Source organism: Variovorax sp. efr-133-TYG-130, assembly GCF_030208835.1.
GTDB lineage: Bacteria > Pseudomonadota > Gammaproteobacteria > Burkholderiales > Burkholderiaceae_C > Variovorax.
This window is the reverse complement of the sequence record NZ_JARVTD010000035.1, coordinates 1-57,671: the sequence shown is the minus strand read 5'-3', so window position 1 is coordinate 57,671 and position 57,671 is coordinate 1. Positions and strand designations below refer to the sequence as shown.

Genomic DNA, 57,671 nt, shown 5'->3' with positions numbered 1-57,671 from the left:
TGCTCGACCAGCAAGGTTTCGGCATCGCTCTCGGGCGCGGGCAGCATGACGTCGATCACGCGGCAATGGATGCGCGGGCATTCCTGCCCGATCACCTTGGCCATCCCCGGCAGCGTGGCCTTCTCGGGACACAGCGGCTCGGTGCCGGTGACATCTTCGATCTGGTTGGCGACGACGGTGATCGGCAGCTTGCCGGCCAAGGCCGCCGAGGTGCGCGTGTCGAGCGCCTGCACGAGCGCCAGCAGGCTGAAGAAGCTGCGCTCCAGCAGCTCGGGCTGCGGCTGCGAGGCCGGCACTTCGTCGAGGCACCACAGATGGTGGATGGCCGTGACGGCGCCGAAGTCGGCTTCGACCTCGCGCAGCAGCTGCGCATGGTCGTCGCGCTCGCCGGCGCGCAGGGCCCAGTCATCGCGGCCGGTACGCGCGAAGGCCGGGCCGCGCTGGGCGACGACCACCGCATGGCCCAGTGAACGCAGATGCCGGGCGAGATGGCCGGTGAGGCTGCGGCCATCGCCGAACACGAGCACGCAGCCTGCATCGGCCGTGTTCCCGGGCGCGGCGGACAGCAGCGGCTCGATCCGCTTCCACGAAGGGACGTAGAACGCATCCGAAGGTGCCTTGCGTGCGGACTTCGCCGACGTGGCATCGGGCGCGTCGACCCAGTAGCGGCGGCGCTGGAATGGATAGGCCGGCAGCGGCACGCGGCGCCGCGCCTGTCCCGCATGGCAGGCGGCCCAGTCGATGTCCACGCCCGCAAGCCACAAGCTGGCGAGCGCATGGGCGATCTGCTGCGCGTTGCGCGTGCGTTGCTGCGGATGTGCCTGGCTGGCCTGCACGGAGGCGGCCGAGGCGGCCATCGGGTGCTGGCGCGCCAGGCCGGCGAGCGTTTCGCCGGGGCCGACTTCGAGCACCACCCGCCCCGGCACCTCGAAGAGCGTGCGCAGTCCGGCGGTGAACTGCACCGTGCCGCGCAGGTGTCGCGCCCAGTAGGCCGGGCTGACCGCCTGCTCGGCCGTGATGAGCCGGCCGGTGACGTTGGAGATGAACGGAATCTTCGGCGCCTGCCGCGGCACCGAAGCGATGAGCTGCTCCAGCTGCGCGAGCAGCGGCTGCGTCATCGAGGAATGCGAGGCGATGGACACGTGCAGCCGCCGCGGCAGGTGGCCCTGTGCGCGCAGCTTCTCTTCGGTGGCCTCGATGGCGTCGAGCGGACCGGAGATCACGCACAGCTGCTCGCCGTTGTCGGCTCCCAGGTCGCAGCCGTGGGTCAGGAAAGGCGCGAGTTCTGCCTGCGACAGCGGCACAGCCGTCATTGCGCCGGGAGGCATGGATTGCAGCAGGCGACCGCGCACGGCGGCGAGGCGCAGCGCGTCTTCCAGCCGGAACACGCCCGCCAGGCAGGCCGCCACGTATTCGCCGAGGCTGTGGCCGAGCATCACGGTGGGGCGCACGCCGCGCCGCATCCACCAATGCGCCATTGCATATTCGACGACGAATAAAGCAGGCTGCGCGAAGCCGATGTCGAACAGGCGCGCGTCGACCCCGGCCTCCGCTTCCGGCGCGGTAAACAGCAGTTCGCGCAGGTCGAGACCGAGCTCGGGGCGCAGCAGTTCGCAGCAGCGGTCGATGTCCTCGCGGAACGGCGCATCGTCGCGATAGAGCGCGAGGCCCATGTTGGCGTGCTGCGTGCCGCCGCCGGGGAACAGGAAGGCCACTTCAGGCGGCTGCTCGGGTACCGGGGCGGAAGCCGTGATGACACCTTCTCCCGAAGCGAGCATGCGCGCGGCGGCCTGCGACTCGTCGGCGACCACGGCGCAGCGATGGGCGAAGGGCCTGCGGCCAGTCTGCAGCGTGTATGCGGCGTCGGCCAACGCGGCATGGGGCTGTTCCGCGAGGTGCGCGCCGAGCCGCTGCGCGGCCTGCCGCACGGCGGTGGCGCTCATGGCCGACAGCGGCAGCACCTGCCAGCCGCCCTGCCCTTGCGGCAACGCTGAGACGGCCGGCGCCTCTGGCGCCTCTTCGAGCACGACGTGCACGTTGGTGCCGCCGATGCCGAAGGCGCTGACGCCCGCGCGGCGCGGCGCATCGCCCTTGGGCCACGGCCGGGCCTCGGTGTTCACATAGAACGGGCTGTTCTCAAAGTCGATCTGCGGATTGGGTTGCTCGAAATGCAGGCTGGGCGGCAGCGTCCTGTGCCGCAGCGCCATCGTCGCCTTGATGAGCCCGGCCACGCCGGCGGCCGCATCGAGGTGGCCGATGTTGGTCTTGACCGAGCCGATGGCGCACCGGCCTCCAGCCGCCGCCCCGCCGCTCGCAAAGGCCTGCGTCAGCGCGGCCATCTCGATCGGGTCGCCGAGCGTGGTGCCGGTGCCGTGCGCTTCCACATAGCCGATGGTGTGCGCGGGCACGTCGGCCATCATCTGCGCCGCGCGGATCACGCCGGCTTGCCCCTGCACGCTGGGCGCGGTGAAGCCGATCTTGTCCGCACCGTCGTTGTTGGCGGCGCTGCCCTTGATGACGGCGTGGATGGTGTCGCCGTCGCGCAGCGCCTCCTGCAGCCGCTTGAGCACGACGATGCCCGCGCCGCTGCCGATGACGGTGCCCGCCGCCTTGGCGTCGAAGGCGCGGCAGTGGCCGTCGGGCGAGAGGATGGCGCCGCTCTGGTAGCGGTAGCCGCCCTCTTGCAGCAAATTGAGCCACACGCCGCCGGCCAGCGCCATGTCGCAGTCGTGGCTCAGCAGGGCCTGGCAGGCCATGTGCACCGCCACCAGCGACGTCGAGCATTCGGTCTGCACGCTGACGGCAGGGCCGCGCAGGTCGAGCTTGTAGGCCACGCGCGTGCACAGCGAGCCGGCGGAGTTGCCGCTCATCAGGCCCAGCATGTCGGCGATGCCCGTGCCGGCGTCGACGCCGAAGGCGGGCAGCAGGTGCCGCATCAGGTAGAGGTTGGGTCCGTCGCCCGCGTAGACGCCGACCGACGCGGGGTTCTTCCTGGCCTGCCAGCCCGCATGTTCCAGCGCCTCCCAGGCGCATTCGAGGAAGATGCGCTGCTGCGGATCGAGGTGCTCGGCCTCGCGCGGGGAATAGCCGAAGAAGCCGGCGTCGAACTGATCGAACCCTTCGAACAGCACGCCGGCCTTCACATAGTCGGGGTCGGCCAGCGTGCGCTCGGGCACGCCGCGCGCGCGCAGTTGCTCGTCGCTGAAAACGGTGACCGATTCGACGCCGTCGCGGATGTTGCGCCAGAAGGTGTCGACATCGGGCGCGCCCGGAAATCGCCCGGCCATGCCGACGATGGCGATCTCGATGCCCGTGAGTCCGGACGGCGCTGTGTCTTGGTCTTGCATCAGAAGCTTCTTTCGGTGGGACGGCGGCGCTGCAGCAGGGCGGCGCGCTGGCGCTGGGCGCGCGCCTGCTCGCTGTCGCCGTCGCCGTCGTCATTGCGGGCGGCCTGCGCCGCGCCGCGTCCCTGCTCGATGCGGCGCGCCAGCGCGCCGACGGTGGGAAACTTGAAGAGATCGACCACGGTCAGGCCCGGACTGAGCCGGTCTTCCATCAGCCGGTGCATGCGGATCAGCAGCAGCGAGTTGCCGCCGAGATCGAAGAAGTTGTCGTGCATGCCCACCTTCTCGACCTTGAGCAGTTCGGTCCAGATCGAGGCCAGCGCCTGGGCGACGTCGCCTTGCGGTGCCTCGTAGTCCTGGCGGTCGGGCAAGGCGGGTGCCGGCAGCGCGCGGCGGTCGACCTTGCCGCCCGCGGTGAGCGGAAAGCTGTCGAGCGCCACGAAGGCCGAGGGCACCATGTAGTCGGGCAGGACGCGGCCCAGTTGCTCCCGCAACGCCGCTGTGTCGATCTGCGCGGCGGGTGCGGGCGATACATAGGCCACCAGCGAGGCGCCGGCTGCGCCGTCGTGCACGAGCACCAATGCTTCGCGAACCGCCGCGTGCTCGCGCAGGCGCGCTTCGATTTCGGCAAGCTCGATGCGAAAGCCCCGTACCTTCACCTGGTGGTCGAGACGGCCCAGGTATTCGAGCTGGCCGTCGCCGCGCCAGCGCACGAGGTCGCCGGTGCGGTAGAGCCTGCCACCTGCTGCATCGAAGGGATCGGCGACGAAGCGTTCGGCCGTGAGGGCCGCGCGGCCGAGGTAGCCGCGCGCCAGCCCTTTGCCGCCGAGGTACAGCTCGCCGGGAACGCCCTGGGGAAGCGGCTGCAGGTTCGCGTCGAGCACATGCGCGGTGCGACGGCCCACGGGACGGCCGATGGGCACGTAGCCCTGCGGCGCCTGCTCCGCGTCATCCGCCGTGCCGTGCCAGGCGGTGGGCGTGATGACGGCTTCGGTCGGGCCGTAGGCGTTGACGATCTGCCCCGGGCGCAGCACGCGCCGGATCAGCGCGATGTCTTCGCCGGTCCAGGCCTCGCCGCCGAAGAGCGCAACGCGCACGGCATGCGCGAACGGTGCCTGGCCCTGCATCAGTTGGCGTGCATAGGCCGGCGGGAGGTCGACCACGCTCACGCGGTGGCGCTGCAGCAGGGCGTCGAGTTGACCGGCAATAGAACACCACTGCGGCTGCACCACGAGCGCCGCACCCGCAACCAGTGGCAGCAGGCATTGCTCGATGGATGCGTCGACATGCGGCAGCGCGAACTGAAGCGACCGGTCTTCCGCGCGCATGCCGCAGGCCCGCGCCATTGCCTGGACGTGCATCGACAGCGCGCCGTGTGCCACGGCCACGCCCTTGGGTCGCCCCGTGGTGCCGGAGGTGTAGACGACGTAGGCGAGGTGGGCGTCGTGCAGCGCAATGTCTGGATCGGCGGCCGGCTCGGCGCCTTGGGCCAGCGCCTCACTGAGCACCACCCTGGCGATGCCGCCCGCATCGAGCACATCGGCGTTGGCGCTGTCGGTGAGCAGCACGCGCGCGCCGCTGTCTTCCAGCAACTGCGCAAGCCTTTGCGGAGGATGCGAAGGGTCCAGCGGCAGGTAGGTGCCTCCGGCCTTCAGCACGCCGAGGAGGCCAGCCACGCGATCGGCCGGTGCTTGGATGGCCACCGCGACAGTGCGGTCGGGCACCACCCCCTGGCGGACCAGCCGGTGCGCGAGTCGGTTGGCTCGCGCGTTCAGAACCGCGTAGCTGAGTTGGGTGTCGCCGTCGATCAGGGCAACGGCCCCGGGCGTGGCTCGCGCCTGCGCCTCGAACAGGCGGTGCACGGGCTGCGCGTGCGGCGCCTGCGGCTCGCCGGCCGACCATTCGCGCAGCCGATGCCGCTCGGTGGCATCGAGCCACTGCACGTCGCCCAGCGCCTGCGCGGGATCGGCCGCCAGCGCTTCCAGCAGCGCGCGGTAGTGCGTGGCCATGCGCGCGATGGTGGTTGGCTCGAACAGTTCGGCCGCATAGGTGAGCACCGCACCGGTGCTTCCGTCGGCATGTTCGCGGATGTCGAGCATGAGTTCGAACTGCGCGGCGCTGTCGGCGATGCGGTGCTCGCGCGCCTCCAGGCCGGGCAGCAAGCGCAGAATGCCCGTGTCTTCGCGCAGGTGGTTGAACATCACCTGGAACAGAGGGCTGTGGCTCAGGCTGCGCTGCGGCTGCAGGGCCTCGACGATCTGTTCGAACGGCAGGTCCTGGTGCGCCTGCGCGCCGAGCGCGGCTTCCCGTGTCTGCGCCAGCAGTTGCGCAAGGCTCATGCGGCCCTGCAACGTGCTGCGAAGCACCTGCGTATTGACGAAGAAGCCGATCAGCCCGGCGGTTTCCGGCCGCTGGCGGTTGGCGACAGGCACGCCGACACGCACATCCTGCTGGCCCGTGTAGCGGTGCAGCAGCGCCTGGAAGCCGGCAAGCAGCGCCATGAAGAATGTCGCGCCGTGCGCCTGCGCGGTGGCGCGCAGGCGCCGGGTGAGCGCGGCGTCGAACTCGAAGGCATGGCCGGCCGCGCGGTAGGCTGCGACCGCATGCCGGGGATGGTCCGTGGGCAGAGCCAGCACGGGATGGTCGGCGCCCAGCTGTTCGCGCCAATACGCGAGCTGGCGCTCAGCCTCGCCGGCGGCGAGCCAGTCGCGCTGCCAGAGGGCGTAGTCGGCATACTGGACGGGCAGCGGCTTGAACAGCGGTGCCGCGCCTTTCGCACGGGCGGCATAGGCGGCGCCGAGTTCCTCGACCAGCACCTGCATCGAAGCGCCATCGGACACGATGTGATGCATGACGACGACCAGCAGGTGCCGGGCTTCGTCGATGCGGATCAGCGCCGCGCGCAGCAGCGGGCCTTCGCCGAGGTCGAAGGGCTCGGCGTGGCACTGGCTGGCATGCTCGGCGGCAGCGGCCTCCCGCGCTTCGGCGGGCCATGCGCCGAGGTCGATACGCCGCAGCGCGAGCCGCAGCGCCGGCGCAATGACCTGGGCAACCGTGCCGTCCGCCGCCGCGCGAAACACGGTGCGCAGGCTCTCGTGGCGATCGACCAGGTCGCCGAGCGCTGCGTCCAGCGCATCGGCGTCCAGGACGCCGGACAGATCCAGCGCCACGCTCACGTGGTAGGCGGTGCTTTTCGGGTCGAGCTGCCACAGGAACCACTGGCGCTCCTGCGCGTGCGACAGCGCGAGCGGCTTCGCACGATGCTCGGCCGGCATCACGGGGATCACGCTGCGCGGCTTGCGCGGTCCGGTGGCGAGCACGCGTCGCACTTGCGCGGCCAACGCGCCGAGGCGCGGCTGCTCGAACAGCGCGCGCACCGGAAACTCGATCTCCCATCGATCGGCGATGCGGGCCGCCACCTGCGTCGCGGCGAGCGAGTTGCCGCCGTGGATGAAGAAGTGCGTGTCGCGCGGCAGCGCGGTCTGTGCGTCGCGGCGCAGCACTTCGCTCCAGATCGCGGCGACGGCCTGCTCCACGTCGTCGAGCGGCCGCTCGATGGCGGGTGCGGGCGCCGCGGCGGAACCGCCGAGAACGAACGCACCGTGCGCATACATCGCATAGGCATCGGCCGTGCGGTCGATCCAGCCCTGGCGGCAGGCACCGCGCTGCAGCTTGCCGCTCGTGGTCTTGGGCATGCCGCTAGGGTTCAGCAGCATGACGACGGACAGCGGCTCGCCGAACTGCTCGCTCACCGCGGCGCTGAGCGTCTCGACCAGCGCTTCGGGCTTCACCAGCTTCTGCGTGCTGCGCGATACCTCGGCGGCCAGCCCGATGCCTTCCCCATCGGGGCCGTCGACGGAGAAGGCCGCCACACGGCCCTTGCGCACGATGTCGACCTCGAGTTCGATCATGCGCTCGATGTCCTGCGGGTACAGGTTGTGCCCGCGCACGATGATCATGTCCTTGATGCGCCCCGCGACGTATAGCTGGGCGTCGTGCAGGAAGCCGAGGTCGCCGGTGCGCAGCCAGATCGCGCCGTCGTGCGCGACGAAGGTCTCCCGCGACACCTGCGGCTTGTTCCAGTAGCCGCTGCCGATGCTGGGGCCGCTGGCCCAGATTTCGCCGACATGGCCCGCATCGCGCACCGCCAGCGTGACAGGATCGACGATGCGCACGGCATGGCCCGTGACGGTGCGGCCGCAGCCGACGAGGGTGGCACTTTCTTCGGTGCCGGTTTCGACGATGCCGCGGGCCAAGCCGCTGCTGGAGAAGTCGCGCGCCACCATGCCGGCGCCGCGCTCGCCGCCCGTCACGAACAGCGTGGACTCGGCCAGGCCATAGCAGGGGTACACCGCGCCGGCGGCAAAACCCGCGGGTGCGAACTGCTTCCTGAACTCGCGCAGCGTGTCGGCGCGCACGGGCTCGGCACCGGAAAACGCCAGGCCCCAGCTCGACAGGTCGAGCTTCTGCAACTGCGCTTCGGACACGCGGTCGAGGCACAGGCGATAGGCGAAGTCGGGGCCGCCGCTGATGGTCGCGCGATGGCGCGAGATGGCTTCGAGCCAGCGCACGGGCCGCTCCAGGAAATAGCGTGGCGACATCAGCGCGACGGGAATGCCGCGATGCAGCGGCTGCAGCAGGCCGCCGATCAGCCCCATGTCGTGGTTCAGCGGCAGCCAGGTCGCGAAGATGTCGTCGGGTCCGACCGAGAGCCCCTCTTCGATCGCACGCATGTTTGCCATGAGGTTGGCATGCGTGACCATGACGCCCTTGGGCGCCGAGGTGGAGCCGGAGGTGTATTGCAGGAAGGCGATGTCGGTGGCAGAGGGGGTGTGCGGCGTCCAGCGCTCGGCGTCTTCGGCACCGATTCCGTCCACGGGGATCAGCGGCACGTCGACGAAGGCTCCGCCCACGCCGGCGATCGCCGCTTGGATGGTGGCGTGGGTCAGCACGCAGCAGGCGCCGGCGTCGGCCGCAATGCCTTCGAGCTTGCCGAGATGCCGCTTGCGCGTGGATTCCGGCGGAAACACGGGCACGGCGATGAGACCGGCATAGAGGCAGGCGAAGAAGCTCACGACGTAGTCGTCGCCGTTGTCCAGCATGATCAGCGCGCGTTCGCCGCGGCCGAAGTTCTGTTGCAGATACGCCGCGAGGCCGCGCACGCGCGTGTCGAGCCGGCGATAGGAGATGGGCGTGTCCAGGGCGGCGCCGTCGCGGTCGGTCACGGCGATGAGCGCGGTGTCGTCGGGCCGCCGTGCAGCCAGGTCGCGCAGGTGGCTCACGAAATCCACGGGGTGCATCGGATTCACATCGGTTCCTTGATTTGCCGGGCCGGCAAAACGGCGGGACCCGGCGACGGCGGCTCAGGCCAAGGCACGCGGCGCATGGACGCCTCCCGCCGCGGACTGGGCCAGGCGCTGCGCCAGTACGGCCAGCACCGGTGTCTCGTGCTGCCGGATGAAGAAATGGCCGCCCTCGAACCAGTCCAGCGTGAAACCGGGACGGGCGGTCTCGCCGCGCCAGGCTTCCATGCGCCAGGGCTCGACGTCGTCCTGCCGGCCGGCGAAGGCATGCAGCGCAACGGGCAGCGGCGCGTTGCCGGGGTGTTCGAAGCTCTGGCACACGCGATAGTCGGCGGCGAGCGTGTCGAGCGTCATGCGCAGGAGTTCGGGGCTGGCGAAGAGCTCCTCCGGCGTTCCGCCCTGCTTGCGCAGATCACCGATGAGGGCGTCGTCATCGTCCATGTCGACGAAACGGTCCGGATCGCGCTGCGAAGGCGCGGCGCTGCCCGACACGAGCAGCGCCCGCGGCAGCGCCCGGCCGCTGGCGCGAAGGCGCTGTGCAATGCCCCAGGCCAGCAAGGCGCCCATGCTGTGGCCGAAGAGCGCGAAATTGCCGCGCAGCGCGGCGTCCTGCTCGGCGCACAGCCGCGCGACCAAAGAATCGAAATCTTCGACCAAATCCTCGCCCAGGCGCTGGCCACGACCGGGCAGCTCGACCGGCACGACCTCGATCCAGCGCGGCAGCAGGCGGCGCCAGCGCAGGTACATGGTGGCGCTGGCGCCCGCACAGGGCAGGCACAGCAGGGAAAGGGGCGCCTGCATTCGCTCAGGCGGCGGCCGATGCGCTCTTGCTGCTGTCCTGCTGCGCCATCCAGTCGCGCAGAGACTTCGGACGCATGTCGGTCCAGGTTTTCTCGACGTACTCGAGCACGGTCTTCTTGTCGCCCTGCACGCCGTCGACAGCCTTCCATCCGCCGGGCACGGCCTTCCATTGCGGCCAGATCGAATATTGCTCTTCGTGGTTGACCAGGACGATGAAGGTTTCGTCTTCGCGGTCGAAGCAGCTGGTAGACATGTGCGGTCCTCTTGGGGTTGTTGAGACGACAGGCAAGAGGCTTCGCACACCTCTTCCCTTTGCGATACATGACGGGGCGGGAGGCCGGGTGTTTAGGGGGTGTGAACCCATTTCCCGCAGCGGCATGCGCGGGCACGGCTGCGCCGCGGCATGGCCGCTGGAAATCGGGCGAAACCGGGAATGCGGAGGTCAGCGGCCGCGGCTAGCGGCCGGCGATGCCGTCGGGTGGATCGTCCGGCGGGGGGACGTCGTTGGCGGGCGGCACCAGGCCCACGAGCAGCCAGAGGCGGGCCGCTTCGTCATGGGTCTTGCGGTGGAGGGGATCTGCGGCGAGCCACTGCATGAACTCGTCGCGCGTCGCGCCGTCGAGGCTGCCGCGCTGCTCGTGCTGGCGACGCACCCAGGTCCATGCGGCCTGCCAGACCGGGTCGTGATCCTTGTCCTTTGTCATCGGCGCATCGTATCGCCGATGGGCGATGCGGGGTCAGCCGCCCTGCACCAGGTACCGGCAGCTTTCGAGGGCCGCGTCGGCGTCCTTGATCATGAAGTTCACGAGCGTGGCGGAGCAGCCGAGCCGCACGCCGATCTCCCGTTGAGTCATGCCGCTCAAGCGGTTGAGCTCGAAGGCCAGGCGGGTGCGCGCGGGCAGCGCGTCGAGCACGCGGTCGATCGCTGCCAGCGCCTGGCGCCCGTCCAGCAGGCGCTCGGGCGCGTCGTTGCTCGGGGGGCTGACAAGCTCCACGTCCTCGCAGTACGTGCGGTAGCTGGCTTCGACGGAATGATGGCGGTGGTAGTCGAAGGCCACGTTGCGCACCACCTGGCAGCAGTAGCCGAGCGGCTTGCGCACCTCGCGCAGGGAGGCGCCGTCGGCCAGCTTGAGATAGGCGTCCTGCAGCACTTCGTCGGCCAGGTCCGCCGTGCGGACGATTTTTTGCGCGACGCGCTGGAGCTGGGCGCGGTTGGCGACGAAGACTTCCGCCAACGTGAGTTCGGCTGGCTGCAGCGACATGTCCATGGGTACTCCTGAAGTATTCACTGTAGACAATACAAATGAGAACTATTACCATCTTGTGACGGAAGAGGGCCCGGATTTCCGGGCTGCTCCCTGTCTCTTAACCTAAAGACGTTTGAACCGCTCAAAGCGAGACAGGCGGACGATCGCGCAGGCGCCGCCTCAGGGACGCACGGTCACGCGCCGCAGTTGTGGATCGCGCGCGATGTCTTCCTCGCGGAACGGAAAGCGCAGCCAGTCCTTGCGCGCATAGCGCGCCACCGGTGCCAGTCCGCTGCCGCCGGTCACTGCGGTTTCGCGTTCACCGTGTGCAAGCAGCGTGCGCGCCTGCACACCGCGCCGGTCGAAGTACACGACCTGGAGGTAGGTGTTGCCATGCGAGCGATCGTCCATGGCGTAGTCGCCGTCGTTGGCGCAAGCCACCGTGAAGTAGCCTTCCGCGTCGCAGCCGCCGAAGAGGGGTAGCTTCCTGCCCTCGCTGCGGGCGAAGCGCTGCTGGCCCAGCGGCGCATCCAGCGCCCAGCCCTTGCGCGCCATGTCCTGCACCGCGCCGGCCAGCGCGGAGGCCACGCGCGGGTCCGCAGCTTGAATCGCCGACGGTGTCTGCAACGGCGCCGATGCCGAGAACGGCTGCGCATAGAGCTCATTGGCCGGGATTTCCTGGACCCGGGTCCAGAAGGCATCCCAGAGCAGCGCGCCCCGGTCGTTCGCATCGGCGCGATTGGACCAGCGCCGCAGCACGTCGCATGCCCGCTGGATATCCGCCTGGTCTTTCGCACAGGCGCCCCCGAGCAGCGCTGCCTTGAACCGGTCCGCGGTCGATGCACGTGCCTCCAATGCCTTGCGAATGACGCGGTCCGCCAATGCCTTGGCCGAGCTCGCGCCGGCACTGGCGAGTTCACTCGCGATGCGATGCCCTTCCCACCCCCGCATCGACAGCGGCTGGCCTTCGCCTCCGAGGATCGATGCGAACCCCGACAACGGCCACGCCGGGTTCGTGAGCCAGTAGCTGTCGTTCATGTTGGCGACGTAGTCCTCGCGCAGCAGGCTGGGCATGCGGTCGGCGGCCATGGCGCCGGGCTGCACCCCGTTCTTCGCGGACCGCCATTCGCAGGCCGACCGGCTGCCATCGAGCACCGGCATGGCGGGGTCGAGCGCGGCAAGCGCCTTCGACAGCGGCGTCGCGCAGGCCGCGCGAAGGTCGTCGGGCACGCCGGGTACCGCCCCGATGTCGGCATACCAGGCCCGACCGTCGCCGCGCCCGATGGCCGCCGTGTTGACCCATGGCATGGCCGTCTCTTCCCGCTGGATGGCCATGAACTCTTCGAGCGAGCGCGCCTGGTTCCAGCGGAAGAAGTTGCGGAAGATGCGCAGGTTGTCGGCATTGATGTCGCGCATCGCGAGCGCCTTGCGCGCGCCCCATGCCAGCGCCGGGTTGCGCGCCCCCAGGTCGACCACCGGGCCGAAGCGCGTGCGATAGAGCGTGCGGCGCACCAGGTCCACCGAGCCGTCGGACCGGCGCACCGCCACGGCAAGCGTCTGGGCCTGCATGGGTTCGGAGCGGCCGTCGACCATGTAGCGCGTGGGGTCGGCCGGATCCAGCGTCAGGTCGAACAGTCCGAAGCGTCGCGCGGCGGAGACCGTGTGGCTCCAGGCCACATCGTTGTTGAAGCCGATCATGATGACCGGAATGCCGAGGAAGGACACGCCCGCCACGTCGAGCTTGCCCGGCAGCGTGAGGTGCGCCTGATAGAAGCGGTCGGGCCCGCCCCAGTACCAGTGCGGATTGCCGAACAGCACGCCGCCGCGCTCACCGGTCGCCGCCTGGCCGAATGCGAGCACGTTGCTGCCGATGCCGCGCGCGTCGCCCACCGGGATGTCGAGCCGCGAAGACAGCGATAGCTTGTCCGCCGGCACGGGCGGCGCGGCGGCCGCGGGCTTGGCATTCACGATCTCCGAAACGAAGCGGGTATATCCACCGGCCAGTCCGGCGGCGATCATGCGGCGGTAGACATCCTCGGGCCCGATGGCTCGCACCCACGGCGCGCCGGCACACGCATGCGACGGCGCGCCGCGTCCGGGCTTGCGTGCCTGCAGCGTGCGCAGATGGCGGTTGTAGCCCTGCGCGTAGCCGGCAATGAGTTCGTTGAGGTCGGCCGGCTGTTCACGCTTGAGCGCCTCGACCGCCTCGGGACCTGCGAATGCCCTGAAGAAGAAATCCAGGTCGAGATTGGCGGCCTCGCCGAACGTCGAGCGCGTCCGGGGCTTTCCCTCGGCGCCAAAGTACAGCGATCGCTGCCCGCCGTAAGTGACGAAAGCCTCGGCGAGCGTGCACAACGCGTCTTCGGCCTGCGCCTGTCCGTAGCCGAGGCCCAGCCCGCGCCAGCTGCCGGCGCGCACATGCGGAATGCCGTCGGTGGTGCGCCGGATCTCTATGGAGTCGGTTGATGCCCCGCCGCGAGCCGACGCCGGGGCGGCACCGAAGACGGCAAAGGAGATTCCCAGGGCGGCCACGCACAGGCCCCGCGCGGGCACGCGAAAAAAAGAGAGTAGGTCCACGTCGTCGTTCGCTGGTGGCATGAATGGATGCCGCGACGCCAGCACAACGCCGCTTCCTGCACAGACGGATCGGCGCGCCCGTTGTTTACACCGAGCGGTGAAACACGAGCGGCCGCGTCCTCAGCCCGGGATGTCCGGCTCCACCAGTTGCGCCAGGGCGACGAGCGATTCTTGCCAGCCCAGGTAGCACATCTCCACGGGAATCATGTCGGGGATGCCTTCCTGCACGACCGATAGTTCCGTGCCGCAGGACACCGCGGTCAGCGTCACCGTCGTCTTCATGGTGCCTGGAAGATTGGCATCGTCGAAGGTCGCGTCGTAGGCAATGCGCTTGTGCGGGACGAGTTCCAGGTACTTCCCGCCGAACGAGTGGCTGTGCCCGGTGCCGAAGTTGGTGAAGGACATGCGCCAGGCGCCCCCGACCACGGGCTCCATGGCGTGGATCCTGCCGGTGAATCCGAACGGCGGCAGCCAGCGTTCGAACGCGCCAGGCTCCACGAAGGCACGGTAAAGGCGCTCCGGCGAGGTGCGCAGCACGCGATGAAGACGGACGGTATTGGTGGCCATGGTTGTTGCTCCTGAAAAATGAGGAAGACCCTCAATGGATACGTCGGCCGAGCCTCCTCAAGATCGACATGCCGAAGACTGGGGCGCGCGGCTTCGGGACGGCCCCGCAACTTCATAATCCACGCCTCTCCAACAAAGCCGAACGAATCGAAACACCCGTGAGTGCTGCAGATTTTCTACTGTCCCCCGCCGTGCAAAAGATCATGCAGGTTCTGTATGCGGCCCCCGACCAACCGTTCTCGGTGGACGAGCTGGCCCGGCAAACCAGGCAGGAGCCGGGCGAGGCCGGCCAGACGATAGAGCACCTCGTCAAGAGCGGCATCCTCGCCAGGCAGAAGGCGGCGGCAGAGCAACCCGACACCGTCAAGCTGGACTGCTCGTTCGTCTTCTATGGCGAACTGCGCAGCATCGCCCTGAAATCGTTCGCCGCGGCCGAGCCGGTCCGCGCCATGCTGCGCTCGAAGTTCAAGGACTCGGTCGTGCGTGCCTTCGTGCTGGGAGAGGATGCCGACAACGTCATCGAACTGCTGATCGTGCATGGCGCCGTGACGCCTGACGAGACCGCCATGACGGCGGCCTGCAAGAAGCTGTCCAAAGCCCTTCATCGGCATCTGCAGGTGCACGTGATCTCCGTCGCCAGATTCAATGGCCTTGCCGATCACGACACGCTCGCGGCCAAACTGGCGAGCGCTTCGGCGTTCGAGATCATCGCGCCCGGCGACACCAAGGCGCAGTTGCCGGCCGAGCGGCTCGGGCTGCTGCAAAGTGCGAAAAAGAAGCTGGCCGCGTTGTCGCTGGCCCAGCACCGGCGCGAGTCGCGCTAAGGCGCACTACCGCTTCGCGCCCTGTCTCGTCGTGCCCGGCCTCACGCCGTCGACGCTCTGTGCCGCGGAATCCAGTACGCCAGCGTCCCGGCCGCGGCAAAGGCGATCAGCCCGGTCACGGCGATGCCCGCAGCCAACGACAGCCCGCCGGCCAGGAGGGACAGCAGCGCCGGACCGCACGAGGAGCCGATGTCGGACATCAGGCGCCAGATGCCGAGGAAGTGCGCGCGCCCGTGGCGCGGGGACTGGTCGGCGCCGAGGGTCATGATCATCCCGGACCCGATGCCGTTTCCGAAACCGATGGCCAACGAGGCGAGCAACAGCGTCAGGGCGCCGGACGTCAAGGGCATCAGCAGCATGGCCAGGCCCATGATCAGCATCGACGGCACGGCGACCCAGCGCCTGCCTTTCCTGTCCATCACCTTGCCGGCCGGATAGAACACCAGCATGTCGATACCGCCCGCAAGACCGTAGATCAGCGAAGCCACCGAGGGGGCCAGCAGCAGGTGGTCGGCCCACAGGGGAATCACGGCCTGGCGCGAAGCCCGCACCGCGCTGACGAGGACCACGCCGATGCCGAGCGTGAGGAACACATGGCGGTGATCCCGCAGCGTCGAGACGACGGAGGTCGAAGCGGGTGCCGCCTGCCCGGGCGGGACCGGTGGCACCGCGAGGTCGGGGATGCGGGCGCCTATCGCGGCGGCCCCCATCACCGCCACGATGCCGACCACATAGGCGGCCTGCAGGCCGAATGCATGCACCGCCGCCGCCGCCAGGAAAGGCCCGGCAAACATGCCGATGCGCATGACGCCGCCCAGGGTCGACAGTGCCCGGGCCCGGTATTCGACAGGCACGGCTTCGGTCATGTAGCTCTGGCGCGCCAGGTTGTAGACCGCCTGCGACATCCCCACCATGAAGCATCCCGTGGCGAACAGGCCCAGATGGGTCGTCAGCACGCACAGGAGCATGCCGAGACCGCTCCACACACCCGCCGCGACGATGGCCCAGCGTTCGCCCCAGCGCATCGTGATCATCGAGGCGGGAATGTTGTTGAGCAGCGAGCCGATGCCGATCATCGCAATCACCAGCGCCGCCATGGGCACGGAAGCCCCCAGGCCACGCGCCGTCAGCGGCACGATCGGAAGGATGGCGCCCTCGCCCAATCCGAACAACAGCGAGGGCGCAAAGGCCGGCACGGCTATGCGCCACAGGGAGAACGAAGTCGCGGAGGAAGAGGTCGAATCGGCGGGCGGGGATGACATGCGCAGAGGGGTTCGGGTAGTGGCCGTCGCCCGCCTGGCGGACAAGACAGCGTGATTGTCTCGCCGCCGACGAATTCCTGCAGCGCACTGGCACCCGGTCGATCACGCGCACGCGCCCTGCGTTGCAGGGCGAGTGGCGTGCGACAGGACACTTGGTATCGTTTCACGCAACCCGCGCACAAACTTCACCCTGACTTCACCTGCCCCGAGCACACTGCCCTTCGACAGTGGTTCGGCGCTGGTAGAGGCCAGGGAGAAAAAAACCGCTCAGGGAAACCGCCTCGATGCCGGCCACTGTCACTCTCTCGTCTTCTGATCTTGCCGCACCACGATCGCGGCAGTGACCGCTCAGAAGGTGACCCACTCCCTGTCGTTCTCGCGCTGGCCGCCCTTCGGATTGCCAAGCACCGGCACGGCTGATGCACCGTTGGAAATGCGCTGCGCCCGAGCAGGGGCCGTGGCGCTTTTTTCTTTGGCACGCCGTTCGCCGCCGTGCGCCGCGCGGGAGGACAGCTCCGTCTCGGCGCGCTCCGCGCGCCAGCCCGTCCCCAACTGGAAGAACTCGACGAGCGAAGATAGCCGCACCGCCTGGCTCTTGAGGCTTTCCGCGGCGGCAGCCGATTCTTCGACCAGCGCAGAGTTCTCCTGAGTCATCTGGTCCAGCTGCGTCACCACCGAGTTGATCTGGTCGATCCCGGCCGCCTGCTCGACCGCTCCCGCACTGATTTCGCTGACGGTGTGGGAGACGCGCTGAATGCTCTCGACGATCTTGCCCATCGTCGCGCCCGCATCGTTGACCAGTTGGGTGCCCGACCCCACCTTGTCGACCGATGCTTCGATCAGCGTCTTGATTTCCTTGGCCGCGACCGCGCTGCGTTGCGCGAGATTGCGGACCTCGCTCGCCACCACGGCGAAGCCCCGTCCCTGTTCGCCCGCCCTGGCGGCTTCCACGGCCGCGTTCAGTGCCAGGATGTTGGTCTGGAAAGCGATGCCGTCGATCGTGCCGATGATGGCGGCGATCTTCTGCGAACTCCCGTGGATGTCACGCATCGTCTCCACCACTTCCGAGATGACTTCCCCGCCGTGCACCGCGACCTGCGATGCGGCCTGTGCCAGCTGGTTCGCCTGCTGCGCGGCTTCGGACGCCGTCTTGACGGTGGTCGTGAGTTCTTCCATCGATGCCGCGGTCTGCTGAAGGCTGCCGGCCGTCTGCTCCGTGCGGCTGGAAAGGTCGACGTTGCCTGAGGCGATCTGGGCGCTTGCCGTGGCCACGGAATCGCTGCTCTCGCGCATGCCGGTCAGGGTCTTGATCAGGTTGTCGCGCATCGCCGCGAGCGCCCTGAGCAAGTCGCCCACTTCGTCCTTGCTGCTGGCGCTCAGGCTGCGGGTGAGATCACCGCGCGCGACGGCCTCCGCCAGGCCCACGGCTTCCTTCAGCGGAATCACGATGCCCCGTGCCACGCTCCACGACAACAGCACGGCCAGCAAGATGGCAACGCCGGTGCCCGAAGCGATGAGGAAGAACCCGGTGGTGAACGTCTGGTTGCTTTCTTCGGCCTCGACCTTGGCGCGATCCTCGTTGTGCTTGACCAGCTGAGTCAGCGGCTCCTTCAAGGCCAGGAAGGTCTCCCGCGCCTCGCCATTGAGCAGCTCGACGGCTTCGGCCCGCCGCTCTTCCTGGACCAGCCGTTCCACCTTGGCGTGCGACGCGGTCCATGCCGGATACCGGGCCTTCACCCGGTCGTAGATGGCCTGCTCGGTCGCATCGCCGATCGACGCCGGATAGGCCTTGTCGATGTCTTCGTAGGCCTTGGAGGTCTCGGCGATGGACTGCCGGACGGCCGCGGCTTCGGCCGCCGGCATCGTTGCCAGGCGGAATTCGAGCAGGCGCACCCGGTTCGCGATCTCGCTCATCTGGCCCGCATCGCGAACGCTCGCCATGCGCGCCGTCACCATGAAGTTGGTCTGATCGTTGAGGCGATCGAGGCGGTGGATCGAAATCACGGCCATCACGATCATCAGCAACACGATGCTGAGAAAGGCAAGTGCCAGCTTGGCGGAGATTCTGAGATTTCTGAAAAGCGTCATGGCGGTTGGGTCCAGGTTGCGGGGCGGGGCCGGTACCGTGCGTGGCGCCGCGCCCATGTCTATTGCTGCCTCCTGTCTATCGGCAGCGGTGACCCACAACGCATCTGACATATGTCATGCCCGGCGTCCTGACGGGATTTCATCGATCCCTCGGGCTGCCCCTGCTAGAGTGCATAGGGCTCGCGTCGTTCATCGCGAGACGCGTGTCCAGCGTGACCAGGCTGGCGGTGAGTTCGGTGACCCGGGGGCGGCGGCGATGGCGTCGAGGATGATGGAAAACGGAAACTTCGACGCAGGAACAACGGCCGACGTGCTGATCGTCGAGGATCAGGCGCTCGTGAGCGCCGGCATGCGCTCCCTTCTGCAGAAGGCCGCACCGCATTACCGGGTGCACGAGGAATCCTCGTACCAGGGGGCGATTGCTCGCCTGGCGGCCGGCTCGTTCCAGTTCGTCTTCATCGACATCCACCTCGGCTCGGAGGCCTCCGGCCTGGACGTCCTGCGTTTCGTGCGCGAACGCGAAATGCCCTGCCACGCCATCATGCTGTCGGGCGACGACGACCGTGCGCTGGTTCTCTCCTGCATCGCGCAGGGCGCGTCTGGCTACATCACGAAGGCCACCGGAGACGGTGGCGTCTTCTCGGCCGCCATCCAGACGGTTCTCGACAACGGGATCTATCTTCCCGAATCGATCCTCGAGCGCGCTCCCAGGAGCGAGACCGCCGCGGGCGCCTATGGCTGCACCGCCGCATCTCTGGGGCTGGCGCCCAGGCAGCGCGAGGTTCTGTATTACCTGTGCCAGGGCCTGCCCAACAAGGCCATCGCCAACCGCATGGGCATCAGCGAAGGGACGGTCCGAAAAAGCTATGTCTCGGAACTGCTGCGATTCTTCGGCGTGGCCCGGCGCACGGAACTGCTGATCGAGGTGTCTCGCCGGCGCATACGGATTGCCGTGCCGGGCTCGGAGGGTTCATGAAGGCCGCGAAGGCCGCGAACGCCGCTCACGCCGCGATCGCGGGCCTTCTTCGAATCGTCTTCTGCTGCGCGTTGGTGCTTGCCTGCCATGCCGCCTCGGCCGATGCCGGTCACAGGGTGCTGCAGGTGGATTACCTGGTCGAAGGCGGCACGCCGCTTTCCTTGTCCGAGGTCACCGCGCTTCCCGAAAAAGCCTGGAAACGCAGGCCCTGGTCATCAGCCAGCTATGGCTTCGCAACAGCGCCCCACTGGTTCAGGAGCGATCCGCTCACCGCGAGCCCCGGCGACGCGGGCACCCTGATGGTGGAGGTGGGGTACCCCCTGCTCGATCATCTCGACCTGTACGTCAAAGCCGGCGCAGCCACGTCCTGGACGCGGTGGAGCCTGGGCGACCGGCTGGCTTTCGCGCAGCGTCCCTACAACGCGCGAAGCTTCGTCGTGCCGGTGTCGGTGCAGCCCGGTGACAAGGTCGAGATTCTTGCGAGGGTGCAGACCGAAGGCGCGATGCGCTTTCCTCTGGGCATCTGGCAACCGCGGCAATTCGAGAAGGTCGAACACACGGCGCTGCTGGCCAACGGCATCTATGTCGGGCTGATGGGCGGGCTGTTCTTCTGCCACCTCATCATCTTCCTGGTCGTGCGCGAGCGCATCTATCTCTACTACGTCGGATGGATCCTGATGACCGCGGGATTTGTCCTCAGCTACAACGGCATCGCGTTCCAGTACCTCTGGCCCGAGGCCACGGCATGGAACGACTGGTCGCGGATCGTCTTTCTCCTGCTCGCGGCCGGGCTCTTCACGTCTTTCACGATTCAATTCGTCAGCAATGCCGCAGCTTTGGCGCGGCGGTGGCACTGGGCGCCGGTGCTGCTGGCGGTTGCCCTGGCCATGGGCGCGAGCGGGCTGCCCTTTCCCCAGGCCGTTCGCGTGGCGTTCCTGGTGCAGTTCGTGGCCATGGTGGTGTGCTTCGGTCTCGCGCTCGGCAAGGTTCGGGCCGGCCATGCCCACGTCCGTGTCTTCCTGGTGACGTTCTCGGGCGTCCTGATCGGCGCCGTCCTCAACACGCTGGATATGTTGGGAATCACCGCCCGTTTCGGAGGCTCCATCGAGTTCGAGGTGGCGCCGCAGGTGGGCTCGGCACTCGCGGTTCTTCTGTTCTCGGCGGCGTTGGCCCACAGGCTGCTCGAAGAGCGCCGCCAGCGCGCCATCGCGGCGGAGCTTGCGCGGACCAACGCGACACTGGCCGACTCCATGCGCGTGCAACAGCAGCGCTCCGAGCTCCTGCTGAAAATCAAGGACCGTCTGCGCACCGATGCCGAGCGCAGGGACCAGCGAAAATCCCGCTTCCTGGCCGATGCCATCCACGATTTGCGCCAGCCGCTGCAGGTGATCGGGAACGCACTCGAACCCATCGGTGAAGCGATTCAGGCGGGTCGCACGGCCGACGCTCTTGGCCTCGCCGGGATGGCGAGCCGCGCAGCGGGCAACATGCGCGCCCAGCTGGCCGCCATCATGGATCTCTCGCGGCTGGAGTCGGGCTTCGTGAAGGCGGAGCTGTCCGACTTCGACCTGGTGGCGCTGCTCAGGGACACGGTCGAGCAGACCAGGGCCATCGCCCACGAAAGCGGCACCTGCGTCGAATTCGATCCGCCCCCGGGGAAGCCGGTGTTCGTGAGGAGCGACCGCCACTTCCTCCAGCGCATTCTCTTGAATCTCGTCAGCAACGGCGTCAAGTACCGGTCCGCGGAAGGGGGACGCCGCAGCCACGTGCGCCTGCTCCTGACGGCGCACGGCGAGCTCACGCGCCTGGCCATTCAGGACAACGGCCTCGGAATAGCCGAGGAAGCCCTGCGCAGCGACATCATCTTCCGCCCCTTCGTCCAGCTGAACAATCGACATGCGCAGGCGGCCGACAAGGGCGTGGGCCTGGGGCTGTCGATCGTCTCGGCCATGCTGAAACTGCTCGACGGCCATCAGCTTTCCATCCAGTCCGAGGTGGGCGTGGGAAGCACCTTCACGCTGGAGATTCCGGCATCGGTGATCGCTCCGGCCTTCGACGGCATGGCGCTCGACGACTTCATGGCCGGCGGCGTTGAAGCGAGCCGCGGCAAGTACGTCGTGCTGATCGAGGACGACGAGCTGGTCAGGCAGTCGCTCGCCGCGGTATTCAATGCGCACGGCGTGTTGCACGAGGCGTGGGGGTCGATCGAGGAGATGAGGCGAGAACTGCCGCTGACCGAGCGGGCGCCCGATGTCCTGCTCAGCGACTATCGTTTGCCGGACGGGAAAACCGCCCTCGATGCGATCGAACTGATGCGCGCGCACTGGGGCGATGTGCCCACCCTCATCGTGACCGGCGAGTCGCTGAACTCCTATGCGCTCACGTCCTTGCGCGGGATCCCGATCTGCTACAAGCCCGTGGCGCCTCTGGACCTGCTGCGCCGGATTGCCGCCAGCGCGAGGCGCGCGGCCGAGCCGCCGGGTGCTGCCGGCGACGACGATCAATCGCCGTAGCTTTTCCCGACCCGCATCAGTTCCGGCGTACCGATCACCTCGTTGAGTGCGTCGAAATCCAGCATCTGTGAGCGCCAGGGCTGCGTGGTGCGGTGCCGGTGCAGGCTCGCGTAGTAGCCCTGCAGGGTGTGCACCACCGCACGGGCGGTGCCGCCGGGGAAGATGGCGATGCGAAAACCGTGCCTTTGCAGCGCGTCCGCATCCTGGATCGGCGTCTTGCCGCCTTCGACCATGTTGGCCAGCAGCGGCACGCGGTGCGCGAAGCGGCTGCAGGCCGCATCCATCTGCTCGGGCGAACGCAATGCCTCGATGAAGAGCGCGTCCACACCGCATGCGAGGTACGCTTCGGCCCGCTCCAGTGCGGCGTCCAGGCCCTCCACCGCCACCGCGTCGGTACGGGCCAGGATCAGCGTGTCGCTCGACGCACGCGCGTCGAGCGCGGCCTTGAGCTTTCCGACCATCTCGCGCTCGGGCACCACGGCCTTGCCGTCGAGGTGCCCGCAGCGCTTGGGGAAGGTCTGGTCCTCGATCTGGATCATGGCCGCGCCCGCGCGTTCGAAACCGCGCACGGTGCGCTGCGTGTTCAGCGCATTGCCGAAGCCGGTGTCGGCATCGACGATCACCGGCAGGCGCACGCGCTCGGTGATGTGCGCAAGCGTGTCGGCCACCTCGGTGAAGGTCGTCAGGCCGATGTCGGACCGGCCGAGTCGCGTATAGGCGATGGATGCGCCCGAAAGGTACAGCGCCTCGAAGCCCGCCTGCTCGGCCACCAGCGCGCTCAGCGCGTCGTACACGCCGGGGGCCAGCACCACGTCGGGCTTCGACAGGCGGCTCTTGAGGGTGTGATTCGTCATGCCGACGTCTCCTTGGATCGAATGAGCGCGGCGGCCGTGCGCGCCGCGATGAAGCCACCGGCCACGGCGCTCAGCAGTCCGTTGCCGGAGAGGTAGCCCCACACCGCGTCGCCGGAAACGCCACCGGCCGCGCCGCCTGCGGCCAGCAGGTTGGGCAGGGGGGTGCCGTCCTCGCGCAGCACGCGGGTGTCGGCGGCAATGTCGAGGCCACCCTGGGTGTGGAAGAGCGCGCCTGTCACCTTGACCGCGAAATACGGGGCGTCGAGACCGCGTGCGAACACGCGTCCATCGGGTGCCGGCGCGCTGCCTCGCAGCGTGTCGAGCGTTTGCTGCAGCACGGCGTCGTCGCAGCCGATGCAGGCGGCCAGTTCGTGCACCGACTCGCATCGGCGCAACGCGCCGGCCGCTTCGGCATCGCAGAAATCCGGAAAGCCCCGTGCCAGCGCGAGCAGCGGTGTGTCGAACACGTTCCATGCCACGCCGCCGGGCTGCGCCAGCACATGCACCGCAGCCTCCGAGTAGCCCTGCGTCTCGTCGTGAAAGCGCCGACCCTCGCGGTTGATCTGCACCCCGCCTTCCATCATCACGGCCCACGACATCAGCGCGCCCTGCGGGGTGACCCAGGAGCCGTGTCCCTGGTAGCCGCCCAGGTCGCGCAGCCGCGCGCCCAGCGCCTGGCCCCAGAGGATGGCGCTGCCGTCGTTGCCCACATGGCCGCCGAATGCGGCTTCGGCCATCTCGGGCAGCAGCGCGCGCACCATCTGTGCATTGCCCCCGAAGCCGTTGCAGGCCAGCAGCAGCGCGTCGCAGCCGAGCGTCTCGCGCCGGCCGTCAGGGCGCAGGTAGTCGATGCCGATCACGCGGTCGTCGGCGTCGAGCACCAGCGTCTCGGCCACGGCCTGCGTCAGCACCGGAATGCCCGCGGCTTCGGCCGCCGCCTGGAGCCTTGCCATCAGCGCGGCGCCGGTCTTCTGGGGCAGCGTGTGCATGCGGTGCACGCTGTGGCCGGGGTAGAGAAAGCCGTCGAGCAGCGTCCAGTCGAAGCCGTGGCGCGCCTGCAGCGCATCGAGCGCCGGGCCGATGGCGGCGGCATACGCATCGACCAGCACCGGCGCGGCGCGGCCGTGCGCCTTGGCCTGGATGTCGGCGGCGAATCGCGCGGCGCTGTCGTCGACACCGTGCGCGCGTTGCACGCGCGTGCCCGGCGCGGGAATGAAGCCCGAGGACAGCGCCGTCGAGCCGCCCGGCTGCGCATCGCGTTCGAGCACCACGCAATCGACGCCTGCGTCCGCCAGCATCAACGCGGCCGTGAGCCCGCAGGCACCGCCCCCGACAACGGCCACCGACACATGCGCGTCGGCCGGAAGCGACGCCGCACGGCGGACGGTTCGCACGGGCGCCGTCGTCATGCCAGCGAATCCGCGAAGGGTTGGCACGCCGTGACCTCGGCCACATTGCGCATGTCGGCCAGCGCTGTCTGGTGGCGCTCCTCGCCGAAGGCCGCGCAGCCGTCCGCCAGCACCAGCGTGCGGTAGTCGCGCATGTGGGCGTCGCGCACGGTGCTCGCCACACCGCCGTTGGTCACGATGCCGCATACGGCCACCGTGTCGATGCCCGCGCGGCGCAGCACCCAGTCGAGCTGCGTGTTGAAGAATGCCGAGTACGCGACCTTGCTGACCGTCACGTCGATCAGACCGGTTAACGCATCCACGTTCGCCTGCCCCCAGCTGCCGGGGGCAAAGTCGCCCTTCTTCAGGTATGGGCGCAGGGCCTTGAGATGCGGCGACACCATCGGCTCTCCGCTCGCATCGGGCCACAGCGTGAACTGGCTCGCGACGACCAGTCCACCGGCCGCCTTCAGCGCGCGTGCCACGGCTGCCACGCGATCGGGCAGCAGCAAGGCGGGTGGATTGGTGTCGCCGCCGCGTGCGTAAGCGCCCTTCGCGTCCAGGAAGTCGTTCTGCAGATCGATGATGACCAGCGCCGTATTGGCCGCGACGATGCGTTGCCCTTCGCTCATGACGGCCTCACCAGCAGGTTGCCGTACGCATCGACCTCGGCATGGAAGCCCGGCTCCAGCCAGACGGTGGTGTCGGCCTGCTCCAGGATGGCGGGGCCGTCGATGCGCGCGCCCACCGGCAGTTCGAGGCGGGCGTAGCGCGCGGCGTCGTGCCACTGGCCCTGATGGAACACGCGCTGCGTGCCCAGCGGCGCAATGCTGCCCTCGCCTTCGGGCGCCAGCACGGCCAGGTCGAACTTGGGGCGCACGCCGATGCGCGCATAGCGCAGGTTCATCACGCGGATCGCGATGCCGTCGAGCACGCGGCCGAAGGCGGCGCTGTAAGCGGCTTCGAAGGCGGCGCGGACCGATGCGGCGGTCAGCGGCGTCTTGCCGGTGTCGGCCAGCGTCACCGGCAGCGTGTGCGTCTGGCCCGCGTAGAGCATGTCCAGCGCCACCACCTCGCGCACTTCGTCGAAGCGCACGCCCGACGAGTCCAGCCGCTGCTGGCAGCTGGCGGCCAGTTCGTCGATGCGGCGCCGCAGGTCGGCCACGTCGAGATCGGCCAGCGGCGTATTGAGGGTCTGCACCGCGTCATGCCGCATGTCGGCGATCACGCAGCCCAGCGCCGAGGTGACGCCGGGATAGCGCGGCACGATGCCGGTGGCCACGCCCACTTCACGCATCATCGCGCACACGTGCAGCGCTCCGCCGCCACCAAAAGGCATGTAGGCGAAGCGGCGCGGGTCGTGCCCGCGCTCGATGGAGACCAGACGGATCGCGCCGGCCATGCGTGCATTGGCCACGGTCAGGATCGCCTCGGCCGCCGCATGCACGTAGAGCCCCAGCGGGCGCGCGACGTGCACTTCGATGGCCTCGCGCGACTTCTGCGCATTCAGCGCCGCGAGCAAACCGCCACCCAGCGGCCGGTCGGCGGCGATGCGCCCGAGCAGCACGTTGGCATCGGTCACCGTAGGGCGCATGTTGCCGCGTCCGTAGCATGCCGGCCCGGGCACGCTGCCCGCCGACTCCGGTCCGACCTGGAGCATGCCGCTGGCGTCGACGGACGCGATGGAGCCGCCGCCGGCGCCGATGGTCTCGATCTGGATCATCGGTGAGCGGATCACCATGCCGAACTCGATGGCGGTCTGCGCCGCCAGCGCGGCCTCGCCGTTGGCCACCAGCGACACGTCGAACGACGTGCCGCCCATGTCGCCCGTGATGGCGTTCGGAAAGCCCGCCGCACGCGCGATTGCCGCGCAGGCGATGACGCCCGCCGCCGGGCCCGAGAGCGCGGTGCGCACCGGCAGGTCGCTCGCGGTCTGGCGCGACATCACGCCGCCGTTGCTTTGCACCACCAGCAGTTCGCCCGCGAAGCCCTGCGCACGCAGGTCGCTCTCCAGGCGTCCGAGGTAGCTGCCCACCACCGGCTGCAGCGCCGCGTTGAGCGTGGCGGTCGAGCAGCGCTCGAACTCGCGGATCTCGGGCAACACCTCGCTGGCCGAGGTGACGTGCGGGTTCGGCCAGATCTCGCGCACCGCCGCCACCGCGAGGCGCTCGTTCTCGGGGTTGGCGTAGGTGTTGATGAAGAACACGCAAACCGCCTCGCAGCCGGCTTCGAGCAGCGAACGCGCTTCGGCGCGCACCTGCGCCAGGTCGACTGCCGTGTGCAGCGTGCCGTCGGCCAGCACGCGCTCGTCGACCTCGCGGCGCAGGTCCCGCGGCACCACCGGCAGGAAGCTGCCGCGCAGGCCCCAGGTCTGCGGGCGGTCGCGGCGGCGCATCTCGAGCACGTCGCGAAAGCCGCGCGTGGTGATGATGCCGGTGCGGGCCACCTTGCGCTCGAGCAGCGCATTGGTGCCGACCGTGGTGCCGTGCACGATGGTGGCGATGGCCGCGGCCGAATTGGCCACGCGCGCCACGCCGTTCATGAAGCCGCGCGCTTCCTCGCCACGCGTGGAAGGCACCTTGACGATGCGCGCGGTGCCGAGGGCTTCGTCGAGCACGAAGAGGTCGGTGAAGGTGCCGCCGACATCGACGCCGACGACCAGGGATTTGCCAGGGGAACTCATTGGGACGCTTTCTTGTCGTTGCTGCCGTTGGTCACATAGCCCATGGCGGCATCGGCTGCTCGCTGTTCGAGGGGCCGCCCGGCGGCGTGGCCCCAGCCGCCGCCGCCGGGGGTTTCGAGGCGCACGCGCTCGCCGCGCGCCAGCGTGATGCCACGCATCTTCGACACCATGGGCGGCGTATGCCATTCGCCGGCGTTCTCGTAGCGGAACACGTTGACGGCACCGCTGCCGCCGCCCGCGATGCCCTTGGGCGGCGAAGTGCCGCGCTCGCCGAAGACGAACACTTCCGCATCCTTCTCGAGCAGCTCGATTTCGTAGACGGCCCCCAGGCCGCCCCGATGCTGGCCATCGCCGCCGGAGTCGGCGCGCAGCGACCATTCGGTGAATCGCACGGGATACGCCGCCTCCAGAATCTCCAGCGGCGGAATCGTTGCCGTGGAGATCGGCGCGTTGCCGTGCGCCAGGCCGTCGCCGCCCGAATGGCCGCCATGGCCGCCGCCGAAGAAGCTGAACATCACCCAGCGCTGGCCCTCGCGGCCCTTGTCGCTGCGATGCCCGGCAATCGACAGCGCATTGATGGTGCCGTAGGCCTGCGCCACGGCGCGCGTGGGATCGGCCTGCGCGGCGGCGCTGAAGATCACGTCGATCATGCGCAGGATGGTCTCGGTGTAGCCGCCGACCGGGCGCGGGCGCTCGCAGCTGATCACCAGCTTGTCGGGAATGACGAAGTCCACCGCGTCGAGCACCCCCGCGTTCGCGGGCACGTCGGGAAACAGGTGCTTGAGCGCGACGTAGCAGGCAGCCACCGCGGTCGCGCGCGAGATGTTCACCGGCCCCGCGCATTGCGGCGACGTGCGCGAGAAATCGAGTGTGAGCCGGTCGCCCGCCACGGTCATGTCCAGTGCGATGGTCAGCGGCTCGTTGACGATGCCGTCGTTGTCCAGCACATCCTCGAAGCTGTAGCGCCCGTCGGGCAGCGAGGCGATGTGCGAGCGCATCAGGCGCAGCGCGCGGCCGCGCAGTTCGCCCAGCGCGTTCATCACCAGGTCGTCGCCGTACTCGTCGAGCAGGCCGTTCAGCCGCCTGGCGCCGAGTTCCAGCGCGGCGAGCTGGCCGTTCAGGTCGCCCCAGAGGCTGTCGGGCAGGCGCGTGTTGGCCTGCAGGATGGCGAGCACGTCGGCGTCGAGTTCGCCATTGCGCACGATGCGCACGGGCGGGATCTGCACCGCCTCCTGCCAGCATTCGGTGGCGGCGGGGTTGTAGTTGCCGGGTACCGCGCCGCCGACGTCGTGCCAATGGGCCGCCGAGGCCATGTGGCAATACAGCTTGCCGTTGCGGAAGAAGGGCTTGACCAGCTTGAAGTCGTTGGCGTGCGTGCCGCCGTCGTAGGCGTCATTGCTGATCCAGACGTCGCCGTCCTTCATCCCGCCGCGGGCGTCGGCGGCCTTGGCCGTGGCTCGCACGGCGAAGGCCATGGCGCCCACGAACACCGGCAGGCCCGACTTGCCCTGCACCAGGGTGTCGCCGGTGACGGCGTCGTACAGGCCGTGGCAGGCGTCGTGCGCCTCGGCAATGATGGGATTGAACGCGCTTCGATAGAGCGTGGCATCCATTTCGTCGGCCACCTGTTCGAGGCGGCCGCGCAGCACGGCGAGCGTGACGGGGTCGAGGGTCGGGGCACAGGAGAGATCAGGCATCGGGGGCTTTCGTGAAGGCGGTTCGGGCAGCGCGCTGGCGCAGCTGGTTCAACAATCCGCCGGCGCGGACCATGTCCATGAGAAATCCGGGCACCGGCTCGCAAGCCAGGCGCCGTGCGCCGGGCGCGACGATCTCCGGCGAGCCCGTGTCGAGGGCGATCTGATCGCCCTCGCTCAGCGCCTCTGCCTCGGCGCAGGTCAGCAGCAGCAGCCCCACGTTGAAGGCATTGCGAAAGTAGAGGCCGCTGTACGAGGGCGCGATGACCGCCGCCACGCCCAGTTGCACCAGCACGGCGGCGGCCTGCTCGCGCGAGGAACCGATGCCGAAGTTGGGCCCGGCCACCAGCACGTCGCCGGGCGCCACGCCCGCGGCGAAGTCGGGGCGGATGGCCTCCAGGCAGTGCTTCGCGATCACGTCGATGCCGTGCTTCATGGCATGGCCCGGCGCGAGCAGGTCGGTGTCGATGTCTGCGCCCAGGCGCCAGACGCGATGGGTGGCCCGGGTGACGCTCATGCCAGCACCTCGCGCGGATCGGTCACGCGGCCGCGCAGTGCCGCGGCGGCCACCGTGTAGGGTGAGCCCAGGTACACCTGCGCGGTCGGCGAGCCCATGCGGCCCTTGAAGTTGCGCGCCGTGGTCGAGATGACGGTGATGTCGTCGCCCATCGGGTCGCCATAGCCCGAGCAGGCTCCGCACGCGGTCGGAAACAGCTCAGCGCCCGCGTCCATCAGCGCCTGCAGAACGCCCTCGGCGCGCGCCTGCTCCTGGTCCTGGATGCTGGCGGGCGCGACGATCAGGCGTATGCCGGGCGCCACCTTGTGTCCGCGCAGCACCTGCGCCGCGGCGCGCAGGTCGTCGAGCTTCGCGCCGGTGCACGCGCCGATGTAGGCCACATCCACGCGCGTGCCCGCATAGCGGCTCACGCCGTGCGAGTTGGCCGGGCTGTGCGGCGCGGCGATGTGCGGCTCCAGCATGGCGGCGTCGAAGCGGTGGCGCGTGAAGTCCGCGTCTTCGTCGGTGAACCAGCGCGCCATGTCGGCGCGCGGTGCGCCCGCGCCTTCGAGGAAAGCAGCCGTGGTTTCGTCGGGCGCGATCAGCCCGGCCTGCGCGCCCAGCTCGGCGCTCATGTTCGACAGCGTCATGCGCTCCTGCATCGACAGCGCGGCCACCGCCGGCCCCGCGAACTCCACGGCCTGATAGCGTCCACCGTTCATGCCGAAGCGCCCGATCATGTGCAGCATCATGTCCTTGGCGGTCACCCCGGCGGGCAGCGCGCCGTCCCACCACATGCGGATGGTCTCGGGCACGCGCAGCCAGATCTCGCCGGTGACGACCACGCCCAGCATCTCCGTGCTGCCCACGCCGAACATGTAGGCACCGAATGCCCCGCCGGTGGGCGAGTGCGAGTCGCCGCCCACGCACAGCATGCCGGGACGGATGTGGCCGTGCTGCGGCACCACCACATGGCAGATGCCCTGGCTGTCGTACACGTGCGGCAGCTGCTGGTCGCGCGCCCAGTCGCGCGCGATGCGCACGATGCGCCGCGAGTCGTCGTCGCGCTCGGGCACGTAGTGGTCCATCACCAGCACGATGCGCGAGCGGTCCCAGATCTGTGCGCCCAGTTCCTCGAGCATGGGTTTCAGGCGGCGCGGACCCGAGGAGTCATGGAACATGGCGAGGTCGACGCCGCAGGTCACGATCTCGCCCACCGCCACGTGCGCCCGGCCGCTCGCGCGCGCGATGAGCTTCTGCGCCATTGTCTGCGGCGCTGTGCGGCTTGGCATTCGGGTTGCTGCGGAAGGGCTCATTCCGGCTTGGCTCCCGAGAACTTGACGACCTTGGCCCAGCGCGGAATCTCGCTTTGCACGAACGCGGCGAACTGCTCGGGCGAGTTGCCGACCGCCACGGCACCCTCGGTGTCCAGCCGCTTGAGCATGTCGGGCTGCTGCAGCGCATGGCGCGCCGCGTCGCTGAGCTTGCGCGCCACGTCGGCTGGCAGGCGCGCCGGGCCGAACAGCCCGAACCACGCGCTCGACTCGTAGCCCGGCAAGGCCTCCGCGATGGCCGGGACGTCGGGGAACGCGGGCAGGCGCTTCGCGGTGGTCACGCCCAGCGCCTTGAGCTTGCCGGCCTGGATGTGTGCCTTGACGTTGCCTACCGCCGCGAACATCAGCTGCACCTGGCCGGCGAGCAGATCCTGCACGGCGGGCGCGGTGCCTTTGTAGGGGATGTTCACGATGTCCACGCCCGACTGCATCTTGAAGGCCTCGCCGGCCATGTGCAGCGAGGAGCCCACCGCGCCGATGGCGAAATTGAGCTGTCCGGGCCTGGCCTTGGCCAGCGCTATGAGCTCGCGCACGTCCTTCACCGGCAGGCTGGGACTGGCCACGAGGATGGACGGCGAGGTGGCCACGCAGGTGAGCGCGGTGAAGTCCTTCACCGGGTCGAAAGGCAGCGTGGGGTATAGCGTGGCATTGATGGCGTGGCTGGTGAAGCTCAGCAGCAGCGTATTGCCGTCGGACGCGGCCTTGGCGACCGCGTCGGCGGCGATGTTGCCGCCCGCGCCGGGCCTGTTCTCGACGATCACGGTGCGGCCCAGGGCGGGGCCCATGCTGACGGCCAGCGAACGCGCGAGCGTGTCGGTCGAGCCGCCGGCGGGCGCACCGACGAGGATGCGCACGGGCGCGTTGCCGACCTGCGCACGGGCGCCGGCGGCAAAGGCCAGCGCGGCCAGTGCGGGGGGCGCGATGAGGATGTCACGGCGTTTCATCGGGAGGTCTCCTTGTATTTCTTGAAGGGCTCGGTGGGCTCACAGGCCCAGGTACGCACGCCGCAGCTCGTCGCTGCGCATCAGCGCATCGGGCTTGCCGGAGAAGCGCACGCTGCCGTTCTCCAGCACGTAGGCGCGGTCGGCGATCTCCAGCGACTGGCCCACGTTCTGCTCGACCAGCAGCACCGCGAGGCCGCCGTCGCGCAACTCGCGAATGAGCGTGAACATTTCTTCCACCAGCAGCGGCGACAGGCCGAGCGAGGGTTCGTCGAGGATCAGCAGCACGGGTTCGGCCATGAGCCCGCGCGCGATGGCCAGCATCTGCTGCTCGCCCCCGCTCATGGTGCCGGCGTGCTGCGCCATGCGTTCGCGCAGGCGCGGGAAGATGTGGAACATCTTCTCGACGTTGGCCGCGCGGCGTGCGCGTGCGCGCGTGAAGGAGCCGAGCTCCAGGTTCTCCAGCACGCTGAGGTTGGGAAACACCTTGCGCCCTTCGGGCACCTGGATGAGACCGGCCTTGACCACGTCGCGGTAGTGCGCACCGCTCAGGTCCTTGCCGTCGAAGCGCACGCTGCCGCTCCATGCGGGCACCAGGCCGCAGACCACCTTGTTCAGGGTCGACTTGCCCGCGCCGTTGCTGCCGAGCAGCGCGACCATCTCGCCGGCGTCGACCTGCAGGTCGACGCCGCGCAGCACCTCGACGCGGCCATAGCCGCCGCGCAGGCCCTGGATGTCGAGCAGCGCGCTCATGCGGATGCTCCCGCAGCGGCCTTGCGCAGCCGCGCCGCCGTGCCGTGCCCGAGGTACGCCTCGACGACCCGGTCGTCGGAAGTCACCTGCGCGGGGTTGCCCTCGGCGATGAGCCGGCCCTGCGCCAGCACCCACACGTGCTCGGCGAGGTTCATCACGGCCTGCATCACGTGTTCGATCATCAGCACGGTCACGCCGCTGTCGGCGATGCCGCGCACCACCGGCATCATCTCGGCGATCTCCTGCGGGTTGAGGCCTGCGAGCACTTCGTCGAGCAACAGCAGGCGCGGGCGCGTGGCAAGCGCGCGGGCGAGTTCCAGGCGCTTGCGGCCGGCCACGGTGAGGTCAGATGCGGCCTTGTCCAGCTGCGGCGCCAGGCCCACGCGCTGCGCGACCGCCTCGGCGTTGCGCAATGCCTCGGCGCGGTTGCGCACGTGCAGGTGCGCGCCCACGGCGATGTTCTCGCGCACGGTCTGCGCGGCGAAGGGCTTCACGATCTGGAAGGTGCGCGTCATGCCGAGCACCGCATTGCGGTGCGGCTCGTGGCCGGTGATGTCCTGCCCGGCGAAGCGCACGCTGCCGGTGTCGGGCTTCAGAAAGCCGGACATCAGCGCGAACAGCGTGGTCTTGCCCGCGCCATTGGGACCGATCAGCGCCGTGAGGCTGCCCTGCGTGACGGCCAGGCTCACGTCCTGCACGGCTTTCAGGCCGCCGAAGGAGCGCGAGATGCCGTCGAGTTTCAACAAGGGCTCAGTCATTGCGCTCTCCCTTTGCCTTCCACAACTGCCGCACCGACAGGCCCAGCCCCGCCACGCCGCGCGGCAGGAAGATCACGATCAGCACGAGCACCGTGCCGTAGATGACCATGTTGATGCCCGGCAGCTCGCCGAACAGGTTGCGCGTGAGGTCCGACAGCAGATGCAGCACGGCCGCGCCCAGCACCGGCCCCCACAGCGTGCCCATGCCGCCCACGATGGCCGCGACCAGCGCCTCCACCGAGGTGACGGAGCCGTAGGCGATGCCCGCGTCGATGTACTGGAACACCTGCACGTAGAACGCACCGGCCGCGCCCATGAAGGCGGCCGACAGGCCGATGGCCGCGAGCTTGACGCGAAACGGATTCACGCCCACGGCGCGCGCGGCGTCCTCGTTGTCGCGCACCGCCTGCAGGTAGGCCCCGAAGCGGCCGTTGCGCAGCCACCAGGTCACGAGCAGCGCCACGACCACCATTGCCAGCACCACCCACAGGTAGCCCGCGCGCGACGCGAACTGCATGTTGCCCACCGCTTCGCGCAGCGGCACCATGAGGCCGACGCCACCGCCGGTGAAGGGCACCGAAGTCGCGACGATGCGGAACACCTCGGCGAAGGCCAGCGTGACCAGCGCGAAGTAGGAGCCCTTCAGGCCATAGCGGAAGGTGAGCGCGCCGACGAAAAGGCCCACCACCGCGGCACCAGCCACCGCCAGCGGCAGCGCGACCCACGCGTTGATGCCGCCCTGCAGCTGTGCGATGGCCTGGATGTAGGCGCCGGTGCCGAAGAACAGTGCGTGCCCGAAGGAGAACTGCCCGCCAAAGCCGCCGAGGATGTTCCAGGCCTGCGCGATGAGCGTGGCGTAGAGCGCCATCATCACGAAGTTCAGCATGACGCCCGACTGGGTGACCAGAGGCACGCAGCCGACGACCACGGCAAAGAGCGCGATGGCCGCGAGCTGTCTGTATCCGGCGTTGATTCCCGCTTTCATGCCTTGGCTCCGAACATGCCCTGCGGGCGGAACAGCACCACGCCGATGAAGATGGCGAAGATGCCGATCTGCCCGAGCGACTCGCCCAGGTACAGGCCGCCGAGCGACTCGACCACGCCCACGAGGAAGCCGCCGATGAGCGCGCCCACGAAGCTGCCCATGCCGCCGAGCACGACGATCATGAAGGCCACGAGCACGAAGCCGCTGCCGACCTGCGGGTTGACGTAGTACGCGGGCAGCAGGAAGCACGCGGCCGCGCCGAGGCAGGCCAGGCCGATGCCGAAGCTCATGGCGTACACGTGGTCGACGTCGATGCCCATGAGCTTGGCGCCCTCTTTCTCCTTGGCGACGGCGCGAATGGCACGGCCCAGGTCGGTGCGGCCCATGATCCAGAACAGGATGCCCGAGACCACCAGCGCGCCGGCAAAGGCGACCAGCTTGGGCACCGCGATCATGGCGGGGCCGATGGCCACGGTGCTCAGCGAATAGGCGGTCTCGATGCTGCGGGTGTCGGACTTGAAGAACAGCAGCGCGAGGTTCTCCATGACGATGGCGATGCCCAGCGTGGCGAGCAGGATGTTCTCGTCCTTGCCGTGGCCTGCCTTGTTGATGACGACGCGCTGCAGCGCATAGCCCAGCGCGAACATGCCGATGATGGCAATCGGCAAGGCCATGTAGGGGTCGATGCCCCAGCGCTCCTTCAGGAAGTACACGGCGTACAGGGCCAGCATCAGGCTTGCGCCATGGGCGAAGTTGATGATGTGCAACACGCCGTAGATGAGCGTGAGTCCCACGGCGATCAGGGCGTATACGGCGCCTGTCGTCAGTCCGTTGAGGACCGAGGGGAAAAGAATGTTGATGTCTGGCATGTGGCTGGCTGGTGCTTGGCTTCTTGTCTCCTCATGAAGGCCGCCCGCCATGCGGTGCCGGCCCTGCGGCTCAAGCCTTCAGCGGGAAGACGGGGTCCACTTCGCGGTAGTCGCGCGGGATGATCACCTTGATGTCGTTCTTCACCACCTGCGTCATCAGGGGCTGCGCGCCTTCGTTCTGTCCGTGGACGAACTTGGTGGGGCCGTACGGCATGATGTGATTCGAGAAGGTGCTCTTCTCCAGCGCGTCGATGATGGCGGCGCGCTCCGTCGACTTCGCGCGCTCGATGGCATCGGCCAGCAGCCACATCGAGGTGTAGGTCATGAAAACCTCGTAGCTGAAGAACTGGCCCTTGGCCTCCACGCGCTTGCGCAGTTCCTGCGAGCGCTTGTCCTTCGGGTTGAACCAATGGTTGCAGTCGATGATGCCGTTGGCCGCGTCCGGAAACTCCTTGACGAACTTGTAGCTCGACGCGGCGCCGCCCAGCACCGAGAAGATCGCCTTGGGCACGACCTTCTGTTGCTGCATGGTGCGCACCAGCAGTGCGTATTCGTTGTAGTAGTTGGCGGGGATCACGATGTCGGGGTTGACCGACTTCATGCGCAGCACGATGTTGTTGAAGTCGCGCGTGGGGTTGGCATGCTTGACCACCTCCTTCACCTCGAAGCCGTAGCCCGGGAGCTCGCGCGACAGCAGCTGCGCGGTGCCAGCGCCGAACAGCGACTCCTCGTGGATGATCATCACGGTCTTGGCGGGGCTGCCCGCGGCCTTGTTGAGCACCAGCAGGTTGGCCATGGCCACCTCGGTCGACTTCCTGTAGCCGGGACCGAAGCGGAAGGTGTTCTTCAGGCCGCGCTCGACGATCTGGTCGGCCACGCCCACATCCACCACATGCGGCAGGTTGTACTTGGCGGCGGCCTGCGTGGTGGCCAGGCAGATGGCCGAGGCGAAGGCGCCCACGATGGCCGAGACACCGGCTTCGTTCATCTTCTCGACCTCGGCCGCGCCGGCCTGCGGCTGCGACTGCGCATCGCCCAGCAGCGCCTCGAGCTTCGCGCCGCCGAGCGACTTGATGCCTCCCGCGGCGTTGATGTCCTCGATGGCCATGAGCGCACCCAGGCGGCACTGCTGGCCGGAATAGGCGAGCGCACCGGTGACCGGATGCAGCACACCGACCTTGACGGTCTTGGGCTGCGCGCCGGCCACGAGCGGGAAGGCGACGGCAGTGGCCAGGGCGGCGGACTGCGAAACGAAACTGCGGCGGTTCTGCATGGGGCTTTCCTTCTTCTTCAGTTGAACTGGGCTGACACGTCTTTGCTGACCCACACCTTCGCGTCGATGCTGCCCACGCGGGAGAGCTGCATCTCGTAGGTGTAGCGGTCGGGGCGATAGAGGCCGTGCAGCCACTGCACGGGCCGCTCGTCTTCGTCGTAGATCAGGCGGCGCACCGCGAGCAGCGCGGAGCCGACGGACACATCCAGGTGCTGTGCGAGCACGTTGTCCGCCAACCGCGCCGAAATGGTCTGGTGCGCGCGCCCCACCTTGACGCCGGACTCTTCCAGCAGCACGAGAATGGGCTTCTTCGACAGCTCGCGCCGGCCGAAGCGGCGTGCGATGGAGTCGGGCACATAGGTCGTGATGTGCGAGAGCGGCCCTTCCTTGGTGGAGCGCACGCGCACGGCCTTCTGAACCGGATCGCCGAGGTCCAGTTGCAGAGCCTGGGCGACCTGCGTGGACGCGGTGATGGTCGCCACCTCGATCACCTTGACGGAGGTATGAAGGCCCATGGTCACCAGGTTCTCGAGCAGGCCGCGCAGATTGGCACGCTCCATGCTCTTGCCCTCAGGCCCGTCGCCCGCGACGGGCGGCGCCAGTGCGCGCGTGCGGCGCCCCGGGTTGCGCGCGATCAGGCCCTCCGAGGCCAGCTGTTCCAGCGCGCGCCGGACCGTGACACGCGCGACATTGAACTGCGCCATCAGCGCAAGTTCGCCCGGCAGGCCTTCCGCGAAACGCCCCTCGTGCAACTGCTCACGCAGGACCAGATAGATCTGGTGGTATTTCGGCAAAGGCATTTGCGACATGCCTTTGATGTTTTTGCAGTTTCAATGTTCTGTCAATGGGACATTTAAAACGCCAACGCTTTCCGGACTAGTCGCACGGTCACCCTAAAGTTTTCCTATTTGTTACCGATATGTGAAACCGTGGGCGTTCAGCGTCCGGCAGGCGCAGTCCGCGTGGGCAAGGCGATGGCGGAGCGCTGACGCACATGCGACGCGACCGGCGAGGTCGATGCGCTTCGTTTCGGCCCCAGTCCCGGACGGATTGGCTCGGCGCCAGACACCGCGTAAGGGGCTCTCACAACCATCAGAGGAAAAGACAAGTGACTATTCGGACTTACTACAGGCCACTGGCTGCGGTGAGCGCTGCCGCGCTGCTGCTGCTTTCAGCATGTGGCGGTGGTAGCAATGGGGGAGGCTCGTTCTTCGCGGGCGTCGGTGCAAACGGGAACACCAGCAGCAGCGGCAACAGCGGCAATCCGCCTACCAGCGGCGAGACCACAACCAACACCGACTCGACCGCCAAATTCACGATCGGCGGCACCATCTCGGGCTTGAGCGCCGAAGGGCTGGCACTTCAGAACAACGGTGCGGACTCGCTTTCAGTGGCCAGCGGTGCCACGAGCTTCAAGTTCTCAAGGGCACTGACGTCCGGCGCCTCGTACAGCGTTGGTGTCGCGGGCCATCCCTTCGGCGAAGTCTGTTTCGTCAACGGTCCGTCTGGTACCGCGACCGCGGACGTGGTGTCGATTGCCATCGTATGCGGTGACTGGGTCGCGGTCTCGGCGAAAGTCGATGTGTTCTCGGGCGCCACGACGCCGGGCGTCGCGGACGGGGCCGGTTCCAGCGCACGCTTCAAGGGACCCTATGGGCTCGCCTTCGGTCCTGACGGAACCATGTACGTTGCGGACACCGCTAACAACACGATCCGCAGTATCACGCCCGCAGGCGTCGTTTCGACGCTCGCCGGCGATTCCAGCCTGCCAAGCGGGGGGCACGACGACGGAGCCGGAACGGCAGCGAGCTTCAAGGGACCCAGAGGTGCCGCCGTCGGTGCGGACGGCACCATCTATGTGGCCGACTATGAGAATCACATGATCCGCAAGATCACGCCCCAAGGTGCCGTGAGCGTCTTTGCGGGCAGTACGGCTGCGGGCAACGCCGATGGCTCGGGCACCAGCGCGCAATTCCAGTATCCATGGGGCATCGTGGTGGACGCCGGCGGCAATCTCTTTGTCGCGGACCAAGGCAATCATCTGATCCGCAAGATCACGCCCGCGGGTGTCGTTTCGACCTTCGCTGGCTCGGGCGCGCCGGGATTCGTGAATGCCAACGGGACGAGCGCGCAGTTCCACTACCCCACCGGACTGGCCATCGATGCCGCGGGCAACCTCTATGTGGGAGACCAGAACAACAACGTGATTCGCCAGATCACCCCCCTGGGGACAGTGTCGACATACGCCGGCAGTGGGGTGTCGGCTTCCATCGACGGCACAGGCTCGTCGGCGGCGTTCAATCTCCCGATCGGCGTCGCGATAGATGCCGGCGGCAACGTCTACGTGACGGAGTTGCTCAGCAACAGCATCCGCAAGATCTCGCCGGCGCAGAAGGTGACGACGCTGGCCGGTGGCAGCTCTCTCGGCGCATACGTGGATGGTCCCGGTAACGACGCGCGCTTCAGCGACCCGATGGGTGTTGCCGTCGATCGCAACGGCGATGTGTTCGTTGCGGATCGCTCGAACAACATGATCCGCAGGATCACGCGCACCCACTGACCCTGTCCTTCCCACGAAGCCGACGGGCGCATCCTGTATGCGGAAGCGCCTGGCGGCTGGTGCGCAAGAAGATCGTCGAGCGTGCTGGCCATTCGCTTGGCGCCTTGGCAGCCGTCAGCAGCATGCGGAGAGTGCATGAGCCGCGAACTCGCCAGCAAATGCAACCCCGACGGTCCTGACCCGCAGAGCCACGACCGAACCAAGGCGCTACTTGAAATCGTCCGCCAGGATGTCGAACTTGCGCAGCTTGTCGTGCAGCGTCTGCCGCGCGATGGCCAGCGCGGCGGCCGTGGCGGGCTGGTCGCCCTTGTGCTTGCGCAGCGCCTCGACGATCACCGCGCGCTCGAAAGCCTCGACTTGCTGCGGCAGCGCACGCGGCAATGCCGGCAGGCCGTCGCCGCTGGCGCGCGTCTGCGTGAGGCGCTCGCCGAGCAGGCCCAGCACGAAGCGGTCCGCCACGTTGCGCAGTTCGCGTACGTTGCCTGGCCACGCATAGGCCATCAGGTCGGCCAACTGCGCGTTGGTCAGCGCTGGCGCCGGGCGCTCGTAGCGGTTCGCGGCCAGCAGCGTGAAGTGCTCGAACAGCAGCGGAATATCTTCGCGCCTCTCGCGCAGCGGCGGCAGTTCGATGAAGGCCACGCCGAGCCGGTAGTACAGGTCGGCCCGGAATTTCTGGCGGTCGCTCATTTCCTTCAGGTCCTCCTTGCTCGCGGCCACCACGCGGCAGTCGAAGGGAATGGCCTTGTTGGAGCCGATGCGCTCGATGCTGCGCTCCTGAAGCGCGCGAAGCAGCTTGATCTGCACCGGCATCGGCATGCTCTCGATCTCGTCGAGGAACAGCGTGCCGCCGTTGGCGTATTCGAACTTGCCCACCCGCGCGCGGTTGGCGCTGGTGAAGGCGCCGGCTTCGTGGCCGAACAGCTCGCTCTCGGCCAGTGCCTCCGGCAGGCCGCCGCAGTTGAGGGGCACGAAATGCTGGCGGCGGCGCTCGCTGTGCGCATGCAGGCATTGGGCGACGAGTTCCTTGCCGGTGCCGGTTTCGCCGTAGACCAGCACGTCGGCCGAGGTCTCGGCCAGCGTCATCACGGTGCGGCGCACGTGCTGCATCTGGGCCGAGCGGCCGAGCAGCACCGACTGGATGCCGTTCCAGTTGTCCAGCGCGTCGCGCAGCTTGCGCACCTGCAGCGTGAGCTCGCGTCGTTCGATGGCGTGGCGCACGATGGCCACCAGTCGCTCGGAGCTGAAGGGTTTCTCGATGAAGTCGTAGGCACCCTCTCGCATCGCCTGCACAGCCATTGCGATGTGTCCGTGCCCCGTGACCAGGATGACTGGAAGCTCCGCGTCGGCCGTGTGCAGTTCGTTCAGCCATTCGGTGCCGCTCATGCCCGGCAGGCGCACGTCGCTGATCACGATCGCCGGAACGCCGAAACTGATGTGCGCCCGGGCGCGCTCGACACTGGCGAAGGCTTCGACCTCGAAGCCCGCCAGGGCCAGCACCTGGGCCGTGCTCAGGCGGACGTCTTCGTCGTCCTCCACCAGCAGCACACGGATGGCAGGGTTGTCGCTCACTTGGGCATCACTCCTGTGCATTGGAATCAAGGGAATTGGAAGGAAAGGAACCGGGCGGGTTGTGGATCACGGCAATGGCAGCAGGCAAGTCGACCACGAAGCAGGCACCGCCCTGCGGCAGGTTGGCTGCGCGCAGCGTGCCGTCCATCGCGCGCACCAATTGTGCCGAGATCACGAGGCCCAGGCCCAGACCGGCACCCGCCGGCTTGCTGGTGACAAAAGGTTCGAACAGCCGCGGCAGGATGTCGGGATGGATGCCGGTGCCGGTATCGCTCACACGAAGGATCACACGGCCCTCCTCCAGCCGCGCTGCGAGCCTGAGTGTGCGCACGGGCGCCTCCTGCATGGCGTCGACGGCATTGCGCATCAGGTTGGCCAGCACGCTGCCCAGCGCCGCCTCCTCGGCCATGACGCTCAGCGTGGCGGGCTGCACATCGACCTCGATGCCGATGCGGTGCTTCCTCGCGGCCTCGGCCACCATCGCCTGTGCATCGGCTATGGCCTGCGACAACGGCAGCGGCACCAATGGCAGGTCGCTGCGGTGCGCGAATGTCTTCAATTGCGAGGTCAGGCGCGCGAGCCGGTCGACCATGCCGCAGATGCGCTGCAGGTTGCCGCGCACGTCGTCTAACCGATTCCTGTCGAGCAGGATGCCGGCGCTCTCGGAGAGAGTGCGCATGGCCGTGAGTGGCTGGTTGAGTTCGTGCGCCACGCCGACCGACATCTGGCCCAAAGCGGCCAACTTGCCCGCATGCACCAGTTCGCCCTGGGCCGCGCGCAGCTGCGCGGTTCGAGCCACCACGGTCGATTCGAGCGTGTCATGCGCCGCCTGCAGCGCCGCCTGGTTGGCGAGCTTCTGGTGCACCGCGCGTCGGCGCTGCAAGAGCGCGACGGCCACCAGCAACAGCACCGCCATGGCCAGGCTCGCGGTGATGGCCGTGTTGCGCGCCGCCACCCGCACCGGCGCCAGATTGTCGAGCACCATCAGTTGCCAGGGGGCATCTCGCAGAGGCCTAGCCGAGGCGAGCTGATCGGTACCGTCCAGCGCGATCACCTGGACGTTGCGGTCCAGCGCCTGCTTCTGCGTCCACTGCAGTGGCTGCAACGTGGCGTTGCCGTAGGGACGCGAGCGCAAGACCTCGGCGCGTTGCAGGGCGTCGAGCGGCAGCAGTGGACGGAATTTGAGGTCTTTGCGCGTGGAGAGGATCACCACGCCGCGCTGGTCGATCAGCGCCACGTCGCCCGGCAGCTTGCGCCAGGCGCGCTCGGCCTCCTCGAGGTTGACCTTGACGGCCACCACGCCACGCGTGGGCTGGCCACGCCGAAGCGCGTACGACAGGTAGTAGCCTGGCCGGTTGCTGGTGATGCCCACGCCATAGAAGCGGCCTCGCCCCTGGCTCAGCGCGTCGATCACGTAGGGTCGGAACGACAGGTCCTGTCCCAGGGTGGTACCGGGCCTGTTCCAGTCGGACGCCGCCTGCGAGATGCCGGAGCGGTCGAGCACGTAGAGCATCTCGGCGCCCGCGGTGGCGTTGACGCCGTCGAGGTAGCGGTTGACCGCGTCGCGCAGGTGTGTGTCTGACGGCGTTTCGAGCAGCGCGGGGACGATCGGGGTCATCTCCAGTAGCGCAGGCAGGTACTCGAAGCGGGCCAGGTCGGCGTCCAGGCCCGTCGCGAGCATGTCGAGGCGATGGTCCGCAGCTTCGCGCAGCCGCGCCAGGCCGGCCTGCATGGCGAACTGGTGGCCCGCGAAGGCGGCCATTGCCACCAGCGCCAGCGCGCCGCACCAGCGCGCCAGGCCGCGCCATCGTCTGGAATCGTCGAAAGGCAAATCGAAGCGCCGGGCCGGCTCCCTTGAAGTCAAGGAAGCGTTATTGCACAAGGCCGTGGGGCGCGCATCGGTGCCTGCCCGGTGACGGGCGGGCAGTAAGTGAAAGATGAGGTGGGCCGCGGACCGCATACCACCGAGTATCGGGGCGGACGGCCGCCTGATCTTGCTGTCGCGCGCCGCCTCGCCGCTTGCGAGACAGCGACGGCGCTCAGCGCACCGAGCCGGCGGGCATGTGTGCCTCGGTGGCGTCGAGCACGCGCTCGGGCTCGTCGGCTTCCAGCGGACTTTCCTGGTTCAGGTGCTGGTGCATGCGCACTGTGTCGAGGTCGCCGGTCCACTTGGCGACCACGATGGTGGCCACGCCGTTGCCGATCAAGTTGGTGAGCGCACGGGCTTCCGACATGAAGCGGTCGATGCCCAGGATGAGCGCGAGCCCCGCCACCGGTACGTGGCCCACAGCCGACAGCGTGGCTGCCAGCACGATGAAGCCGCTGCCCGTGACGCCTGCGGCCCCCTTCGATGTGAGCAGCAGCACCGCCAGCAGCGTGAGCTGCTGCGTGAGCGTCATGTCGGTGTTGGTGGCCTGCGCGATGAATACAGCCGCCATCGTCAGGTAGATCGACGTGCCGTCGAGGTTGAACGAGTAGCCCGTGGGCACCACCAGGCCGACCACAGACTTCTTCGCGCCCAGATTCTCGAGCTTGGCCATCATGCGCGGCAGCACCGATTCGCTGGACGACGTGCCCAGCACGATCAGCAGTTCTTCCTTGATGTACTTGATGAACTTCCAGATGCTGAACCCATGGGCCCTGGCGATGCCCCCGAGCACCACGAAAATGAACAGCAGACAGGTCGCGTAGAAAGTGGCCATCAGCTGGCCCAGTTGCAGCAGTGAGCTCACGCCGTACTTGCCGATGGTGAAGGCCATCGCGCCAAAGGCGCCGATGGGCGCGACCTTCATGATGTAGCCCACGATCACGAAGAGCACGTGCGAGCCCTTCTCGATCACGTCGAACACCAGCGTGCCGCGCCCGCCGAAGCGGTGCAGCGCAAAGCCGAACAGCACGGCAATCAGCAGAACCTGCAGGATCTCGCCCTTGGCGAAGGCGTCGACCAGCGTGTTGGGGATGATGTTCAGGATGAAATCGGTGGTGCTCTGCATCTTTCCAGGGCCCGTGTAGGCCGCGATGCTCTTGGTGTCGAGCTGGCTCACGTCCACGTTCATGCCCGCACCGGGCCGCACGATGTTGATGATGACCAGGCCCACCACCAGCGCGATGCTGGAGACGATCTCAAAGTAAAGCAGCGCCAGGCCGCCGGTCTTGCCGACCTTCTTCATGTCCTCCATGCCGGCGATGCCGACCACCACCGTGCAGAAGATGATCGGCGCGATGATCATCTTGATGAGCTTGATGAAGCCGTCGCCCAGCGGCTTCATCGACGCGCCGGTGTCCGGGTAGAAATGCCCCAGAAGCACACCGAGCACGATCGCGGTGATGACCTGGAAGTACAGGGACTTGTAGAAGGGTTTGGGTGCGGATTGGGATTGGTTGTCCACGGAGGGTCTCCTAGAAATTGTCGGGGGCCGGCAGGGGCGAGGCATGGCGTGGCAAGGTCGGCGACGGCACAGTGGTGCCGTACATCTCGCCCGTGGGGACGAGCTCGCCCATGTGGCTCATCGGCCTGTCTCCTGTGTCATGGCCGCGACTCGCATCGGACATGCGGCGGGCCTTGTCCCTCAGCAATCGACATGCCACGGCCCCGGCGCACGCAGAAATGCGCTAAGTCGTTGATTTTTCGAGGGCTCCTGCAGACGAAGGAGCGCTGTCGCGCCGACATCCCGGATGAAGCGGTGACGAGCCGTCCGGCCGTCCGGATCAACGGATGAGTACAAACCCTAGGGTTGCATCCTGGTCGCAGCGAACGCTCGGTATGGATGAGATCCCCGACGACCTTTGAGCGCGGCTGATGGCCGCCGCGCTGAAGGAGAGCTGCCGGACCTCGAGAAGCTTGGCCGAAGTCGTCGTCCAGGAATGCGGCCTGTCCGAAGCGGCACTGACACTGCTGTTCCCTGTCGAGCACAAGCGCGGTCTTGGAGTTGCACCTAACCTCTCCCCTCGCCGCTTGGCCCCATCTTTCGTCTGCCGCGAAAGCCCTGAATAGAGTCAGTTAAAAAAAGACTAACGGCATTGGCCGCAAACCAAACCAGTTTTCCGAAAGCAAGTCGCGCAACTCCCATATTGATGCATGCCGTTAGTATGTTTATCATCCTGAACCATGGCCGCCGCCCCACCACCTCCTCGCCGTGCCGACGCTCCCCACCCTTCAGGAAACGTGACTGCCTTCGGGGAAGCTTTCGAGGCTTGGCTCTCCGACCAGCGCGACTCGGGCCTGCTGCGTCAGGAAGGCTCGGTTTCCGTCTACCAAGACATGTGGCAAGCCTTTGTGGCCTGGTGCCTGGGACAGTCCCCTGTGGTGAGCCTGTCCAGCCTGGATCTGGCTGACCTGCAGGCATTCCAAGCAGCACGCTTCGGTCGCAAGACCTCGGATCAGTCGCTCACCCCCCGCTATGCACTGCGGCTGATACGACTGATCGACAGGGTGCTCCGCCACCATGCAGCGAGAACCGATACCAAGGTCAACACGGCTGCGGCAAACTGGCTGGCGGCCAATCCCGAGGTCCGCTATGCAGATGCCTCGCATGCCGATCCGCTGCCGGAGTACCTCTCGCCGAGCGAAGCCGGGCAGCTCATCGCCTTTCTTTCGGCCGCCCGACCACGGCCCGGCACTGTGCGAGAAACTCAGCCAGCGCTGCCCTGGCAGGAAGTCCGCAACCGCGTGTCCGTGGCTTTGCAGCTCGGCGCCGGGCTCACGCCGGGCGACGTGCGGGCGTTGACGCTCGCCTCGCCTCTCACGCAAGGCGGCAACGCACGCGAGCGACCGTGGAAGCTTCATGTGCCTGGAAACGGCAATTCACCGGCGCGCGAAACGCCGGTGGCGCCCTGGGCTGCGGAGCTGCTGCGGCACTGGCTGACTGTGCGAGCAGAGTCAGGTGTAACGGGACAATACCTGTTCCCGTCCACGCGCAGCGGCAAGCAATGGCAAAAGCCCTCTCAGTACGAGCGCGCGAGACAAGTGCTCGAAGACGCCGGCGTGAGCTCTCGAGAAGGCGGATCGTTCCGCCTGCGGCACACCTTTGCCCTTAGGCAATTGCGACGAGGAACATCGCCGGAGGAGGTAGCCCGATGGCTGGGCATCGAGCCGGGGAAGATGAGGCGCTACGAACGGGTGCTACCGGCCTTGGTCGAGGTGGTCTGAGTAGAGGTTTGTGAGGTGCGCCAAGTCGCGATTCCGCCCGCAGATCGAATGGGCCCGTAGTAACCGTCCGCTCACCGACTCGCGGAGGGTCGCTTGGGCATTGCTTGTTGATTTCCATGCAATCCTGACCCACGGGGGGTGCGGATAAAAACTTGGACTGGTTTTATGCCGCAAGTCTAAGGCTCACCCGGTACTCGATAGGGCTGAGAGAGCCAAGGGAGATCTTGATCTACTTCTCGTTGTACCAGCGGATGTACGAGTCGACCACCTCGATGAAGTGCTCAATGGTGGCGTTCTTCCAGTCTCGAGGATAGAACAGCTCATTCTTCAGCCGTCCGAAGAGGCCTTCGCAAGCTGCGTTAGCTGCCGCCCTCTGTTGCTTCGAGAACTTGGCTGCTCGGCCCGTAAAGCCCGTCGGCAAGTCGAGCTTCTGCTGGTCTTCGTTGTACCAGCCCTTCAGAGAATTCTTTGTTGGATAACCCAACTGACGGATAGTGGGTCTGACGCGTTTGCCAAGCTTGATGTAGAGCTCAACGGATCGAATCCGATCTTCGTATGCTCCCCCGCAGCCGCTGGGTCTTCTACGCCTTCTATCCGGCACACCTCTCGCTGCTCGCAGTGGTACAGCAGCGGGTGTGAAGTACCTCAACCGCAGCAGCGATAGCTCTCAACAACCCATTTCTCCACGTGACTTTCGCATTCGCGCTCCGGACATCCATTTCGCCTGTCCGACGCAGAAGCTCCCGTCTCACATCGAACAGGAAGCTCATGGCGCCCGCCCACTGTTAAAGCTACTCCCCTTGCCATGAACAAAAAGGACGCCAGCCGCAGCAACAGATGCCTGCTCAGCTTTCGTCACTTGACAGCCGAGGCTTGCATTCATTCGGGAAAGAATCGCAGAATACACCGCCATCGGCGACAGCTCACGCCGAGGCCTTGGCGGCAGCCGTCGCTCACGGGCTTACCGGGCCTGCTCGTCCGCTGATCTGGTACTCGTGCGCTCCGAAGCTTGGCTTCTGACCTGCTCGCTCCAGCGATCGGCCATTCGCCGCGCATCGGTCTCTACGACCGGCATACGCGCGATGAAGCGATCAACACGGTCCGCCAGATCGCCCTGCCCTTGCCTTCGAAGCACCTCTGCCGTGGCAAGCCAATCTGCGACCACGGCTCCTCGTGTACGTTGCATCACATCCTTGCCAATGTCCAAGACACTGCGTCTTGAGCGTAGGGCCTGAAGCACGCCTTTCAGCTTCAGGAGCATAAAGACTGAAGTCTTCGGCGGTTTGCGAGCCGCCCGTTCGCCGCTCGGCAACTGCTCAAACGTTCGAAGCGCCCGCAATCGGTGAAGCATCGCGTCTCTGAACGGCTTGCGAATCTGCCCCCGAATCTGTCGCGGCGTCGCATTGGCTGCCACGCCCTGCTCGCGCATCAGGGCGGCAAACTGCTCTCGCCATCGCCGCAACGTGTCCTTGCGGATATAGAGACGCTTGCCGAGCTCGAACTCATGCTCGCACTTGACCACCAGGTGGACGTGCGGGTGCGGCTGATCGGTGTGCAGCACCATGGCATAGCGGTATTGCAGCGCGAAGTTCTCGCGCGCGAACAGGCGCGATGCGGCCAGAACCTTTTCCGCCGGCGTGCCAGCCGGCATCGACAACACGATGTTGTGGACCAACTTCGCACGCGGGTCTTTCCGATCTCTGGTCGACTTGGGCTTGTACTGGCTCCTGCAAAGGTCCAGTTGCCAGTCCGACGCGATCTCCTGGACCGCGCCTCGACCCTGGAGCGTCAGTCCGTCATCGATTTCAATCGGCAGCTTGCCGTGCCGGCCAATGTAGCCCAGATGCGCGCCGACCCCGGCCACATCTCGTCCACCACCAGAAACCTTCACCATCACCTCAGGTGTGCGGGTCACAGTGCGCTTGATTTGTGCAATCTGGTCGACGCCAAAGCGCAAGTTGCCCCCCGGCCCTCGCCGGCCATAGCTCACGATATCGAGCGCCATGTCGCTCATTGCACGAGCCGGCCCGCAATTGCTGCGCCCAAGCCGGACCGTCTGCTTAGGCATGACCCATCTCGCTGCCGGTCTCCCAGCTGACAAGGTTCCAGCGCACAACAGCAGCCGTAACTTCACATGCCATCTCGACTTCTTTCCGGACCAGTGTGATCACGTCGATCAGTTCGGACGTTGCCGCCGCCGAGCTGTTCGACATGCCGAACATCCGAAGCAGCCGTCCGAGCGCGGCCAGTTGTGCACAAGTCACCCTGATCTGGTCTAGTTCCTTCGGGGGCAATACCGCCGGACCACGGACATGGTTGTGGATTAGCATGGCCAAGTAGGTGCCGGTCTTCATTCGACGGGCAGCGGCTCGCTCTGCTGCCAACCTTCGATCACCCTCGCGAAGCCGCAGTGTGACGCGATCTTCGAGAGGGTCAGGGGCGATCGAAACGGGGGTGAGCGACCGCGTGGCTGACCCGCATGTCACCGGGTCGTTGGTCTTCACCACTTCGTTGATCATCGCGGCGAGCAGCCCTGCCTCGCTGAGTTCATGGCGCGCGGCCAGCGCGGCGAACCGCGCCCTCGCTTCAGGCTGCACCCGGACACCAATCACGCTTGATCGAGAGGGCTTGGTCATCGCAACGCCATGGCTGTTAACAACGTCTGACGGCAGTCTATCCTGCCCTCATCACCGCACAAGAACCTCGCTCAGCACGCGTGCCCACGACCTTCACCGCCCCCTCACGGCAGTGCAGGGAGGCGCGCCCCCGCCCCGTTTCAACCAGGGCGCGCCCGCCGTCACCGCTGCCGCCTCTCCCCCCTGTCGCCAGGCCGAAAGCGTCTCGATGTTCGGCGCGCCGAACATCGACTACGACGCCTCATCTGGCGTCGACTCCGAGATCACGTGCAGCGGTGCGGGCAGCCAGCGCGAGCCTTCCAAGCTGACGGCGCAGTGCACCAAGAGCTCGGCTGAGCTTAAGGCTAGCCATGGCCTGCGCGGCATCGATGTCGCTGACCTCCTTCACGGCATCCAGCACCTTGAGGCCGATGCCGCACGGCGCGTAGCGCAGTGGCTGGGCTGGCAGGCCCAGGAGCGCGTCCGGTGAAGCCTCGAGCGGCGCCTGCGCGATACGCATATCACGCAGTTCAAGCTCATCGCAGACTTCGACTGCAGCTGGCCCACGCAGGTCGATCGCTCGGTCATCGAGGAACTCATGACGCTGCAGTTCCTCGCCGACGCCACCCACGGCGTGGGCAAGAAGATGTGCGCCTGCAACCTGGGCTGCCAGGCCATACTCTCCAGTCAAACGGCGCTGTTCGTCATCGCCGGGCAGTTGCTGGGAGACCTCGCCGCCCCGGACAGCGACTCGGCCCTGCGCAGCAAGCTGCGCCGCTACGCCGCGCCCGACGTACTGCTCATCGACGAGGTCGGCTACCTGTCCTGCTCGAACCGTCACGCCGACTTGCTTTTCGAGTTCGTGAGCCGCCGCTATCAGCACAAGAGTACCGTGGTGACAATGAAAAAGGCGTTCGCAGACTGGGGCGAGGTCTTCCCCAACGCGGCGCGCGTCGTCTCGCTCGTGGACCGCCTCATGCACCGCGTCGCGGTCATGCGTATCGAGGGCGAGTCCTATTGCGCCAAGGAAGCTCAGGAGCGGCTCGCCGCGCGCGCCGGGCAGCGCTCGGGCAAGTCTGGCAGGAGCAAGTCGTGAGCTCGCCAGGCGCCGCACCACCGCCACTACGCACGCACTGGACGCCGCAGTAGGCCCTGGCCGTCTTCGCGTGTCTGCATGTGCTGCGCGAGCAGTTGTGGTCGATGTCTGGATCGGCCGCGCAGCAGGCCTGGCGGGAACAGCTTGTGCAGCACCCGCCTGAGCCGTCCTTCGATCCGGACGAACCGTTCTGAGCTACCGCGACTCCTCCAATGCAACGCGGGCCTCTCACGGGCCCTCAGCGTTTGCGACTCACGCGGCCGGCAAACCCGCCGCCTCGCCGCCGAATTGAAGCGGATCTACGCCGCCGCCAACAGTTGGGGCCGTTCGAGCGCGGCGCTCCCGCTTGAACAAGCTAGACGACCTTGTAGACCCGGATCACCACCGCCTCGCGCTCCGGCCGCAGCGAATTGAGTGTGCCGACCTAGACGAAGTCGTTCAGCCAGCCGTACTTGCCCTCGGGCGCGGTGATTTGCAGGGTCGAGAACACGTGGCGCGGGCCGTCCTTGGGCGAGCGCGAAAGCACGGTGTTGCGCACCGAGATGATCACGCCGTCCTCGGTCTTCAGCTCGTAGATCGCATCCAGGTTCTTGGCGCCGTCGTGGCGCAGCAACTGGCGGTCGGCGCCGCCGGCCATCACCTTGCCGCGCAGGCCAGGCCCCTCGAAGCTGCCACCGATGATCGGCACCATGAAGCGCTCGCCGAAGGGCGATGCGCCCAGCGGCAGCGAAGGCGACAGGTCGACGATCGACTCGTAGACGAACTCAGTGCGCGTCAGCACGACCGGGATGCGGGCGCTGGTGGGCGTGACGGCGGCCGAGGGTGCGTCGGCCGCGGTGGCGGCAACGGCCGAGCCGGACACCGCGGCGGCCAGGCCGGCCAGCATCAGCTGGCGGCGTGACCCGGCGGGCGCGAAGGAAGTGGTGGGCGAAGGCGTCATCCGGCGGTCTCCCGGAAGCCGGCGCCACGCGGGGTCAGCGCGCCGGGCACTGTCGATCATGGTTATAGAAAAAAATCAAATAGTCGAGACTTACTCGGGCGCCCAGCCCGGGCGCCGATGCGCCGGCGCTTCAGCCCATCACGTGCGCGCAACCCGACACCCGCACGCTCGCCCCCCGCTCCGGCGTGATGCCGACGTGCAGGCGCGACCGCATGCCCATGTCCTCACCCTGCACGATCTCGATCGCGCCTGCGTGCGGCCAGCCGATGTTGCGCAGGTAGCCGCCCAGCGCCGCGGCGGCCGCGCCGGTGGCCGGGTCTTCAAGCACGCCGCCGATGGCGAAGGCATTGCGCGAATGGATCAGGCGCGGCGTCTCGGCATGGATCAGGTCGATGGTGCCGATGCCTTCGGCCGCCATCAGCGCGCGCCCGACCTCGAGTTGGTAGTGCATCGCCGCGAGGCGTTCGCGGCTGCGCAGCGCCAGCACCGGGTGATCGATGCCGGCATTGGCGATGGCGGGCGGGATCCGTGGATCCAGGTCGCCGCCGTGCAGCGTGAACAGTCGCAGCGCGGCCTGGCGCAGTGCGCCGTCGCGCCGCCCCTTGACGCTGATCCGGGCGGCATTGAGTTGGAGGGCATAGCGGGCGTCGCCCAGTCGCATCGCCAGGACGGCACCGAGCGCGATGGTCGCGTGCCCGCAGAACGCCACTTCCACTCCAGGCGCAAAGTAACGCACCCGCCAGCCGCCTTTCAGCAGGGTCCTCGACCAGTTCAGCGGCACTTCTTCAACCTGCCGGACAGACGCGCATGCATACAGGATTCAATACCTTCGAGGATAGGAGCCCAGAAGCCGGAACTCTGCGTACTTCGCCAGCAGTTGGACGATCTGCGGCTGCGACGCATGACCCGCGACATCGACCACATACCGGTGCCCATCCAGCGACTGCTTGCCAGGGCGTTCGTAAATGGCGAGCACCCGGGCCGACCTCGCGAGCGCCTGTAGCGAACGCTGGAAGCGGGCTTCGTCGACCGTCAGCAGCAGGCTGGTCTTGTCGTTGCCGCTCGGCGCGGGCAGTGCGTGCCCCAGCACCCACCAGCGTGTGGTGTTGTGAGGTCCCTCCTCGATGCCGTCGGCGACCGACTTCAGCCCGTGGATGCGCGCCGCGCTCGGCGGCCCCATCGCCGCCATGTCCAACCCCGTCGCCTGTGCCACCAGTTGCGCCGCGGCGCCAGCACTGGCCGCGGGCCGGCGCTCGACGTGCGGCATCTGCTGGTCCAGCCAGGGTTTGACCTCCTGCAATGCCACAGGATGGGCAACGACCGTGCGTATGTCCTCCCGGCCGGCCCCCGGCTTCGCCAGCAGGCTGTAGCCGAGCACCTTGGGGTACTCCGCCACCACCTGAACGTTCTCCAGCGCCAGCACATCGTCCAGGTAGGGTGTGGCGCCGACCACCGAGGTCGTAACAGGCACACAGGCGCGCTCGATGGTCTTCGCGCGCATCGCCTCGAACAGCGCGGCCCCGTCGAGGGCGATCAGGTCGGCATCGCCGAAGAGTTCGAGACAGGCCTGGTGGGTCCAGCTGCCGGCCGGCCCCAGGTAGCCGGTGCGTACACCGGCGGCGGTGCAGAGACTCATGGACAGCATGGTAATCACGGCGGCGCATTGGGAAGGAATTTTCATGGTTGGTGCAAGACAAGAAGGCAGCAAAGCGAAAATGCGGTCCTCGGACAACGGAAGCCAGGCAGCTTGCACATCTGAATCAGGGACGACGCCATGATCCGGGTGCGGGACATCTCCCGCAACGCTTGCATGGCATGCATCTGCCGCACGTCGGCATGCCCCGCTCTTCCGGGCGCCAGGCTCATCGGCATTGCGCCGCGGGAAACCCCACGCAAGCCGGACGCGCGAGCGCAGCCGATCAGAATGACAATGTCCGACGAGATTTCCGTGTGCCTTCGATCAGGAGTGATGGCTGGTATTCGGCGCCAGCGTCCCGACGTGCGCTGGCCCGTGCGTCGACAGCCCGCGGTCCGGCAGCGGAATCGCGGCCCCTTCAAGCGCAGGCATCTCTGGCACTTGCAATGAATGCGCAGGCGACCTCGTTCCGCCCCCCCGTTGCCGAGAAACCGCCGTGCGATCGGCGCGTCGCACGCGCAGCAGGCGGCCATGCGAAGGTCTTGCTCGATCGGCAGCCCCAGCATGCCGCGCAAGCCCGGCCAGCTCCGCAAGGCTCACGCAGCCCAAGCTCCGCAAAGCCCATGCCGAGGTCGCACAGGGTGAACGCGATGTCGGGATCCTCGAGGTCGATCTCGCTGAGCAGCCAGGTGGCGCCCGCATCGGGCGTGAACAGCTTGACCACGGACAGCGGATCGAAATCCGCCTGCGCCCTCGCGGTCAGGCCGTTGGCCACCAGCTGGTCGAACTGCGCGTCGGTGAGGAAGGGAAAGATGGAAGCAGCCATGGCGTTCTCCTTGAACGGCTGAGGGCGGGATTGCCCGGCACCGCCCTCGGGCACGCCGCAGCGCAGCGGTCAGGGTTCGAAGACGGCCCGCGCACCGCCAGCGCGCCACGAAGAGGCGCGCGCAGCCCTTGACGGCAAGAACGACGTGCCATGCTGAAGGCGCCCACAGCAAGCCAGCCATCCCCCTTCCGCCTTGCTTCTTGCCGTGTTTCTTTTCTGCTTCTTCAGGCGGCCACGAAGCGAGCCGATGCGGGCCGAGCGCGCGAAGCGCAGCTCACGGCCCCCGGATGCCGTCGCGTGAGCGCACGCGGTTAGGATCGACCTCTATTCACAGGAGCGAGGCAATGAAGAAAAAAGCGGGATGGCTGATCGGAATCTGCATGACCGCGGCAGCCATGACGGCAGCAGCCGGCCCCTTCGGGCTCAATGCAGGAGACACGGTCGAGACTGTGGGCAAGGTCGCACAGCTCAAGCCCACCGAGCAGCAAGGCGTCTACACGGTGAGCCGCCTTCCCAACGGTCATCCCGACCTCGACGGCTACCGGTTGATCTTCGGCACCACCACCGGGTTGTGCCGCATCGCGGCGTGGACACCGATCGCCCAATCCAGCGCATACGGTGACGAGATCCGGCGCGATTTCCGCTCCTGGCAGGAGGCCCTGACCTCGAAGTACGGCGCGCCCGAGAAGTTCGACTACCTGCGCTCCGGAAGCATCTGGAACGAACCGAAGGACTGGACGATGTCGCTCGCCAAGAAGGAGCGAAAGCTCGTCGCGTTCTGGACGCCCACGCCGCCCATCGATCAGGTCTCGAGGATCGCCGTGGAAGCGATCGCGACGAGTGCCGGCAAGTACTCGATCAACCTGGAGTACGAGTTCGACAATTTCGATGCATGCAGCGCGTCGCTCAAATCCAAGAAGAACGCCAATCTCTGATGGCACGCGGGACCTGCGCCCGCTTTGGTTCTTGCCGCCCCCTCTCTCGGGGCCGCCCCATCGTCTGACCAGACCGCGGCTGGCCAGTCGCGCCGCCAGGTTGCCGAGCTAGTCAAAGTGGCCGAAGACCTGCACGCGTGGGTGAGCGCCGGTTGCAGGCCGGCGCCGGCACGCCGCAGCGCGGAGGGTTCGAGCGACGGCCACGAGGCCGCCAGCGCGCCGCAACGAAAGAGGCAAGAGGCGCGCACAGACCTTGACGGCAAGAACGGTGTGCCACGATCAAGGAGCCAACAAGCACATCCACGCACCGCCAGCCCACGCGTCAGCGCACGGCTGGCCCGCCTTGTTTCTGCGCTCCTTCTTCGGGCATGCGCCAGCACCTGCTTGGGTTTTCGTGCATGCCCGTCGGGCAACGGAGCCCGTGATTTGCAACCGTCGCCGAAGGGAAGCGCCGCCTCGAGCTCGGCGAAGCGGCGCATCAAGACTTCAGCGCGGCATCAATCCGCCGGCCCCACCATCGCCTGCAGCCGCTCGATCACGCCTGGCTCGACGAAGACGCAGGGCACATCGGGCGCCAGCGCAATGTCGGCCACCCTCGCGAAAACCTCGCGCTTCAGATGCGCCAGCCGCCCCGTGCGCCAGGCCTGCTCGGGCCGCATGTGGTGCTGGTCCGCCGGCACGCCGCTGCGCTCGGGGTCGCATTCGATGAGCGCGACAAAGCCTTCCTCGAACAGCTTGCGGTGCGCGTCGCACAGGCCCCAGCCTGTCACGGTGTGGCGCTCCATGCTCTGGCGCAGGCGCCTGTCGAACAGGATGCCGCCGGTATCGAAGCCGAGGCCGCATACCAGGCAGAGGTGCTGTTCCAGCGAAACGTGTGATTTTCCGTTCATGACGATCTCCGGTTGTTCGGGCGGAATTGCCCGCCGCTGGGACCGCACGGCGCAGCGCAGCAGTCAGGGGTCGACGACGGCCGCCAGGCCGCCAGCGCCGCACCGCAGCGCGCAGCCCTTGACGGCGAGAACGCCGTGCTACGGTGAAGGCCACTGCAAGACCGCCCTCCCCTTCCGGCTTCTGGGTGCGGCACGGGGCGACACGGACCGACGCGTCCATCGCACGGCCCGACCGGATGTCGCACACCCAGGGGCGCCCCAGCGCCCCCGGTCTCGCTCAGACGAGGCCGCGCTCGGCCATCGAGACCGCCCGGTTGCCGGCGACCACGAAGTGGTCGAGCACGCGCACGCCGATCAGTGCCAGCGCCGCCTTCAGGGCTTCGGTCACGTCCAGGTCCGCAGCCGACGGCTCCACGGCGCCCGAAGGGTGGTTGTGCGCCAGGATCACGGCCGCTGCGTTGTGCCGCAGCGCGCGCTTGAGCACCTCGCGCGGGTAGACCTCCGTCTGGGTCAGCGTGCCGCGAAACAGGTCCTCGAAGGCCAGCAAGGCGTGGCGCGCATCGAGGAACAGGACTGCGAAGCTCTCGTGCGCCTGTCCCGCGAAGTGCAGCTTGAGGTAGTCCGAGACGGCCGACAGGGACCGGAACGCCTCGCCCGGGCGCAGTTCCTCGGCCAGCAGTTCCCGCGCCAGGCGCAGCCCGCACAGCAGCTGCGCGCACCCCGGCAGCGAAGAGCCCTGCGCAAAGCAGACCAGCTTGTGCAGCGAGCGGCCTTGCGCCGTGTACAGCCCCTCGGCCTCGGCACCGAGAAACGGACGCAGCGCGTCGAGCACGCCCAGCTCGCGTGCCGTGAAGACGCCGGACGATGAGGCGGAAGAAAGCGACGACGACCCGGACGCAGAAGGATCGACGGGGCATGAGGATGTGTTCATGACGAACTCCTGTGGATGACACAGGCGGGATTGCCTGCGAGACCCCGCCACCCCCTCGCAGCGCAGCGCTCAGGGCCGCCGCAGGCGCGCGGCACGCGCCGAGCACGCGAAGCGCGCGCAGGGCCTTGAACGCGAGAACGAGGGGGTAGCCTCAGGGCTCACAGGCAAGCCCTCCCCCACCCAAAAAGAGGCCACGGAGGTGCCCGCCTCCGACCCCATTCGCCGCCGCGCGGCAAGCGCCGTCACAGGCCGCAGACAGGTCCGACAGGAACAGGATGCCCAGGGGGCGCAGGCGCAGCCCCCGCGCCCTCCCCAGCGATCCAGGCGCAGCGGCAGCGCGCGATCGAACCGTCAAGCCTTGTCCGTGACCACTGTGAGGTGCCGCTTCGGGGGCCTCCCTCTCAGCGTGAACACCATCGACGCGACGGCACCGGCCGGACCTCGCTCGCCTCGATCCCGGGCAGTGTCTGCGCGTCGAACCGAGGCGAGCCCTCTGCCCTCGCCTCGACCACCTTGGCACCGACCCCTTGGGGCCGCATTCGGTGATCGATCAGAACCGTCAAGGGCCGCACGATACGGCAGCGACGATGCGGCCCCGTGCCCTGGCAGCCCATGAGCGAAACCGCCTCTCAGCCACGATCGAACGGCCGGGACGAGCCCAATGGTGCTAGCTGCGGCATCTCCCTGGCAACGATGAACGCGAAGGCTGCGCTCGCATCGCGTGCGGCTGCGAAAATGGCGCTCGGGTCGCTGCGCAGCATCCGCAGCCACGCATCGAGACAGGAAGAGGCGGCATGCCCTTGCATGCCCGCCCCGGTCAGGCCGCAGTGGCCCATGAGGAAGATGCTGCCGAGTTCGGCCACCAGCTCCTCGAATACCCAGGCCGCCTCGCCCGTGCAGCGTCCGAAGTCGCGGTCCAGCCGGCTCGCATGGCCGCTCCAGTGCATCAGCGCGCGCAGCAAGGCCGCGCAGTGGGCCTGCGCGCTCGCGAAGCTCGCGGGCCACGGCAGGCGGATCTCGTCGAGCACCGGCAGGTAGGCGGCGCGTTCATAACCATGGCGGATGACCGCGTCACAGCCGCACAGCAGGCGCAGCACACGTTCGACGGGCGAGAAGGACGACGGCAGCGTCGCCTCCTCGGCGCAGCGCGCGAGAACCTCGGGCGGCAGCCCATCGATCTGCGCGACGTTGAAGAGCCAGAACGGCTCGCACCGCAGCACGCCGCGCGACCGGAGCACACCCCGCGCCCTCCCCGCCTTCGGACCTTCCACATCCCCGGCGGGATTGCCACCTCCCGCACCACCACCACGCCCGCTACGCGCGAACCGCGCGCACAGCACTGCCCGCTCTCCCCGGCGCACCTGGGCGCCGAGGCCGGCGGCCTGCCGGTAGGTCAGCCACACGTTGGAGGTATAGCCCTGTGCGGCCATAACCTCCAGCAGCAACAGCACATTGATGCCACGGTACGGCACCCCGGTCCGCCCATTGCGCGGCATCCCGTGCATCGCCGCGCGCCCCCAACGATCGCGGAACACGGACTCGCCCGCAGCAAGCACTGCGGCGACCCGATCGGTCACGACCCGCTGGACATCCATATCCCCGCGCCCGCGAGGACGACCGCCGCGAAACGGGCTACCCGATCTCCCCTCACCTGCGGCAGCCCGGAGATCCCGCTTGCGCACAAAAGGAACCGGCGTCAATGGCAATGAAGGACTCGCATGCATGGCAGATACCTCCAGCAGAGCGCGCCGCGGCGCGAGAATTGACCGAACGTTGGACCATCCATACCTGCCCCGACGCGGCATCCGCCAGCGAGCCTCTGTCAGAAGGCTGCCCCTGAGCAAGGATGGCCGGCCTTCTCTACTCCCTGAGCGTGGACACCACCGAGAGGTATGACACCGGCCCCGAATGGATCGCCTCGATGCCATGCAGCGCCGTCGCATCGAACAGCAGCGTATCCCCCGCATTCACCTCGACCGCCTTCAAACCGTAGCGGTAGGTGACAGCCCCTGACAAGAAGTACAGGCACTTGAGCCCCGGATGCTGGAAAGTGACATACGGCCCGGCCTCCGGCAGCAACGTGACGAGGTAGGGCTCCACGAACAGGTTGCCCGACAGCGAGTGCCCGAGCAGCTCATACCGGTAGCCCGCCACGGCGCCGATGCGATCGACCACCAGCCCCTGCCCTGCCCGCACATGGCAGAAGTCCGTGCGCCGGGCCTGATCCCCGAAAAAGCGCGATACGGGCACCTGCAAGCCCTGCGCGAGCCGCTCCAGCGTTTCCACCGAGGGCGAGACCAACCCGCGCTCGATGCGCGAAAGCATTGAGGCCGATATCTCCGACACCAGTGCCAGCTGACCGCCAGACCGCCCCGCCGCCATGCGCAGCGCCCTCACCTGCGCACCAATACGAGCGGCGGACAGACTACGTACGACAGGTGCGGACCGCCGTAACCGAACACGCGCGACCGAGGCCGGCAATCGCAGGGGTCTTGCCGTTGGTAAAGGCGAGGCGGCCTGTCTACGCGTCATACGACAGCAGAAACGCCTCTGCGCACAAGAACCGGTCTTGAAGCGACGCAATGCATGAAGAACAAAATTGTGGAAGATCGTCCGTGGTGCAATCGTACACGAAGCGAGAGCATTTTGTCCATGCCAATTGCCTCGCCCAAACACGCGCTCGACCCCGCGCTGTTGGCGCTTGGCACTGCTATCAAGACGTTGCGCAAAGCTCATGGTATTTCGCAAGAAGAACTCGCGCATCGCAGTCACATCGATCGCTCTTACATGAGCAGCATCGAAAGAGGTATGCAAAACCCAGGCGTGATGACCGTTGTGCAGATCGCGGCAGGCATCGGCGTTTCCGTGGCCGAGTTGGCGGCCAAGGCGCGACTCTAAGAGCTAGGGAAGTGTGGGCGCCGGTTGAGTCTTGACCCACCGGGGGTGCGGCGGAAAACTTGGACTACCTGGAGATGTAATGGATGCCTCCCTGCC

At 67.7% G+C, this 57,671-nt stretch carries 42 protein-coding genes and 4 pseudogenes (1 of these 46 running past the window's edge); 8 read left to right on the top strand and 38 right to left on the bottom strand.

All coding sequences use genetic code 11. From position 1 onward, the window contains the following. The 8 genes from QRN67_RS33235 to QRN67_RS28420 form a co-directional block, all read right to left on the bottom strand. On the bottom strand, nt 1-3,347 hold the 5' end (the start) of the coding sequence (locus QRN67_RS33235; protein ID WP_350226954.1) for an SDR family NAD(P)-dependent oxidoreductase. 3,745 nt of this gene lie to the left of the window's left edge; the window shows 3,347 of its 7,092 coding nt (coding positions 1-3,347); it begins with the start codon at nt 3,345-3,347; its stop codon lies beyond the left edge, outside the window. Continuing rightward, a complete protein-coding gene (locus QRN67_RS28450) occupies nt 3,347-8,644 on the bottom strand; it encodes a non-ribosomal peptide synthetase (RefSeq protein WP_285414598.1) in 5,298 nt (1,765 codons plus the stop codon). The genes QRN67_RS33235 and QRN67_RS28450 overlap by 1 nt, the downstream gene beginning before the upstream one ends. A gap of 63 nt (nt 8,645-8,707) precedes the next feature. After that, nucleotides 8,708-9,448, bottom strand: a complete 741-nt coding sequence (locus QRN67_RS28445; protein WP_285414593.1) for a thioesterase II family protein — start codon at nt 9,446-9,448, stop codon at nt 8,708-8,710. Between the two features lie 4 nt (nt 9,449-9,452). Further along, complete coding sequence (locus QRN67_RS28440) at nt 9,453-9,701, bottom strand: MbtH family protein (RefSeq protein ID WP_081266156.1); 249 nt, start codon at nt 9,699-9,701, stop codon at nt 9,453-9,455. A gap of 202 nt (nt 9,702-9,903) precedes the next feature. After that, complete coding sequence (locus QRN67_RS28435; protein WP_285414592.1) at nt 9,904-10,152, bottom strand: FecR/PupR family sigma factor regulator; 249 nt, start codon at nt 10,150-10,152, stop codon at nt 9,904-9,906. A gap of 33 nt (nt 10,153-10,185) precedes the next feature. After that, a complete protein-coding gene (locus tag QRN67_RS28430) occupies nt 10,186-10,716 on the bottom strand; it encodes a sigma-70 family RNA polymerase sigma factor (protein ID WP_205368125.1) in 531 nt (176 codons plus the stop codon). A 159-nt stretch (nt 10,717-10,875) separates the two neighbouring features. Next, nucleotides 10,876-13,272 carry a penicillin acylase family protein gene (locus QRN67_RS28425; protein ID WP_285414591.1) on the bottom strand — a complete coding sequence of 799 codons (2,397 nt, stop codon included), beginning with the start codon at nt 13,270-13,272 and terminating at the stop codon, nt 10,876-10,878. A gap of 120 nt (nt 13,273-13,392) precedes the next feature. Further along, nucleotides 13,393-13,839 carry an SRPBCC family protein gene (locus QRN67_RS28420; RefSeq protein ID WP_285414590.1) on the bottom strand — a complete coding sequence of 149 codons (447 nt, stop codon included), beginning with the start codon at nt 13,837-13,839 and terminating at the stop codon, nt 13,393-13,395. Between the two features lie 191 nt (nt 13,840-14,030). On the opposite strand from QRN67_RS28420, the gene QRN67_RS28415 reads away from it, so the two are divergent. Continuing rightward, complete coding sequence (locus QRN67_RS28415) at nt 14,031-14,663, top strand: hypothetical protein (RefSeq protein ID WP_285414589.1); 633 nt, start codon at nt 14,031-14,033, stop codon at nt 14,661-14,663. Nucleotides 14,664-14,704: 41 nt separating this feature from the next. Here QRN67_RS28415 and QRN67_RS28410 read toward each other — a convergent pair whose 3' ends face one another. Together QRN67_RS28410 and QRN67_RS28405 are read right to left on the bottom strand one after the other, a co-directional pair. Next, nucleotides 14,705-15,925 (bottom strand): MFS transporter, encoded by a 1,221-nt coding sequence (locus QRN67_RS28410; protein ID WP_285414588.1) that lies wholly within the window; start codon nt 15,923-15,925, stop codon nt 14,705-14,707. Nucleotides 15,926-16,273: 348 nt separating this feature from the next. Then, nucleotides 16,274-18,013, bottom strand: coding sequence for a methyl-accepting chemotaxis protein (locus tag QRN67_RS28405; protein WP_285414587.1), 1,740 nt, complete (start codon nt 18,011-18,013; stop codon nt 16,274-16,276). A gap of 310 nt (nt 18,014-18,323) precedes the next feature. Here QRN67_RS28405 and QRN67_RS28400 point away from each other — a divergent pair, with 310 nt between their 5' ends. Together QRN67_RS28400 and QRN67_RS28395 are read left to right on the top strand one after the other, a co-directional pair. Continuing rightward, a complete protein-coding gene (locus QRN67_RS28400) occupies nt 18,324-18,989 on the top strand; it encodes a response regulator transcription factor (RefSeq protein WP_285414586.1) in 666 nt (221 codons plus the stop codon). Continuing rightward, a complete protein-coding gene (locus QRN67_RS28395; RefSeq protein ID WP_285414585.1) occupies nt 18,986-21,502 on the top strand; it encodes a hybrid sensor histidine kinase/response regulator in 2,517 nt (838 codons plus the stop codon). Before QRN67_RS28400 ends, QRN67_RS28395 begins: the two co-directional genes overlap by 4 nt. Here the strand turns inward: QRN67_RS28395 and QRN67_RS28390 are convergent. From QRN67_RS28390 to QRN67_RS28325, 14 genes are all read right to left on the bottom strand, one after another. Then, complete coding sequence (locus QRN67_RS28390) at nt 21,490-22,356, bottom strand: isocitrate lyase/PEP mutase family protein (protein ID WP_106937763.1); 867 nt, start codon at nt 22,354-22,356, stop codon at nt 21,490-21,492. The genes QRN67_RS28395 and QRN67_RS28390 overlap by 13 nt on opposite strands. Beyond that, nucleotides 22,353-23,765, bottom strand: a complete 1,413-nt coding sequence (locus tag QRN67_RS28385) for an FAD-dependent oxidoreductase (RefSeq protein WP_285414584.1) — start codon at nt 23,763-23,765, stop codon at nt 22,353-22,355. The genes QRN67_RS28390 and QRN67_RS28385 overlap by 4 nt, the downstream gene beginning before the upstream one ends. After that, nucleotides 23,762-24,376, bottom strand: coding sequence for a cysteine hydrolase family protein (locus QRN67_RS28380; protein ID WP_106937765.1), 615 nt, complete (start codon nt 24,374-24,376; stop codon nt 23,762-23,764). Before QRN67_RS28380 ends, QRN67_RS28385 begins: the two co-directional genes overlap by 4 nt. Next, nucleotides 24,373-26,427: a hydantoinase/oxoprolinase family protein gene (locus QRN67_RS28375; protein WP_285414582.1), complete on the bottom strand. Its 2,055-nt coding sequence runs from the start codon at nt 26,425-26,427 to the stop codon at nt 24,373-24,375. Before QRN67_RS28375 ends, QRN67_RS28380 begins: the two co-directional genes overlap by 4 nt. Beyond that, nucleotides 26,424-28,124, bottom strand: a complete 1,701-nt coding sequence (locus QRN67_RS28370; protein WP_285414580.1) for a hydantoinase B/oxoprolinase family protein — start codon at nt 28,122-28,124, stop codon at nt 26,424-26,426. The genes QRN67_RS28375 and QRN67_RS28370 overlap by 4 nt, the downstream gene beginning before the upstream one ends. Next, nucleotides 28,117-28,638, bottom strand: coding sequence for a LeuD/DmdB family oxidoreductase small subunit (locus QRN67_RS28365; RefSeq protein WP_285414579.1), 522 nt, complete (start codon nt 28,636-28,638; stop codon nt 28,117-28,119). Before QRN67_RS28365 ends, QRN67_RS28370 begins: the two co-directional genes overlap by 8 nt. Continuing rightward, entirely contained in the window at nt 28,635-29,909 is a 1,275-nt protein-coding gene (locus QRN67_RS28360) for a 3-isopropylmalate dehydratase large subunit (RefSeq protein ID WP_285414578.1), read from the bottom strand. Before QRN67_RS28360 ends, QRN67_RS28365 begins: the two co-directional genes overlap by 4 nt. Before the next feature lie 20 nt (nt 29,910-29,929). After that, nucleotides 29,930-30,895 (bottom strand): tripartite tricarboxylate transporter substrate binding protein, encoded by a 966-nt coding sequence (locus QRN67_RS28355; protein WP_106937770.1) that lies wholly within the window; start codon nt 30,893-30,895, stop codon nt 29,930-29,932. Between the two features lie 39 nt (nt 30,896-30,934). Next, nucleotides 30,935-31,645: an ABC transporter ATP-binding protein gene (locus QRN67_RS28350; RefSeq protein WP_106937771.1), complete on the bottom strand. Its 711-nt coding sequence runs from the start codon at nt 31,643-31,645 to the stop codon at nt 30,935-30,937. After that, the gene (locus QRN67_RS28345; RefSeq protein WP_106937772.1) at nt 31,642-32,403 is read right to left on the bottom strand and encodes an ABC transporter ATP-binding protein; all 762 of its coding nucleotides are present in this window, start codon (nt 32,401-32,403) and stop codon (nt 31,642-31,644) included. The genes QRN67_RS28350 and QRN67_RS28345 overlap by 4 nt, the downstream gene beginning before the upstream one ends. Continuing rightward, nucleotides 32,396-33,388: a branched-chain amino acid ABC transporter permease gene (locus tag QRN67_RS28340; RefSeq protein ID WP_081266176.1), complete on the bottom strand. Its 993-nt coding sequence runs from the start codon at nt 33,386-33,388 to the stop codon at nt 32,396-32,398. The genes QRN67_RS28345 and QRN67_RS28340 overlap by 8 nt, the downstream gene beginning before the upstream one ends. Then, on the bottom strand, nt 33,385-34,257 hold the full coding sequence (locus QRN67_RS28335) for a branched-chain amino acid ABC transporter permease (protein ID WP_285414577.1): 873 nt from the start codon (nt 34,255-34,257) through the stop codon (nt 33,385-33,387). The genes QRN67_RS28340 and QRN67_RS28335 overlap by 4 nt, the downstream gene beginning before the upstream one ends. A 70-nt stretch (nt 34,258-34,327) precedes the next feature. Beyond that, nucleotides 34,328-35,530, bottom strand: coding sequence for an ABC transporter substrate-binding protein (locus tag QRN67_RS28330; protein WP_285414575.1), 1,203 nt, complete (start codon nt 35,528-35,530; stop codon nt 34,328-34,330). A 17-nt stretch (nt 35,531-35,547) separates the two neighbouring features. Then, nucleotides 35,548-36,330: a GntR family transcriptional regulator gene (locus QRN67_RS28325; protein ID WP_106938481.1), complete on the bottom strand. Its 783-nt coding sequence runs from the start codon at nt 36,328-36,330 to the stop codon at nt 35,548-35,550. Between the two features lie 344 nt (nt 36,331-36,674). Between QRN67_RS28325 and QRN67_RS28320 the strand changes: the two genes are divergently transcribed. Continuing rightward, nucleotides 36,675-38,090: an NHL repeat-containing protein gene (locus QRN67_RS28320; protein ID WP_285414573.1), complete on the top strand. Its 1,416-nt coding sequence runs from the start codon at nt 36,675-36,677 to the stop codon at nt 38,088-38,090. A gap of 207 nt (nt 38,091-38,297) precedes the next feature. Here the strand turns inward: QRN67_RS28320 and QRN67_RS28315 are convergent, their stop codons facing one another. The 3 genes from QRN67_RS28315 to QRN67_RS28305 all read right to left on the bottom strand — a co-directional run bounded on the left by QRN67_RS28315 (nt 38,298) and on the right by QRN67_RS28305 (nt 43,048). Then, on the bottom strand, nt 38,298-39,680 hold the full coding sequence (locus tag QRN67_RS28315) for a sigma-54-dependent transcriptional regulator (protein WP_199852014.1): 1,383 nt from the start codon (nt 39,678-39,680) through the stop codon (nt 38,298-38,300). After that, nucleotides 39,667-41,523: a sensor histidine kinase gene (locus QRN67_RS28310; RefSeq protein WP_106937776.1), complete on the bottom strand. Its 1,857-nt coding sequence runs from the start codon at nt 41,521-41,523 to the stop codon at nt 39,667-39,669. The genes QRN67_RS28315 and QRN67_RS28310 overlap by 14 nt, the downstream gene beginning before the upstream one ends. A gap of 175 nt (nt 41,524-41,698) precedes the next feature. Next, nucleotides 41,699-43,048, bottom strand: a complete 1,350-nt coding sequence (locus tag QRN67_RS28305; RefSeq protein ID WP_106937777.1) for a dicarboxylate/amino acid:cation symporter — start codon at nt 43,046-43,048, stop codon at nt 41,699-41,701. Between the two features lie 719 nt (nt 43,049-43,767). Here QRN67_RS28305 and QRN67_RS28300 point away from each other — a divergent pair. Further along, nucleotides 43,768-44,808, top strand: coding sequence for a tyrosine-type recombinase/integrase (locus QRN67_RS28300; protein ID WP_285414571.1), 1,041 nt, complete (start codon nt 43,768-43,770; stop codon nt 44,806-44,808). 163 nt (nt 44,809-44,971) lie between these two features. Here QRN67_RS28300 and QRN67_RS28295 read toward each other — a convergent pair. From QRN67_RS28295 to QRN67_RS28285, 3 genes and pseudogenes are all read right to left on the bottom strand, one after another. Continuing rightward, nucleotides 44,972-45,169: pseudogene (locus QRN67_RS28295) on the bottom strand (IS3 family transposase); the annotation flags it as partial. 600 nt (nt 45,170-45,769) lie between these two features. Beyond that, nucleotides 45,770-46,822 carry a relaxase/mobilization nuclease domain-containing protein gene (locus tag QRN67_RS28290; protein ID WP_285414570.1) on the bottom strand — a complete coding sequence of 351 codons (1,053 nt, stop codon included), beginning with the start codon at nt 46,820-46,822 and terminating at the stop codon, nt 45,770-45,772. Between the two features lie 46 nt (nt 46,823-46,868). Continuing rightward, nucleotides 46,869-47,444: a hypothetical protein gene (locus tag QRN67_RS28285; RefSeq protein WP_285414569.1), complete on the bottom strand. Its 576-nt coding sequence runs from the start codon at nt 47,442-47,444 to the stop codon at nt 46,869-46,871. A gap of 364 nt (nt 47,445-47,808) precedes the next feature. Between QRN67_RS28285 and QRN67_RS28280 the strand changes: the two are divergent. Continuing rightward, a pseudogene (locus tag QRN67_RS28280) lies at nt 47,809-48,519 on the top strand (ATP-binding protein). A gap of 424 nt (nt 48,520-48,943) precedes the next feature. Here the strand turns inward: QRN67_RS28280 and QRN67_RS28275 are convergent. From QRN67_RS28275 to QRN67_RS28260, 4 genes and pseudogenes are all read right to left on the bottom strand, one after another. Further along, nucleotides 48,944-49,459 carry a DUF3237 domain-containing protein gene (locus tag QRN67_RS28275; protein ID WP_285414567.1) on the bottom strand — a complete coding sequence of 172 codons (516 nt, stop codon included), beginning with the start codon at nt 49,457-49,459 and terminating at the stop codon, nt 48,944-48,946. Between the two features lie 130 nt (nt 49,460-49,589). Beyond that, nucleotides 49,590-50,207: pseudogene (locus tag QRN67_RS28270) on the bottom strand (PhzF family phenazine biosynthesis protein); the annotation flags it as partial. Nucleotides 50,208-50,279: 72 nt separating this feature from the next. Beyond that, the gene (locus QRN67_RS28265) at nt 50,280-51,104 is read right to left on the bottom strand and encodes a prephenate dehydratase (RefSeq protein WP_285414597.1); all 825 of its coding nucleotides are present in this window, start codon (nt 51,102-51,104) and stop codon (nt 50,280-50,282) included. Between the two features lie 515 nt (nt 51,105-51,619). Continuing rightward, nucleotides 51,620-51,921: pseudogene (locus QRN67_RS28260) on the bottom strand (DUF2958 domain-containing protein); the annotation flags it as partial. A gap of 344 nt (nt 51,922-52,265) precedes the next feature. On the opposite strand from QRN67_RS28260, the gene QRN67_RS28255 reads away from it, so the two are divergent. Beyond that, nucleotides 52,266-52,856, top strand: a complete 591-nt coding sequence (locus tag QRN67_RS28255) for a hypothetical protein (protein WP_081266186.1) — start codon at nt 52,266-52,268, stop codon at nt 52,854-52,856. A gap of 497 nt (nt 52,857-53,353) precedes the next feature. Here the strand turns inward: QRN67_RS28255 and QRN67_RS28250 are convergent, their stop codons facing one another. From QRN67_RS28250 to QRN67_RS28235, 4 genes are all read right to left on the bottom strand, one after another. Next, the gene (locus QRN67_RS28250; protein ID WP_285414566.1) at nt 53,354-53,746 is read right to left on the bottom strand and encodes an ATPase; all 393 of its coding nucleotides are present in this window, start codon (nt 53,744-53,746) and stop codon (nt 53,354-53,356) included. Between the two features lie 277 nt (nt 53,747-54,023). Beyond that, nucleotides 54,024-54,677, bottom strand: coding sequence for a RadC family protein (radC, locus tag QRN67_RS28245; protein WP_285414565.1), 654 nt, complete (start codon nt 54,675-54,677; stop codon nt 54,024-54,026). Nucleotides 54,678-55,306: 629 nt separating this feature from the next. Beyond that, nucleotides 55,307-56,272, bottom strand: coding sequence for an ArdC family protein (locus QRN67_RS28240; protein WP_285414564.1), 966 nt, complete (start codon nt 56,270-56,272; stop codon nt 55,307-55,309). A 265-nt stretch (nt 56,273-56,537) separates the two neighbouring features. Beyond that, the gene (locus tag QRN67_RS28235) at nt 56,538-57,101 is read right to left on the bottom strand and encodes a helix-turn-helix domain-containing protein (RefSeq protein ID WP_285414596.1); all 564 of its coding nucleotides are present in this window, start codon (nt 57,099-57,101) and stop codon (nt 56,538-56,540) included. A 162-nt stretch (nt 57,102-57,263) separates the two neighbouring features. Between QRN67_RS28235 and QRN67_RS28230 the strand changes: the two genes are divergently transcribed. Then, nucleotides 57,264-57,575, top strand: coding sequence for a helix-turn-helix domain-containing protein (locus QRN67_RS28230; protein ID WP_285414563.1), 312 nt, complete (start codon nt 57,264-57,266; stop codon nt 57,573-57,575). The last annotated feature ends 96 nt before the right edge of the window (nt 57,576-57,671 follow it).

Bases quoted from the DNA above. Each gene is read 5' to 3' on its own strand.
- QRN67_RS28275 (WP_285414567.1), bottom strand. From the start codon at position 49,459: ATGACGCCTTCGCCCACCACTTCCTTCGCGCCCGCCGGGTCACGCCGC.
- QRN67_RS28380 (WP_106937765.1), bottom strand. From the start codon at position 24,376: ATGAGCGAAGGGCAACGCATCGTCGCGGCCAATACGGCGCTGGTCATC.
- QRN67_RS28230 (WP_285414563.1), top strand. From the start codon at position 57,264: ATGAAGAACAAAATTGTGGAAGATCGTCCGTGGTGCAATCGTACACGA.
- QRN67_RS28450 (WP_285414598.1), bottom strand. From the start codon at position 8,644: ATGCACCCCGTGGATTTCGTGAGCCACCTGCGCGACCTGGCTGCACGG.
- QRN67_RS28255 (WP_081266186.1), top strand. From the start codon at position 52,266: ATGAAGAAAAAAGCGGGATGGCTGATCGGAATCTGCATGACCGCGGCA.
- radC (WP_285414565.1), bottom strand. From the start codon at position 54,677: ATGAACACATCCTCATGCCCCGTCGATCCTTCTGCGTCCGGGTCGTCG.
- QRN67_RS28315 (WP_199852014.1), bottom strand. From the start codon at position 39,680: ATGCACAGGAGTGATGCCCAAGTGAGCGACAACCCTGCCATCCGTGTG.
- QRN67_RS28385 (WP_285414584.1), bottom strand. From the start codon at position 23,765: ATGACGACGGCGCCCGTGCGAACCGTCCGCCGTGCGGCGTCGCTTCCG.
- QRN67_RS28410 (WP_285414588.1), bottom strand. From the start codon at position 15,925: ATGTCATCCCCGCCCGCCGATTCGACCTCTTCCTCCGCGACTTCGTTC.
- QRN67_RS28365 (WP_285414579.1), bottom strand. From the start codon at position 28,638: ATGAGCGTCACCCGGGCCACCCATCGCGTCTGGCGCCTGGGCGCAGAC.
- QRN67_RS28240 (WP_285414564.1), bottom strand. From the start codon at position 56,272: ATGGATGTCCAGCGGGTCGTGACCGATCGGGTCGCCGCAGTGCTTGCT.
- QRN67_RS28265 (WP_285414597.1), bottom strand. From the start codon at position 51,104: ATGCTGTCCATGAGTCTCTGCACCGCCGCCGGTGTACGCACCGGCTAC.
- QRN67_RS28355 (WP_106937770.1), bottom strand. From the start codon at position 30,895: ATGAAACGCCGTGACATCCTCATCGCGCCCCCCGCACTGGCCGCGCTG.
- QRN67_RS28430 (WP_205368125.1), bottom strand. From the start codon at position 10,716: ATGGACATGTCGCTGCAGCCAGCCGAACTCACGTTGGCGGAAGTCTTC.
- QRN67_RS28325 (WP_106938481.1), bottom strand. From the start codon at position 36,330: ATGCCTTTGCCGAAATACCACCAGATCTATCTGGTCCTGCGTGAGCAG.
- QRN67_RS28440 (WP_081266156.1), bottom strand. From the start codon at position 9,701: ATGTCTACCAGCTGCTTCGACCGCGAAGACGAAACCTTCATCGTCCTG.
- QRN67_RS28445 (WP_285414593.1), bottom strand. From the start codon at position 9,448: ATGCAGGCGCCCCTTTCCCTGCTGTGCCTGCCCTGTGCGGGCGCCAGC.
- QRN67_RS28250 (WP_285414566.1), bottom strand. From the start codon at position 53,746: ATGAACGGAAAATCACACGTTTCGCTGGAACAGCACCTCTGCCTGGTA.
- QRN67_RS28405 (WP_285414587.1), bottom strand. From the start codon at position 18,013: ATGACGCTTTTCAGAAATCTCAGAATCTCCGCCAAGCTGGCACTTGCC.
- QRN67_RS28350 (WP_106937771.1), bottom strand. From the start codon at position 31,645: ATGAGCGCGCTGCTCGACATCCAGGGCCTGCGCGGCGGCTATGGCCGC.
- QRN67_RS28420 (WP_285414590.1), bottom strand. From the start codon at position 13,839: ATGGCCACCAATACCGTCCGTCTTCATCGCGTGCTGCGCACCTCGCCG.
- QRN67_RS28390 (WP_106937763.1), bottom strand. From the start codon at position 22,356: ATGACGAATCACACCCTCAAGAGCCGCCTGTCGAAGCCCGACGTGGTG.
- QRN67_RS28300 (WP_285414571.1), top strand. From the start codon at position 43,768: ATGGCCGCCGCCCCACCACCTCCTCGCCGTGCCGACGCTCCCCACCCT.
- QRN67_RS28285 (WP_285414569.1), bottom strand. From the start codon at position 47,444: ATGACCAAGCCCTCTCGATCAAGCGTGATTGGTGTCCGGGTGCAGCCT.
- QRN67_RS28335 (WP_285414577.1), bottom strand. From the start codon at position 34,257: ATGCCAGACATCAACATTCTTTTCCCCTCGGTCCTCAACGGACTGACG.
- QRN67_RS28345 (WP_106937772.1), bottom strand. From the start codon at position 32,403: ATGACTGAGCCCTTGTTGAAACTCGACGGCATCTCGCGCTCCTTCGGC.
- QRN67_RS28395 (WP_285414585.1), top strand. From the start codon at position 18,986: ATGAAGGCCGCGAAGGCCGCGAACGCCGCTCACGCCGCGATCGCGGGC.
- QRN67_RS28435 (WP_285414592.1), bottom strand. From the start codon at position 10,152: ATGACAAAGGACAAGGATCACGACCCGGTCTGGCAGGCCGCATGGACC.
- QRN67_RS28370 (WP_285414580.1), bottom strand. From the start codon at position 28,124: ATGCCTGATCTCTCCTGTGCCCCGACCCTCGACCCCGTCACGCTCGCC.
- QRN67_RS28360 (WP_285414578.1), bottom strand. From the start codon at position 29,909: ATGCCAAGCCGCACAGCGCCGCAGACAATGGCGCAGAAGCTCATCGCG.
- QRN67_RS28375 (WP_285414582.1), bottom strand. From the start codon at position 26,427: ATGAGTTCCCCTGGCAAATCCCTGGTCGTCGGCGTCGATGTCGGCGGC.
- QRN67_RS28290 (WP_285414570.1), bottom strand. From the start codon at position 46,822: ATGAGCGACATGGCGCTCGATATCGTGAGCTATGGCCGGCGAGGGCCG.
- QRN67_RS28340 (WP_081266176.1), bottom strand. From the start codon at position 33,388: ATGAAAGCGGGAATCAACGCCGGATACAGACAGCTCGCGGCCATCGCG.
- QRN67_RS28330 (WP_285414575.1), bottom strand. From the start codon at position 35,530: ATGCAGAACCGCCGCAGTTTCGTTTCGCAGTCCGCCGCCCTGGCCACT.